Below are 57,671 nucleotides of genomic sequence, written 5' to 3'. Positions count from 1 at the left end.
GGATCTAAAAAGTTTGTTGCCGCAGGATGCGCAATAATACGTTCCCTTTTCGTCGGTGTTCCAGTATTTTCCTGTAAAAGGCCTTTCAGTATCTGCATTTCTCATCACATCATAAACATCTTCTGGAAGTACTTTTTTCCATTCGGCATTGCTCACAATAAGTTTTGTAGTGTCTGTGTTTGAATAATAAGGATTTCCTGGTTTTGATATTTTATTTTCCATAGTGGTAACTTTAGATGTTCCTTTTTTTGCAGTTTGTCCGCAAGCTTGAAGGATAAAAAGAGGTAATAAAAAGCAAATGCTAAAAAAATGTGTTTTTGTTTTCATAATGCATTAATTTTTGTATGTCAAAGGTACGAAGAGAGTTTGTTTAGAAATGTCGTACAGTTTACAATTCGGTTATTTTTAAGTATGTTTTAACTTTTTTTTATTTACGCAAAATAAAAGCCAATAGTTTTTAAAGATTATTTTTAATGGATTTTCTAAAAATATTTTTTTGTAATAATTTAAAAATTAAGGCTTTAAAAAGATTAATCCAAAGTTAAAATTATCACAATCTTTTCTGAGATTTTCTAAGCATTTCTTTTTTCGTATTTTTGTTAGGACAATAAGCCCTATGATAGAAGAAAACGTAATATTAGTTAATCAATATGATGAGCAAATTGGCTTAATGCCAAAATTAGAAGCACATGAAAAAGCACTTTTACACCGCGCTTTTTCAGTTTTTGTTTTAAATAATAAAAACGAAATCATGCTGCAGCAGCGAGCTCATCAAAAGTATCACTCACCTTTACTCTGGACCAATACATGCTGCAGTCATCAGCGTGAAGGGGAAAGCAACATCGAAGCCGGAAGCCGAAGATTGTTTGAAGAAATGGGTTTTAAAACCGAGTTGAAAGAGCTTTTTCATTTTATATATAAAGCTCCTTTTGATAATGGTTTGACTGAGCACGAACTCGATCACGTAATGATAGGTTATTTTAACGAGGAACCTATTATCAATCGAGAGGAAGTAGAAGACTGGAAATGGATGCCAATTGAAGAGGTTAAAAACGACATTCAACATCATCCTGAAAAGTATACTGTATGGTTCAAAATTATATTTGACGAATTTTATCACTATTTAGAAGATCACAAAATTTAAATTATTCTAACTAAAACCCGAAATGAGAGTAACCATATCAAGAAAAGCACATTTTAATGCTGCACATCGATTGTACAGAAAAGATTGGTCATTTGAAAAAAACGATGCTGTTTTTGGAAAATGCAACAATCCCAATTTTCACGGTCATAATTATGGTTTAACAGTAAGTGTTACAGGAAAAATTGACCCAGAAACTGGCTTTGTTTTGGATGTAAAAGTATTAGCGGACATTATACGTGAAGAAGTAGAAATTCCGTTTGATCACAAAAATCTGAATCTGGATGTACCGGAATTTCAGGATTTGAATCCAACTGCAGAAAATATTGCCGTTGTGATATGGAATAAAATTAGGAACAAAATTCAACCCAATTTTGATTTAGAAGTGGTGTTGAATGAAACAGATCGCAATTTTGTAACTTATAAAGGAGAAGAATAAATGTCACTAAAGATAGGAGATATCGTTCCGAATTTTACTGCAAAAGATAGTCATGGAGAGGTTTTCGAAAGCAAAAGTGTTTTAGGAAGAAAGCCACTAGTGATTTATTTTTACCCAAAAGACAATACGCCAGGTTGCACAACCGAAGCGTGCAGTTTTAGGGATCAATATGAAGATTTTAAAGATTTAGGCGCCGAAGTAATCGGAATTAGCAGCGATAGTGTAAAGTCGCACCAGAAATTTGCAAATAAATACCAGTTGCCTTTTCTATTGCTGTCAGATCAGGATAAAAAATTGAGACACCTTTTTGGTGTGCGCGATAATTTATTTGGTCTGTTGCCAGGAAGAGTCACTTATATCATTGATAGAAATGGTGTCGTTATTTATATTTTTGATAGTATGAATGCTTCAAAACATATCTCGAAAGCATTACAAATGATCAAAGAATTAGTTCTCTAAAGTATCTTATAAATTAATATTATCCAAAGAAAGTTATGTCAGCAAAATTATATCCTTTACAGTTTGAGCCCATTCTAAAAGAAAGAATTTGGGGAGGGCAAAAACTAAAAACAATTTTGAACAAACCAATTACTTCTCAAATTACAGGTGAAAGTTGGGAATTATCGACTGTAGAGGGCGATGTAAGTATTATCGCCAACGGAGATTTGAAAGGAAAATCATTGATGGAAATCATTAATGAATGGCCAAACGAAGTTTTAGGAACCAATGTTTATGAACGTTTTGGTAAACAATTTCCGCTGCTTTTTAAGTATTTAGATGCTCGTGAAGACCTTTCGATACAGGTGCATCCTAATGACAAATTAGCAAAAGAGCGTCATAACTCTTTTGGAAAAACCGAAATGTGGTTTGTAACTCAGGCAGATGAGGATGCCCGAATTATTGTTGGTTTTAAAGAAAATTCGAGTAAAGAAGAATATCTAAAACATTTGCAAGACAATACTTTGGTTGCTGTTTTAGACCAGGTAAAAGCAAAAGCCGGAGATGTTTTCTTTTTAGAAACAGGTACGGTTCATGCTATTGGCGCAGGTTTGGTCGTGGCTGAAATACAGCAGACCTCTGATATTACGTATCGTTTATACGATTTTGATCGTAAGGATGCTCAGGGCAATACCAGAGAATTACATGTAGATTTGGCATTGGATGCGATAAATTATAATAAGGTAGAAACGCAGAAAAAATATACTTCAACCGCGGATGCTTCTAATCTTGTTGTGGATTGCCCTTACTTTACGACCAATTTTATTCCGTTAGAAAATAAACAAGATGTGCATAAATCCGGTGTATCTTTTACGGTGTATATGTGTATCGAAGGAAGCTTTGATATTGAATTTGATGGTTTTAAACAGTCTTATAAAAAAGGAGATACAGTGTTGATTCCGGCAGCGATAATTAGATTTGTTCTGAGCGGAAAAGCTTCAATTTTAGAAATTTACATTTCATAGCACGTAATATAAAGATTATATGTACTTTTGCACACGCAAATTAAAATTAAAATAAAATGGCAAACGTTAAAAATTTAAAGAAAGACATCAACTTCGTATTAGGAGATATTATTGAAGCAATTTACTTGTTTGAAATGTCTACAACAGGAAATCCTACTCCAGAAACGAATGCTTTGATCGATGAGGCTATTGCTGCTTTTGATACTTTAATCACAAAAGTAAACGCAAAGAACGTTGAAAATAAAAAATCTCACTTCAAGCAAATAAATGTTGAATTGGAACAAACTGCAAATCAATTGATTGCTAAAATCAACGAATTGTAGGCAAAAAAAAGTATAAAAAAGTGCAAATATATTTTGGTAAAACGAAAAACAGACTTATATTTGCACCCGTAATGAGTCGCCAGCGTAGCTCAGTTGGCTAGAGCAGCTGATTTGTAATCAGCAGGTCGTGGGTTCGAGTCCCTCCGCCGGCTCAACAATAAACCATCACTTTTTAGTGGTGGTTTTTTTTTGGATAAAATTGAAAGATAGTAGTTTTTTATTTTAATTTAAAAACTTATCAACTCCAAAACCTACGGCGTTAGAAAGATTGGAAACCCAAATTTCTACTGGATGCAAATTGCGTTAGGGATGGAAGCGGTATCCTTTTGCGACCTTTTGTCTTATGGCGGAGCCAATCAAAATTTCCTCGCAAAAGATTTAGCGGACAGCCCGGCCCGGAGGGAAACGCCCCAATCATCCATCAATCTGTGAAGTATTTGGTACTGAAACGAGAGATATTATAAAATCAATGCCATAAGTGTAAAAGGAAAAATGATGCTTTGCAAGTGCGGTAAATTACTTTTGTATCGATTTTGTTTTGGAGTGCAGCATTTTTTGCAGGAATAGAAATTGTTTGGGTGATTGAAATAGTTCAATTTAGAGTGATGTTGTTTGGTAAATAGTGTAAACGATGAGGTTTTACTGTGGTAATTTATTTTTAGAATTAATAATAAGTTAGCAATAATTTTCCTATGTTTGTTATCTAACCAGTAAAATTATCACTAATGGAAGAATCATCAGTTTTTGAAAAATTTGAGTTGCAGCTCGATGAATCTGCAAAAAACTTTTTGAAGGAAACGGCCAAATGGGCTTATTTCTTGGGTATTATGGGCTTTGTCGGAATTGCCTTTATTGTAGTAATCGCAATTTTTGCAGGAGCAATTTTTTCTACAATGAGTAATACGGTTCCCGGAATGGGCGCAATGGGTGGCTCGTTTGGGGCCATTATAAGCGTTGTTTACATTCTTATTGCTATTGTTTATTTCTTTCCGGTTTATTATTTATTCAAGTTTGGTTCGAATACCAAAACGGCTTTTAGAGAAAATGATTCTGAAGCATTGACGGTTTCACTAGGATACTTAAAATCACATTTTAAATTTCTTGGAATATTTACTATTTCTATTCTGGTATTGTACGGACTTATTTTGGTTTTTGCAGTTCTTGGTTCTTTATTTGCAAGATAAATACTTCTTCTATAACGCAAAAAACGTCCTGAAATTCAGGACGTTTTTTTTTATAAAATAAAAATAATTTTATTTTTCTGACTTTTTAATATCGGCAACATATTTGGTTAGTTTTTTACCATAAAGCGATTGAGCCACTTTTGGTGTCATCGATTTTTGGATGGTGTCGAGAAATTTAATATTAATGTCGTAGATCTCTGCCAAAGCAATATAAGGCGCTATCTCGTGATCTTTATTGTTGATGGCAAAGTTGGTCGCAAATAAGTATTTTCTTTTGATATTAGAATCATTTTTAGCGTCAATACTATCGACTGCTTTTTGGTCTTGTCTTTTTATAGCCTTAAATCTGGCTTCAACCAATGCAAGGTTTTCATCATTAAAACGAGAGTTGATTTTCTTGTATTCGTCATACAACTCCTGATTTTTAGAGCCCGTAATTTTAGCTCCGAAAATAAAATTATCCAAATTGGTTTCGATATGGACATTTCCGGGCTCAGCAAAAAATAAAATATTATTGTCTAAAGAATTGGTTACACCACGATCTAAAAATAAATAAAGCATTTCTGGGGATGCTAGTTTTATATCTCTTTCGAAAGTTGAATTTCCATCGATTTTGATACTGTCTATTGCCACTAACGAAGTGTTAACGATGTGCTGAATGTACAAAGTACCGTTTTTTAATCCTTTTATGTTTCCAGTAAGATGTAAGGTGTCGGTTGATTCTTTTTTGTCACAAGAGGCGAATAGCGCAATTGCGGCAAAGGCAATAATTGATTTTTTCATTGGTTTTTACATTTTGCTGCAAAATAAAGAAAATAGTTTAAATGATAGGAGATCGTGCTTTAAAATTTCCAAAAAAAAATCCCAATCTATTGTTTAGATTGGGATTTCTTTAAGGTTTTATTTTTAATTTTTTAACCATGCATTTCTAAGTTTTTCTTTAGAAGCATCAGTTGCTTTGAAGGTTTCGATTTCTTCGTAAGGAAGTTTTACTGTTCCTTTGATCGTTTGCTCTGCTCCGTTGCGTTTTATCAAAATCGTGATTGGATCATTTTCTTTCCAGCCTTGGCTTTCTCCTACTAAATCATAAATATTATCTAGTGAATAAGGCTTGTTGTTTACTGATAAAATAATATCGCCGCTTTTAAGATTTAAATTCTTGTAAAAATCATTTAATTCTATTTCAGGGCGTATCGAAATTTGTTTTGTCTCTTTACTCACTTTAATATATGGAGTCTGTCCTTTTATGAAAACACCTCCTGGCTTTTTGTCGGTGCTTTTGGTTACACCTACTTTGGCCAAATAAGTATCATAAGCGATTGGAGTAGTTCCTGCAACATGTGTTTTTAAGAATTCACCCACTTCAGGATAGGTTAATTGTGTGATTTTTGCAAAAAGTTCGTTGTCATTGAATGGTTTTTCAACACCATATTCCTCCGCTAATTTATGCATCAAATCAAGGATTCCTCTCTCTCCATTGCTTTTTTCTCTAATAATGATGTCAATACACATACCTATTAAAGCGCCTTTTTGGTATACATTCAAATATTGTGCTTTGTAAGGCTCTTTTAGGACATTGGCACTCATTGTGGTAAATGACATGGTGTCGTTTAGTGCTTTTGCTTGCTCAATTTTGTCTGCAATACGATTGTAAAAATCAGCCTCATCAATCAGCCCTTGATTGATTTGAAAAAGATTAGCAAAATACTCAGTTACACCTTCGTACATCCATAAATGCTCTGACATTTTAGGATCGTTGTAATCAAAGTACTGAATTTCTTTTGAGTGAATAGTCAATGGTGTTACAATATGAAAAAACTCATGCGATACAACATCTTTCATAGATTCTACCAATCTTTCTTTAGGCATTGTTTCTGGTAAGACTACCGTTGTAGCAGTAGGATGTTCTAGCGCTCCAAAACCATGAGCGTCATCTTTTGCCATGCTGGACAAATACAATAAAACGGTGTATTTTTTGGTAGCATTTACTTTGCCTAAAAAGTTTTTCTGGGCAGTCATCATCGTTTTCATCTCCGGAGTGATGCTTTCTGCGGTAAATTTTCCTGTTGGAGAATACACAGCGATCAAAATATCCATTCCGTTTACATTAAAAGTAGTATAATCTGGTTTAGAGTACATGATAGGGTTTTCTACCAGAATAGCATAACGTGGCGTTGTAAATTTATCACTTGTAGTATTGGCATCTTCATCTGTCATAGATGTAGCACCCCAAAGTGTTTCAGGATGCGTAATAGTGACATTATACGGAACATCTAATTTGTCTTTAAAGTATCCCACAAAACCATGTGTGTTTACCATAAAGTTGATTCCTGCATTGATGTTTGTTCCAGCTGGCGAGAATACATCATCATTGCCAAAACCTGTACCTTTTTCGGTATCAAAAGTGTCACCTACCAAATAAGTGATCTTTTGTAATTTTTTAGCATCAGCAATAGACCATGAGTTATCATCAATTCTTTTTACTGTTAACTCATTTCCTTTAGCATCAAAAGCTTTAAAACTATCAGAATATTTCCCGTAGTTGTCTGTAGAGTAGGTTCCCGGAACTGTTTTTGGAATGCTGTAAACAATCTCATCTGTTTTGATCGAAGGCGCTGTTACCGTTACCAAAACTTTATCATCTTTTACATCTGTCAGGTTGATGTTGACATCAACTGTGTTTTTTTTTGCAGCATTAGAACCGCTACCTGTTTTACAGCTCCAAAGTGTTACTGCAAGAACCAGGGTATAAACTATTTTTTTCATTTGTTTGTGTTTAGTTATTCATTTGTCTTACAAAATGTAAAATTGTTACAACAAATATAAAATAAAAAAACTCCTGTGTTTTCAGGAGTTTATAATTTAGTCTAGTTTGTTTTTTATATAGTACTTACCATCCAAATCTTCATCAAAATCATCTATTTTAGCTGGTTTTGGTTTTGGTTTAGCTGCAGTAGCCTTCTTTTTCCACATCTCATATTTTTCAAGAGGCATTTTCTTTTTCATGATTTCCAGAACTTCTTTTTCTGCTAATCCAAATTCTTTCTTTATAATTTCAAATGGATTTCTTTCTTCTAAAGCCAACGAAACCAATTTTTCCGTTTGTTCCCAATTCAATTCTTTGCGGTTACTCTTTTTCATCACGTGAAAATTAATTCAAAATAGAGGTTAATGATTAATAGATTGATTTTCAATTTAAGTATCAATATTAATAAAAAAAATAATTAGTTCGTCAGATAAAGTGTGTTTTTTTTACTGAATTTAATTGTTTTTTGGATTTTTTATTTTTTCAAATGGATTTCGTTGTAATTTTTTTAATTTATTGCGTTCCTTCGCTTGTAAATAAGTGATTTTATGTGGATAATTTTAAATTTCACTTTAGTGTAAAACAAAAAAAGAGAAAATGCAGATAAAACGATCTGATCTTCTCTTTAAAAAAATTAAAAGCTTAAAAATTATTAGGCTTCTTCGTGATTTTGCAATATTGTTTTGTAGATAAATCCCGCAGCAATAGCGCCTAGAATGGGTGCTAACCAAAATAACCACACTTGTATTAAAGGCTCACCTCCTGCAAAAATTGCCTGTGATAGTGATCGTGCAGGATTTACAGAAGTATTGGTAATCGGAATACTGATTAAGTGAATTAGGGTAAGCGCTAAACCAATAGCAATACCAGCAAATTTTCCGTTTGCAAATTTGTCTGTTGCCCCCAAAATTATCAGTAAAAAGAATAAAGTAAGTACAAATTCTGCAAGAAAAGCAGCTTGCAGCGAGTAACCGTCTGGTGAGAAAGCGCCAAAACCATTGGATGCAAAAGCACCTGCTCTGGTGTTATCAATAACAAATCCGGCTTTTCCTGAAGCAATTGTATATAATGTTCCTGCGGCAGCTATCGCTCCAACGCATTGTGCGATGATATAAGGTACGAGATCTTTTGCAGAGAATCTTCCGCCAGCCCACAAGCCAAATGATACGGCAGGATTAAAATGGCCTCCAGATATATGTCCAACAGCATACGCCATTGTTAATATTGTTAAACCAAAAGCTAATGCAACACCTGCAAATCCGATTCCTAAATCTGGAAATCCAGCAGCAAAAATGGCACTGCCACAACCTCCAAAAACCAACCAGTAAGTTCCAAAAAACTCTGCAAATAATTTTTTCATAATAAATAATTTTAATTAATAGTTTGATTATCAACAGGTATATTGATATGCCCACAGCATCAATACGATCTGTAAAGGCAAACGTACAAATAAAATCCATTTAGGTAAGTTAAAACCTGCTTTTTTATTTTGATACATAAATAAATTTGCAGGAAACACAGCAATCAACAACGCTATAATTCCCCATGCAGCAATATGTGTTGTTACTGGTATTGCCAGGAGAATCCCTAAAATTACTTCTGCTGCACCACTTAAAATATTTAGTAATTTAGGGTTAGAGAAGTACGAAGGTATGATTTTGATATACATTTTAGGATTTCTAAAATGATTGAGTCCTGCTGATATGTATAAAAAAGCCATCAGATATAAGTGCCAAGGTAAAGTCATATTTGCGAAATTTTCTTACGAATTTATGAAAAAAAATATAGAATTGTTGTTGTAGAATCTTGTTTTTTAGTACAGATAAAAATATCAAACTTTTTTCTTAAAGTTGACATTCATTATAATAATGGCCAAAATGATCAATACGATTCCAATCCATTGCAATAACATCACTTTTTCATGCAGTAATATAAAAGCCATCAGTACAGAAACGGGTAATTCTAGTGCAGACACGATGCTTCCGAGTCCAATTCCGGTTAACGGAAAACCTGCGTTCATTAGCATTGGTGGAATAATGGTTCCGAAAAGTGATAAAACGATTCCCCATTTTAGGAAAATAGAAAAATCAAAAGGTGTATTTTGGGTAGCCAATGCAAAAGAAAATACGATGATTGCGCCTCCTAAAAGCATGTATAAACTACGTTGCGCTGACGAAATTTCTGTAGCAACACGATTGGCAGTAAACATTGTGGTAGTAAAAGAAGCGGCTGCCAAAATTCCCCAGGCGATTCCCCTCCAATCGAGTTCCATTTCATTATTGATGATGTTTGTTGCTAAAATAGTTCCTAAAAGAACGATAAATACGGCGACCACTTTTTGCTTTGAAGGCAGTTTTTTTTCTAAAATCATTTCGAGTAAAACTCCCATCCAAACGGTTTGCATCAGTAAAACGATTCCTATTGAAACCGGAATGTAGCGAACCGCCAAGTAATAAAAAACACTTGTCATACCCAATGAAGTTCCTGCGAGCATTAAATTAAAAATGTTTTTAGAAGTTGCTTTTACCACATTTTTTTTATGTTTTACTTTCTGAAAAGCATTAATGAGTAAAATACCTAAAATACCTAATATAAATTGTGATGAAGTGACTTCGGCAGTGGTGTACCCTTCGTTATAAGCCATTTTTACAAACGTGGCCAGCATTCCGTAACTTGTAGCGCCAAGAGCAACTAAGAACACACCTTTTAGAACATTGTTTTGTGACATTTTATTTTTTTATTTTTAAAAATTGAGCCTGCAAAGATAGGGCTTAGTTTGGAGGAACGTTTTTTTATTTGAAAAAAATAAAATGGCAGGATTTTAGTTATTAGAAATAAACTCTAATAATCTTCCTAAATGCGTAGTCTTAAAATATTATTCTTTCTTTTTTTATCAGTAGTGAGTTGTAATAAAGTAGCAGAAAACAAAGAATCTATTTCAATAAATAAAAAAGTGTATACTGATTTTCATAAAGAAGCTAAAGCATTCTGCAAGAGAGAAAAATTAAATTCAGATTATTATTTTCTTATTGATATGAGTCTGCATTCCGGAAAAAACAGGTTTTTTGTTTATGATTTTAGAACTAAAAAAATCATTGCTCAAAATTTGGTCACACACGGAAGTTGTGATGTTTTGTCTGTCAATACCTCCAAGTTAAAAAAAGCAAAATTTAGTAATACAAATGATAGTCATTGTTCTTCTCTTGGAAAGTATAAGATTGGAAAAAGAGACAGTAGTGCTTGGGGAATAAAAATTAAATACTGGCTTGAAGGACTTGAGGCGACCAATAAAAATGCAGAAAACAGGGTAGTGGTTTTGCATTCTTGGTCGGCAGTTTCTAATAATGAAATCTACCCAGAATATGCTCCGCTAAGTTGGGGCTGCCCCGCAGTTTCGGATGATTTTATGAAAGTTCTGGACAAAAAATTAAGACCTACCCAAAAGCCCGTTTTACTTTGGATCATTCAATAAAAATCCTCACTAAGTACGACGATTACGGAATCTTGTTGTAAAAAGCGATTTTATTAAACACCCAACGTATAAAGAGTTCCGTCTTCGTGCGTATACGTGTATTTAGGATCACACTCATTGTTTCCGTAATCAATAATTCCGTTTAGGAAACCTCCTTCTATTTTTAGTTTTCCCTTCGAAATAAAGGCACAAGAGTATTTTTTTACTAAAGCTTCGTGAATGGTCAAAGTTAGTTTTCCTCCTGTATCTGAGGTTACAACATATTCTCCTTCTGTTATTTCATAAACTTTGTCTTCGAGTGTTGTAGTAGAAAAACCTTCTGTTTGTTGCACAACGTGAAATCCATTTTTGGTATAGATTTTTCCGTTTCGATCTATTAATTTGGCATTTTCAACTTTACCTGTCCACTCCGGGAATGTGTCGTCGGCAGTGGTATTGGTGTACACAATTGTCCCTTCCAATTTAATTCCGTTTACGGCATAATCAATTCTTTCTACTTTCATTTGACTTCCTGTAGTAGTAAGTGGACCTGAAAGTGTGATTTTTAATTTTCCATTTTTTGTAATTTCATTTTCAGTAGAATTAGTGTTTCCAAAATCGAGATTGAAAACTTTAGGATAAGCTTCTGCTGTTGGTTTCTCTACTGTAATATTATTGCAAATTCCGGGAACAGCTGTCGTAAAAGAAGTTTTTGTTTCGTGATCCGCTTCTGCTTTTGTTTCCCTACTAATCAACTGATCTGTAAAAGAACTATCAGCTTGATTGACAATCGCTTCTTTTGAGCAAAAAACATAAATTAATTCTGATGCACAGATTGTCAATAACGAAATTTTAGTTTTTTCCATAGTCATTCCTGTTTAATGATAGATTAAGAGGCAATCAAAAATAGGTAAAAAAACAATAACAAATAAAAAATCCTGTAAGATTTGCCTACAGGATTTATAACGGTTTTTTTTTTAAAATCTTATTTAATCATCTCAAAACTTCTTTTAACAAAAGCAGTTAAGGCTTCACCTTTTAAAAGGTTTTGTGATAATTTTGCTAAGTCTAGGGCTTGTTTTACCAAGTGTTCCTGATGTGTTTTGTCTTCAGTATTCAAAATGTTGGTTGCCAAATCTGAGTTGGTATTCACCACCAAATTGTACATTTCTGGCATATTGCCCATTCCAAACATTCCGCCACCACCAGACTGACTCATTTCTTTCATTCTACGCATAAATTCTGGCTGCGTGATAATAAACGGCGCAGCTTGGCTGTCCATCGCTTCTAGTTGAACAGAATATGCTTTTGGAATATAAGCTTCTAAAGAAGTTTTTAAAGTTTCTTTTTCTTCATCAGATAATTTAGAAATCGTGTTTTCGTCTTTTTTGATCAAATTATCAATATGATCAGAATCTACACGTACAAAAGTCAAATCTTTGTTGTCACCTTCAATTTTTTGAATCAAATGTGAGATAATCGGAGAATCCAACAGCAATACTTCGTAACCTTTTTCTTTGGCAGTTTCGATGTAAGAGTGTTGTGCTTCTTTGTTTCCTGCATATAAAACAACCAATTTCCCGTCTTTGTCGGTTTGGTTTTCTTTTAATTTTTCTTTTAATTCTTCTAAAGTAAAATAAGTATCATCTACCGTTGGATACAGTACAAATGCTCCGGCTTTTTCGTAGAATTTATCTTCAGAAAGCATTCCGTATTCTAAAACAATTTTAATATCGTTCCATTTTTGTTCAAAATCAGCACGGTTTTCATTAAATAATGCTTTCAATTTGTCAGCTACTTTACGGGTAATGTAGTTCGAAATTTTCTTTACAGCACCATCTGCCTGCAAACCAGAGCGAGAAACGTTCAAAGGAATGTCCGGAGAATCAATTACACCTTTCAACATCGTCAAAAATTCAGGTACAATTCCTTCTACATTGTCGGTTACATAAACCTGGTTTTGGTACAATTGAATTTTATCTTTTTGAATTTGCAAATCCGAACCTAATTTAGGGAAATATAAAATTCCTGTCAGGTTAAACGGATAATCAACATTTAAATGAATATTGAATAACGGCTCTTCAAATTGCATTGGATACAACTCTCTGTAGAAACTTTTGTAATCTTCATCAGATAATTCAGTTGGTTGTTTGGTCCAGGCTGGATTTGGATTGTTGATGATATTGTCAGTTTCAACAGTCTCATTTACATAATCCTCAGGAGCATCTTCTGGTTTTGGAAGCGTTTGTGTTCTGGTACCAAATTTAATCGGAATAGGCATAAATTTATTATACTTATTCAATAATCCACTGATTTTTGAATCTTCTAAAAATTCAAGAGAATCTTCGGCAACGTGCAAAATAATTTCTGTACCACGTGAAGTTTTGTCAGCTGGTTCTAATGTAAATTCCGGGCTTCCGTCACATGTCCAGTGCGCAGCTGGCTCGTCTTTGTACGATTTTGTGATGATTTCTACTTTTTCTGCCACCATAAATGCAGAATAAAAACCAAGACCAAAATGACCAATAATTCCTGAATCTTTAGCAGAATCTTTGTATTTGTCCAGGAATTCTTCTGCTCCTGAAAAAGCCACTTGATTGATGTATTTTTCTACCTCATCAGCAGTCATACCTAAACCTTGGTCGATAATGTGAATTTTTTTTCCTTCCTTATCTACTTTAATTTCAATAACCGGATTTCCAAATTCTACTTTAGCTTCGCCAATACTAATAAGGTGTTTTAATTTTAAAGTAGCATCGGTTCCGTTTGAAACGAGCTCACGCAAGAAAATTTCGTGATCGCTGTACAAGAATTTTTTGATTAAAGGAAAGATGTTTTCTACCGAAACATTAATTTTACCTGTTGTCATATTTTTATAATTTAAGTTTAATGTGATTGGTATTCAGTTCTTCAAATAGAATACCAATTGTTTTTTAAATGACAAAATGTCGGGGTGGGAGTTTTGAAAGAAAATAAGTAACAATATGAAAAGAAAATATTTTTATGATTTGTATCTTTGCGGTACAATAATTGCCTAAAAAGTAAGTAATAACTTAAATATTGTTAAAAATGAAGAAAATTTTTCTCTTATGCATGATCACTTCGATGTTTATGGCGTGCAAATCTGCGTCTACTACGACTGCTTCTACTGAAGCCGCTCCGCTTTCAAAAAAACTTGATAGACCCACTCAAGTAGCGATCAAAGGAAATTGGGTAATTACAAATGTTTCCTATCCTGGTTCTGATTACATAAAAGTAAATTCGTTTGATCTTGCCGACTCTAAATGTTTTATTGGTAGTAACTGGAATTTTATTTCGAATAATAACAAAGGGACTTTGTCTTTGGCTGCCGTAAATTGTACAGAATTCAGTTCTCCAATTGTTTGGAGCATTAACAATCAAGGACTTTTTGTGCTTAAAGTTTTAAATGCAGGAGTAAAAGCAAAAAAAGTAAGAGAAGGTTATTTACTAAAAGTTGCGGGTTTGACAGAAAACTCATTTCAATTGGTAGATAATATTAATGTTGGAGGACAAACAAAAGAGGTTGTGTACCAATTTCAGAGAGCAAATTAATTTAAAATAAAAAAAAGAAAAAGATGAAAAAAATAGCAATATTAGGTTTGAGCAGTTTACTGGTTTTAAGTAGCTTGTTTGTAAGCTGTGATTCAGTAAAAAACGCTAATAATACACAAAAAGGAGCTGGAATTGGTGTTGTTGCCGGAGGTATTATCGGAGGTATTTTAGGTAATAATCTGGGTAAAGGTGGTAACGCTGCATTAGGAGCTGCCATTGGAGCTGCTGTTGGTGGTGGAACTGGTGCTCTTATTGGAAATAAAATGGACAAACAAGCGCGCGAAATTGATCAAGCTTTACCAGGCGCTGATGTAGAAAGAATAGGAGAAGGAATTCACTTGACTTTAAATGAAAATGCAGTACGTTTTGATACTAATAAATCAACTCTTACAGCTGGTGCTAAGGCAAATTTGGATAAATTAGTTCCTGTTTTTAAAGAATATGGAGATACCAACATTGAAATTTTTGGCTACACAGATAACACTGGAAAACCAGAATACAATCTAACACTTTCTGGTCAAAGAGCAGCATCTGTAAAAACATACTTAATCTCTAAAGGAATAAGTTCAGGTCGTTTTAAAACCTCAGGTTTAGGAATTGCAGATCCAATCGCAAGTAATGATACTGCCGAAGGAAGAACTCAAAACCGTCGTGTAGAATTTGCTATTACTGCAAACGATAAAATGGTAAACGACGCAAAAGCTGAGGCTGGAAAATAGTTGTATCATACAATAAAAAAATCAAAAGCTGCCTCATATTGAAGCAGCTTTTTTTTTGACTTTCGGAATTAAACATTGTAAATTTGCTTTCTCAATTTGTATTCATGCTTGATATTAAAAATATTTCTTTTTCATATACTGATAAACCAGTTATTAAAAATCTCAATTTCACTATTAATAAAGGTGAAAATATTGCTATTATTGGCGAAAGTGGGTGCGGAAAAAGTACACTGCTTAAATTGATTTATGGATTGTACGACCTAGATGAAGGCGAAATTTTTTATGAAGGGAAACCTGTTTTAGGACCAAAATACAATTTGATTCCCGGAATGCCGTATATGAAATATCTGGCGCAGGATTTTGATTTGTCTCCTTTTGAAACCGTGGCAGAAAATGTGGGCAAGTTTCTTTCTAATGGTTTTGCCAACATGAAAAAATTGCGTGTTCAGGAATTGCTCGAAATGGTAGAAATGGAACAGTTTTCTAATGTAAAAGCTAAATTTTTAAGCGGAGGACAACAACAACGCGTGGCTCTGGTAAGAGTACTGGCACTGGAACCCGAAGTGATTTTACTGGATGAGCCTTTTAGCCAAATTGATGCTTTTAGGAAAAATGCTTTACGCCGAAATTTATTTAAATATTTAAAACAAAAAAATATTACTTGTATACTCGCCACTCATGATAGTAGTGACGCACTTTCTTTTGCAGATGAGACAATCGTGATGCGCAACGGAGAAATAATAGTAAAAGACAATCCCGCAAAAATTTATGAAGATCCTGAAAGCCGTTATGTAGCATCGCTTTTTGGAGAAGTAAACGAAATTGCGACACATTTACTCCTTTCTTACGAAGATGAAAATCATAAAACATTAGTGTATCCGCATCAGTTAAAAATGACTGCTGAGTCGGATTTGCCGGTAAAAATCAGGCGAACTTATTTTAGAGGGAATCATTATCTGATCGAATCGGTTTACAAACGACAATTAATATTTTTTGAAAGTGAAATAGATTTACCGCTAGAAGAAAATGTTTTTTTGAAGTTGAATTACTTATAAAAACACAAAAACAAACCCGACAGTTTTCAAAATCTGTCGGGTTTGTTTTTTTAATAATGTAAAGAAATATTAGTTCTTTAAATATTTTTCTAAAAACTGATCTTGCTCCCAAAGTAAATGCAAAATATTTTCTTTGGCCACATAACCGTGTGCTTCTTTAGGTAAAATCACCATTCTTGCTGGAGCTCCCAAACCTTTTAAAGCTTGAAAATAACGCTCTGTCTGTAAGGTAAAAGTCCCTGGATTATTATCGGCTTCGCCATGAACCAATAAAAGAGGAGTTTTCATTTTGTTGGCATTCATAAACGGAGACATGGTGTTATACACATCTGTAGCCTCCCAATAATTGCGCTGTTCCGTTTGAAAACCGAATGGAGTTAAAGTTCTGTTGTAGGCACCACTTCTGGCAATTCCGCAGGTAAAAAGATTAGAATGCGTCAATAAATTAGCGGTCATAAAAGCTCCGTAAGAATGTCCTCCAACGGCGACTTTTTTTCTATTGATATAACCTAAGGCATCAACAGCATCAATTGCTGCTGCGGCATTATCAACCAATTGCGAGATAAAGTTGTCGTTGGGTTCTGTGGTTCCTTCACCAATGATCGGGAAAGCAGCATCGTCAAGAACAACATATCCTCTTGTTACCCAGTAAACAAAGGAACCGTAATACGGGAGCGTAAATTCGTTTGAGTTTTGAGTCGATTGTCCAGCACTATTTTTATCCTTATATTCTGCAGGATAAGCCCAGATTAATAAAGGTAATTTTTCTTTTTTTACTTTGTCGTAACCAGCTGGCAAATATAATGTTCCAGACAATTCAACGCCATCTTTACGTTTGTATTTGATGACTTCTTTACTCACCTCTTTGATACTTTCGAAAGGATTTTTGAAAAAAGTAATCGGCGTTAAGCTGTTTTGTTTTTTGATGTTTCTAAAATAATAATTTGGATACTCGCTTTTAGATTGAATCTGTACCAAAACTTTTCCGGTTTTATAATCTTCAATTTCCAGTAAATCTTCTTTTTTGTCTTTATAAGGAGAAGTATAAATTCGTTTGGATTGTAAAGTTTTTAAATTGAATACATCAATAAAAGGAAATTGTCCTTCTTTGGTGTAACCATCACCAATACGATAAGCATTTTCACCTTCTATCGCGAGCACATATTTGTTATACGCATTTTTCTTCGTTTCAAAAACTCCCGGATCTGCATAAACATCCTGTTGGTTTCTGTCTGTAATGACTTTTGGCTGTTGTGCCGGATTTGAAGGATTAATGACATACGTTTTTGTGTTTCGAGTGTCGTACCATTCGTCAGAAAGAATAGCAATATTGTCATTACCCCAAATAATATCACTATAGCGCTGAGGTGTTTTTACCAATGAAGTTGCTTCAGCATCAAAAGGAGCATTCCATAAAAAAACTTCGTCTCTAAAATCTACTTTATTGGCAGGATTTCCTTCGTCTAATGCTACTACGTAAGATAAAGTGGCAGGTTTGTCGTTTCTCCACGCCATCTCTCTTTTTCCTTTTCGAACGGCCATAAAACCTTTAGGAATTATTTCGTTCAAAGGGACTTCATTTACCACTTTTATTTCTTTTCCATTACTGTCGTATACTACTGTTTTAGAAGGGAATCGGTATAGCGGAACGACATAAGAAAATGGTTTTTGAATAGTGCTTAACATAATATAGTTTCCGTCTGGCGAAATTTTTTCTCCAGCGTACATAGCAGCTTCTTTAAATAAAGTCGCTGTTCCGTTAAGGTTTATTTTATATAATTCAGAAGTCATGATGTTTTCAAAATTGGCTTCGTCATTTTTGTTTTTCAACATATCCGGGTAAGTTCTGTTTTGAGATTTTTCTCCCGAAGCATTCGAAATAATCGGTCCAGTTGGCAAATCTTTTTTAGAATCTAATAGTGGTTGTCTGTTTTTAGGCAACATTTTTACTAAAATGGTTTCATTGTCCAAAAGCCAATTAAACGGATTTCCAAGGTTGGCGTTTACAGTAGCATCAGTTAGTTTTTTGGCTTGTGCGGTTGCTACATCCAAAACCCATAATTCAACTCCTGAGTTTGTTGTATTCGAAAATAAGATTTTCTTATCGTTTGGTGACCACGAAATATTACTGATTTTAGGATTAGAAGGTAATCCTGCAACCTGCATTTCGGAGACACCCGATATTTTTCGTACTTTTAGATTGGTGATATACGTTACTGTACTTGAAATATTAGTAACAGGATTGATTCGTAAACCTGCTAGACGAAGTTCGTCTTGGTTCAGATCATCCAAAGTTTTATAAGTGCTTCGATACATAAAAAGCATGTATTCTTTTTTAGTATCCATAGAAACAGTTGGAGCTTTTTCGTAATCGGCTAAATCGAGGATCGATTTTGGTGGTTTTTGATACGTTAAATTTTCCTGGGCAAAAGCAATAAAGCCAATGTTTAAGAATAAGAGTAAAGTAACCTTTAATTTCATAATTTGAATTTTTATGGTTGTAGAATGGTATTTATAAAGTTTGTCTAAAGTACTTTGATCTTGTTACACTTTTTAGGCAATTTTTCATGCTTTTTATAAAATGAAGCAGAAAATCGATTTTTTGATAATAAAAAAAATGAATGTTGACAGGTTTTTAAAGAATAATAGATTGTCAATTTCGAAAAAAACAGTAATTTGTACGCTTATGTTTTAAAGTATAAGTAAATTTGCAATGCAATTTTTTAACAAATAATAAAAAGAATATGTATCATTCAAAAATAGCGGGCTTAGGATATTATGTTCCTGCAAATGTCGTAACCAATGATGATCTGTCTAAGATTATTGATACCAATGACGAATGGATTCAGGAAAGAACAGGGATTCAGGAACGCCGACATATTATTCGTGGAGAGGATACCACCACTACGATGGGAGTAAAAGCTGCTAAAATAGCGATAGAAAGATCGGGCATTGCCAAAGAAGATATTGATTTTGTGGTTTTTGCTACTTTAAGTCCGGATTATTATTTTCCAGGGCCAGGAGTTTTAGTACAGCGTGATTTAGGATTGCGAACTGTAGGGGCATTAGATGTTAGAAATCAATGCTCAGGCTTTATTTATGCTATCTCGGTTGCTGATCAATACATCAAGACCGGAATGTATAAAAATATTTTGGTAATCGGCTCAGAAGTACATTCAACTGGTTTAGACATGACTACTCGCGGACGCGGTGTTTCGGTAATTTTTGGAGACGGAGCGGGAGCAGCTGTTTTAAGTCGTGAAGAAGATCTTACAAAAGGAATTTTATCTACTCATCTGCATTCAGAAGGACAACATGCAGAAGAATTGGCTCTGCAGGCACCAGGAATGGGAGCCCGTTGGGTAACCGATATTCTGGCAGATAATGATCCTAATGATGAAAGTTATTATCCTTACATGAATGGGCAATTTGTGTTTAAAAATGCAGTAGTTCGTTTTGCTGAGGTAATCAATGAAGGTTTGGAAGCAAACGGTTTACAGGTTTCGGATATTGATATGTTGATTCCGCATCAGGCCAATTTGAGAATTTCGCAGTTCATTCAAAATAAATTTAAATTGACTGATGATCAAGTCCACAACAATATTCAGAAATACGGTAACACCACGGCTGCCTCGATTCCGATTGCTTTAACAGAAGCTTGGGAACAAGGAAAGATTAAATCTGGAGATACTGTGGTTTTGGCTGCTTTCGGAAGTGGTTTTACATGGGCAAGTGCCATCATAAAATGGTAATTTAGTTTTTTTAAAATACGTAGAACCTGTTCGATTTTTTGAGCAGGTTTTTTTTATATTTGATTGTCAAGCGGAGCGAAGTCGAAGCTTCTCTTATAAGGAATACAAATGAAAAAAAATCAACTCGAAATAGCTTGTTTTAATTTTGAATCTGCTTTAACAGCCCAAGAAAATGGTGCTGACAGAATAGAATTGTGCGAAAACATGAAATTGGGCGGGACCACGCCAAACTATATTTTGGCACTCAAAGTAAGAGAACAGTTGGCTACAAAAATGCATGTTATTATAAGACCAAGAGGTGGTGATTTTGTGTATTCTGATGACGAGATTGTCGAAATGAAGCAAGACATCAAACAATTTAAAAAATTAAAAGTGGATGGTTTTGTTTTCGGAATTTTAAATGCAGACGGTACTGTTAATACGACCCGAAATAGGGAATTGGTGCAATTGGCGAGTCCGCTGCCGTGTACTTTTCATCGTGCTTTTGATGTTGTAAAAGACGTAGAGCAATCGCTGGAAGAGGTAATCAGTTGTGGTTTTTCGACGATTTTAACTTCCGGGCAGGGTAAATCTGTGGTTGAGGGAATTTCTGTTTTAAAACAAATTCAAAAATTAAGCAAAAACAGGATTGTAATCATGCCGGGCGGTGGTTTGCGTTCTGCGAATGTTTTGACAATAAAAGAAAAATTAAAACCAACTTTTTATCATTCTTCGGCGATTACCGGGAATGACGAAACTGCGGATCCTCAAGAAATAAAGGCGTTAGTGACACATTTACAGAAATAAAAAAGCTCAGAGTTGGCAGACTCCGAGCTTTTCTTCTACTAAAAAATAATTTTAAAAAATATTAAATCTACTAATAAGAGCGGGACTAAAACATTCCGCCACCACCTTTATTAGTGTTGTCATCTCTTTGTTTACGTTGCAAAGTTTTGCTTTTCGCACCTCCAAAATTGTATGTAAGACCCAAATAAACCGTTTGGCTCTCCCAAGTAAATTCTCCGGTTTGCGGATAAGGATACAAACTATCAAAAGCATATCTCATTGTGTTGAAAACATCATTAAAACGTACGCTTAGATTCATTTTGTTGTTTAATAAAGTGTATCTAGCACCAGTGTCAACTTTGTACATCTCTTTTCTGTTATTTTGAATTTCATTAACAGGACCTCTGTAGAATCCGAATAACAAAAAGCTTAAACGTTTGTTGGCTTTAAAATTAGAGTTTAATCTCGCATTAAATGCCGATGTAGTGACGCTTCTCTCAAGAGGGCTGCTAGTTTGAGTTACCGGATCATAAGCAAAAATTACTCCTTCTTGATTGATGCTGGAGAAATCAATTGACGGCTGGATATCCCACCATTTTGTGATTTTATAATTGGCAGAAACCTCAAAACCATACGATGTATTGCTATCATTGTTTGTGAAAGTCATGATTTGTTTCTCGTTTGTAGCGTCATTTTTATCAGGATATAGTACTCTGCTAATCTGATCGTTAATTCTTCTCACAAAAACTCCGGCAGTAAAACTTCCTTTTTCAAGGGTTTTCGTGTAATTCAGCTCAACTGAGTTTGTAAATTGAGGACGTAACTCCTGATTTCCAAAAGAAGTTACCAATGGGGTCGAAAATTCACGAATAGGCTTTGTTTGCTCTAAGCTAGGACGGTCAACACGACGGCTATAACTTAATTGAAACATGTTTTTTTCGTTCAAATTATATGTTAAATAAGCAGACGGATACAAGGTAATATAGTCATCATCAAACTTTGTTTCGCCACGATTTAAGTTGGCCGTAACTTTATAACTCTCAAAACGAGCTCCCACTTGATAGCTAAGTTTTTTAAATTTTTGTCCAAAAGTTACATAGGCAGAATAAATATCAATATCATACGTATAATTTGAAATCTGATCCTCAACTGCAACCGAAGAATTACCTGTGATGTAATTATTCTCAGTTCTTGTTAATCTTGCCTCAGCTCCGGCTTCAAGCGTAGATTTTTCGCTTAACGGATTTACGTAGTCAATGTTTAAAGTACTTAGTTTTTGGTCGTCTTTAATATTATCTGTATAAAAATTATTGCTCACCGAATTGTTGGTCAAGGTGGTGTTGGTGTCAAAAAAAGCATTCTGAGTTTCTTTTGAGTCGTTATAATTTCCTTCAACGTCTAATGTATGTCCTTCTTTGAATATGTGTTTGTAAGCCAAATTGTAAGTTCCGTTAGTACTTGGTCCATCATATTGTGATTTCTGAAAAAGGTTTCGGGTCTGCGAACCATTAAAATAATCAATATTGGTGTCTACATATCCTATACCGGTCGATTTGTTTTGATTGGTGTAGATCGAAATAGTATTGTTGTCATTGATAAAATAATCCATCCCGATTTTATACAAATACGATTCGTTATCATTTAAAATGTCTAATCGTTGTTGGATGTCCTGATCCAATCTTAATATTTCTCCTTTATTGTGATATGTTCCAAAATTTTGACCTGCATTTCCAAAGAAATTTACTTTTCCGGTTTTGTAGTTCAAGTCTAAAGATTGATTGTATTTGGCTGTTTCTCCAAAAGTAATTCCGCCACTATAACTTCCGTTAAAGCCAGAATTAGCATTTTTATGCAACACGACATTAATGATTCCGGACATTCCTTCTGGGTTGTATTTTGCACTTGGATTGGTGATCAACTCAATTTTTTTGATAGATGTTGACGGAATTTGCTTCAACAATTGCGCTGGGTCAATATTGGTCGGTCTTCCATCAATTAAAACACGAACATTTGAATTTCCGCGAAGCGAAAGCTTTCCGTCCTGATCAACATTCACAGAAGGAATATTGTTCATAATATCAGAGGCTGAAGCTCCTGCGGTAGTCAAATCTTTTCCAACAGTAATTACTTTTCGGTCAATTTTTTGTTCGATAGTCGAGCGCTCACTAATGATGTTAACACCTTTTAGTTGTGTCGCTTCTTCTTCCAGCGCTACTTTAAAAATCGCTTCTTTTTTGTTGTCACTCAAAAGTACAGAACCAATGTATTTTCTAAAACCAATGTATTGAATTTCGATGGTATAACTTTTTAAAGCCAAATTTTTAATGATAAAATCACCATTATCGTCTGTATTTACGCCCGATACTACTTTTCCGTTGTCTTTAATCGATACGGTAGCGTAGGAGATTGGAGCGTTGTTTGATTTTTCGGTAATTTTTCCGGAAACTGTTCCTGAGTTCTGAGCTTGCGCTATTCCCATTACACCCAGTAATGCGAACAGAAAGAATTTTAATTTCATAGTTTAATTTGATTATTTTGATTGATTGATGATGCTTATTTTTTTCTTCAAATAAAATCTGAAGTTGCTATTAAGACTCTTTAATTCCCGATATGTTACAGGAAATTTTGAAAAAAAATGTAATTTTTTACAGAACGGCTGTTTTAGAGCAGTTTAAGGTTTTAATTTTTTAATAAAAATCAGCTTGTATTGATGTGATATTTTGAGAAATTCAGATCGATTTGTTTTATTTTATATGTTTTTCGTTTTCTCTAATTGATGAATAAGCAGTATATTTGCTCACTTTAAAAATAAGTTTACATGTCATTATCACAAATTCTTACACCCTCTATACAAAGCGCCATCCAGGCATTATTTGATGTAACTGTTGATAAAATCGAGTTTCAAACGACTAGAAAAGAGTTTGAAGGCGATATTACAATGGTTATTTTTCCTTTATTGAAAGTAATAAAAAGTAATCCTGCCGAATTAGGAAATAAAATCGGAGATTATCTGGTTGAAAATGTTGCCGAAGTTGCCCGTTTTAATGTGGTTTCAGGTTTCTTGAATATCGTAATTGCAGACACTTATTATTTGAATTTCTTTAATGAAATAAAAGACAACAATACGTTTGGATTTGTAACGCCAAACCCAGATGATAAAGCAATAATGGTCGAATATTCTTCGCCAAACACCAACAAACCACTGCATTTAGGTCACGTTCGTAACAATTTGTTAGGATATTCTGTTGCTGAAATTATTAAAGCTTCGGGTAAAAAAGTATACAAAACACAGATCATCAACGATCGTGGAATTCATATCTGCAAGTCGATGTTGGCCTGGGAAAAGTTTGGAAACGGCGAAACACCGGAAAGTTCAAATTTAAAAGGAGATAAATTAGTTGGTAAATATTATGTTGAGTTTGATAAAGCATACAAAGCCGAAATCAGTCAACTAATGGAGACGGGCAAAACAGAGGAAGAAGCAAAAAAACAAGCTCCGATTATTATTCAAGCACAAGAAATGCTTAAAAAATGGGAAGCGGGAGATGAGCATGTAATTACGCTTTGGAAAAAAATGAACCAATGGGTATATGATGGTTTTGCAACGACGTACACTAATTTAGGAGTTAATTTTGATAAATATTACTACGAAAGCAATACCTATTTGTTAGGTAAAGACGTGGTTCAGGTAGGTCTTGATAAAGGTGTTTTTGAGAAAGATCCTGATGGTTCTGTTTGGATAGACCTTACAGACGAAGGTTTAGACCGTAAAATCGTATTGCGTTCAGACGGAACGGCGGTGTATATGACACAAGATATTGGTACTGCAATTCAGCGTGTAAAAGATATGCCGGATGTTGGAGGAATGGTATATACTGTCGGTAACGAACAGGATTATCATTTCAAAGTATTGTTTTTGATTCTAAAAAAATTAGGTTTTGATTGGGCTTCAAGCCTCTATCATTTATCTTACGGAATGGTAGATTTGCCTTCTGGAAAAATGAAAAGCCGTGAAGGAACTGTCGTAGATGCGGATGATTTGATGCAGGATATGACCGATACGGCAAAACAAATTTCTGAAGATTTAGGTAAATTGGATAGTTACTCTGAAGAGGAAAAAGCCAAATTATACAAAACAATTGGTTTGGGTGCCTTAAAATATTATATCTTAAAAGTAGATCCTAAAAAACGTATTTTGTTTAACCCAGAAGAATCTGTTGATTTTGCTGGTAATACGGGACCTTTTATACAATATACGTATGCGAGAATTCAATCCATCATTCGTAAAGCCGATTTTGATTTTTCAGCGAAAGCGGATATTAAAGAACTTCATGAAAAAGAAAAGGAACTGGTAAAACAAATCGAACTTTTTCCGGAAGTCATTCAAAATGCGGCGCATAACCACAGTCCAGCTTTGCTTGCCAATTATACGTATGATTTGGTAAAAGAATACAACTCGTTCTACCAATCGGTACACATATTGGGAGAAGTAGATTTGACCAAAAAAATATTCAGAGTACAGCTTTCTCAAAAAGTAGCCGAAGTAATAAAATCTTCTTTTACACTATTAGGAATTGAAGTTCCGGAGAGAATGTAAAAAAGCAAATTTGTTCTCATATAAAAAAGGCCAGTCGTTCTAAAACTACTGGCCTTTTTACAACTAACACAAACATTTTTATTTTACAAACTTGTCGATAATGGCATCAGTATCGGCTTTTTTAGTGTCTGGTTTTAAATCAAACAAAAGCGAGTAAAGCGCTTTTTTATCTACTTTTGCTTCCAGGTTTAAGTCTTTATGTCTGTCAAAGAGTGTTTGCCATTTGTCACGTACGTTTTTCCAAAGTACCGTATTCTCTTTCCACCAGTTTTGTGCTGCGATACATTTAATATCCGGAACTTTAGTATATACATCCATTCCTTTTTCTTGCGCAAGCAAAACATCTTTTCCGCTATTATCTCTGATCAACTTGTCATTGTCCTGCTCATGGTTCCAGCCCGTAGCAGTAATTTGGTGAATATTTCTTCTCTTCAAAACATTATAATCATTGCGCTTTGTATGTTCTCTTCGCGGAAGCGGAGCATCTGTAGTATTGGTCCAATAATCTTGCCCATCAACATGTACCCATGTCGCAGATCCTTCATATCTCGGGCTATCATCTACTTGATATACTTTTTGTGTCCATTGCCCTTTTACGTCTTTTTTGTCTCGTTTTTGATACTTCCAGGAGGTGTTTTTATCAAAGGCATAAAAGTCGGTATTTTCGAATAACCAATCTTGTCTCCAGTGTTTGATGATCATGTCATCGCTCACAATCAGTAAATGCTGCATTACGATTTTATTTGGAGTGTCTTCTACCAATTCTACCCATTCCAAACCACTTTCATGTTTTGTTGGAGAGGGTTTGTATGTAAGGGTATCTTTAGGATATTGAAAAGTTTCTGCGAAATTAAATTTCACTTCATAACAACCACACATCGACTTAATCGATTTAATATCTTGTTGTTTTTTAGCATCCTGACCAAATCCAATGCTGCATGTCAAGGCCATTACGGCCGAAAAATAGAGACTTTTTGTAATCATAATTCCTTTCTTTTACTTTTAAAAAATTTCAGCAAATATATAAATTTTATTTAGATTGAATAAAAATAATTATATATTTGCCGAGTTATTAAGAATGAATAAAAATAATGAAAATAAAAATCACCCTTTTTACGGCGCTTCTTTTTGGTCAACTTTCTCACTCGCAGGAGAAAGATACTACGGCTGTAAACAAACTTTCTGAAGTTGTTGTGACAGGTCAGTTTAAGCCTCAATCGATAAAAAAGTCTGTGTTTAATGTGAGACTGATAACGAGTAAAGACATTCAGAATCTGGCAGCTACGAATTTAGCAGATGTATTAAATCAGTATTTGAACATTACAGTAAGACCAAGTGGAAACGATGGACGATCAACTGTTTCTATGTTTGGATTGGATGCGCAATATTTTAAAATTTTAGTAGATAATGTACCATTGGTTAATGAGGCCGGTTTAGGAAATAATATCGATTTGTCTCAGATAAATTTAAATGATGTAGAACAAATCGAAATAATAGAAGGCTCAATGGGAGTTACACACGGAGCAAATGCCGTGAGCGGTGTTTTGAACATTATTACAAAAACGTCATCAAAGTACAAATTGAGTATTGCTGCAACGGCTCAGGAAGAAACTGTTGGCGATGAGTATTCTCTTTTTGATAAAGGACGTCATATCCAGAATTTAAAAGTTTCTTATAATATTAATAAAAACTGGTTTGTCTCTATCGGAGCAAACAGAAATGATTTTCAGGGTTTTTTAAGTACTAAAAAAGGAAAAGATTATAGCGAAAATGACGGTTTACGTGGTTATACATGGCTTCCAAAAGAGCAATTAAATACGACAGCTTTAATTTCATACAAAAAAAATGATTTCAGCTTTTTCTACAAATTTGAATTTTTAGATGAAGATGTTGATTTCTATAACAGTACAGTGCAATCTGGTTTTAGTACAACTTTGGGTTCTTACAGATATTCACTTGATAAAAAATACTTAACCAATAGATTTTTTCATCACTTAAATACAACCGGAAAAATATTCTCTCAACTTAACTATAATGTTTCTGTTTCACATCAAAAACAGGCAAGAGATGTTGAAAATTTTAGATATTATCTGGCTACTAAAACGGAGGCAGATAATGTTAAAGTAGAAGATCAATCTATGGAAGTGTTGTATTCTACAGGAACTTTAAGCAATTTCTTTCCGAACAGTAAAGTCGATATGCAAATTGGTTACGAATTTGTAAATAATCTTGGGTTTTCTTTGGTTCAGGAAGCTAATAATGTATTTGTTCCAGTGACTAAACGTCTTGAGAATTATGACTTTTTTGTAGCTTCAGAAATAAAAGTGACAGAGCGCCTTTCAATTAGACCCGGACTTCGTTTTTCTGATCAGTCAAAATTTAAAGATCAATATGCTTCTTCTTTAGGACTACGTTATCTATTCGAGAAAGGAATTGAGCTTCGTGGTTCTGCCGGAAAATCTTTTAGAACACCGACTTTTAATGAATTGTATTCTAAATTAATTTTTGATAGTCACTTTTTTATCGGAAACGAAAATCTTGTTCCTGAAACAAGCAGCTCTTACGAAATCAGCCTTAAAAAATTAACGCTTTATTCGTCAGGATTGCAAATGTCGAACATGCTTACAGGCAGTTTTCTGGATGTAAATGACAGAATCGATATGGCATTGGTTGGTTTTAATGACGCAACCGGATCGCCGGAATACCAATACATCAATATTAGTAAATATCGAATGTGGAATGCTTCAACAATGCATCAATTTAAAAAAGACAATTTGACTTTTAATTTTGGAGCTTCTTTGGTTGGAATATCTCAAAAAATTGACAATCTGACTTTTACTTCAGATGATAAATTTTTGTATTCTTTTAATTTGAATAGCAGTATTTCTTACACTGTTCCGAAATGGAATACTGTTTTCTCCGCCTATTATAAATACAATGGAAAATCGCAGCAATTTATAGAAACTACCAATGCTTTTGTTATTTCAGAAATAGATTCAAGCAATTGGCTTGATGCTTCTGCAAGAAAGACTTTTTTCAATAATAAATTAGAAGCTACTATTGGAGCAAGAAACCTATTTGATATAAAAAATATCAATCAAACAAGAACGAGTGAAACTGCAGGACATGCAACGTCTAGTGAAGTAATGCTTGCCTACGGACGTTCTTATTTTGTAAAATTAACATATAACCTTAATCTTTAATATAAATCAAATACAATGAAAAAATCATTTTTAATCTTATCATTTGCCTTACTAAGTCTTGCGTCTTGTTCTAGTGACGATGAAGCTTCTGTTGAAATTCCTTCTGTTGGAGCTGTTTTACAACCATCAGTTGGAGGGCCAAACCAGCCAAATCAGGTTTATCTTGATTTAAGCAGTGAGGAATCTAAATCTGTAAACAGAACTGCATGGGATTTCGGATTCTCAACTGGAGCTGACTTTAGAGTAGTGATCAACGGATCTCTTAAAATGGCTGTAAAAAAATTAGAAACTACTGATATTACTTTAACTCAGCAAATCGATAATACTGTCAATGTTGGATCTGATACAGCAGCTTCTAAAGGTTACGTTGATAATCCTACAGGAGTTTTAGCAGGTGCTGGAGCAGGAGTTGGAACTGCAATTGCTGAGATTTCTGCTAATGATGCTGACAACAAAGTATATTTAGTAAATCTTGGATTTGGTATTGGTACTACTAAACCGGCTGTTGGTTCAGCTGCTGTTGATGGTGATGCCAGAGGGTGGAAAAAAGTTAGAATCTTAAGAAACGGAACAGGATACAAAATTCAATATGCTGACTTAGCTTCTGCTACATTTACAGAAAAAACAATTTCAAAAGATGCTGATTTTAATTTTACATTTTTTAGTTTAGGTACTGGAAATACCGTTTCTATTGAGCCTCAAAAAGCAAAATGGGACATAAATTTTACAACTTTCACAAATTATACTCCTTATAACGGTCAAGATGTAACTTATGGATATTCTGATTTTATTACTACAAACTCAAAAGGAGGAACTTTAGCTTATCAAGTTGTAGTAACAGATGCAGTAACCTATGCGAACTTTACAAAAGCAAGTGTAGTTGAGGCTAATTTTACAGTTTCGGCAACAGATCAAAGAGTTATTGGTGCTAACTGGAGAATTGGTGGAGGACCAACTACTTTACCAAGTGTAAGGACAGATCGTTTTTATGTAGTGAAAGATGCTTCCGGAAATTACTATAAAGTAAAATTCCTTGCAATGACAAACCAAGCAGGCGAAAGAGGACATGCTGCTTTTGAGTATGCAATTTTATTATAATTGAATGAGTTAGTGACTTTGTTTTTTTTATTTTTTTTTGGAAAAGGGGTTGGATTTATCTGACCTCTTTTTTTATTTCTAAGACATTGCAGTGTTGGTTTTTCCGAATCAAATAAAACAGCTTTAAACTTTAAACCTTTGCGCCTCTGAATCTTTGAAACTTTCTAACTTTGTTCTATATTTGCAACTTCAAAAAAAACAATACTATGTTTGATAATTTAAGTGATAAATTAGATAAAGCGTTCCATATATTAAAAGGACACGGGAAAATTACAGAAGTAAACGTTGCCGATACCTTAAAAGAAGTGCGTCGTGCCTTATTAGATGCCGATGTTAACTTTAAAATTGCTAAAGATTTTACTACCAAAGTAAAAGAAAAAGCAATTGGTCAAGACGTTTTAACGACGCTTCAGCCAGGACAATTGTTGGTGAAGTTAGTAAAAGACGAGCTAACAGAGTTGATGGGAGGCGATGTTGCAGGGATTAATCTTTCTGGAAATCCTTCGGTTATTTTAATGTCTGGATTGCAAGGTTCTGGTAAAACGACTTTCTCAGGAAAACTAGCCAATTTTTTAAAAACAAAGAAAAATAAAAAACCACTTTTGGTAGCGTGTGATATCTACCGTCCTGCGGCGATTAATCAGTTGCATGTAGTGGGAGATCAAATAGGAGTTGAGGTATACTCAGAACCAGAGAATAAAAATCCTGTTGAAATTGCTCAAAACGCAATCAAACACGCCAAAGCAAACGGCTTTAATGTTGTGATTGTTGATACCGCCGGTCGTTTGGCAGTAGACAAAGAAATGATGGACGAGATTGCTCGTGTTCATAAAGCCATTCAGCCACAGGAAACCTTGTTTGTTGTAGATGCAATGACAGGGCAAGATGCTGTAAATACCGCAAAAGCATTCAATGACATCCTTAATTTTGATGGGGTAATCCTAACCAAGTTAGATGGTGATACCCGTGGTGGAGCTGCAATTTCGATTAAATCGGTTGTAAACAAACCAATCAAATTTGTAGGTACAGGCGAGAAGATGGAGGCAATTGATGTTTTCTATCCAGACCGTATGGCCGAGCGTATCTTAGGTATGGGTGATGTTGTGTCGCTTGTAGAGAGAGCGCAGGAGCAGTTTGATGAAGAGGAAGCCAGAAAACTTCAAAAGAAAATCGCTAAAAACGAATTTGGTTTTGATGATTTCCTTACTCAGATTCAACAAGTGAAGAAAATGGGTAATATGAAGGATTTGGTCGGAATGATTCCAGGTGCTTCAAAAGCCATGAAAGATGTAGAAATAGAAGATGACGCTTTTAAACATATAGAGGCCATCATACACTCGATGACACCAGTCGAAAGAAGTAAACCTGCCATAATCGATGTAAAAAGGAAAGCCAGAATTGCCAAAGGTTCGGGAACCAAAATCGAGCAGGTAAACCAGCTGATGAAGCAGTTTGAGCAAATGAGTAAGATGATGAAAATGATGCAGGGCCCGGGCGGAAAAAACCTGATGAAAATGATGGGAGGCATGAAAGGAATGCCAGGCGGAATGCCGAGATAAAAAAAATAAAAAGTTTCAAGTTTCAGGTTTCAAGTTGTTGAGACTGAAATTTGAAACTTTTTTTAATATAACAACATATCAGTTCCATTTTTCAAAACTTGAAACTTGAAACTAAAAATTTTAAACTTGAAACTTTTTTAAAAATGCAACTACTAGACGGTAAAAAAACATCAGAGGACATTAAAAACGAAATTGCAGCCGAAGTTCAATCGATAAAAGATGCGGGAGGCAAAGTGCCTCATTTGGCCGCAGTAATCGTGGGAAACAACGGAGCAAGTTTAACTTACGTAGGAAGTAAAGTAAAATCTTGCCAGCAAATTGGTTTCGATTCAACTTTGATTGCTTTACCCGAAACTATTACTGAAGCTGAGTTGCTTGATAAAATAAAAGAGCTAAACGAAGATGATAACCTGGACGGTTTTATTGTACAGTTGCCGTTACCAAAACATATCGACGAGCAAAAAATTTTAATGGCAATTGATCCTGATAAAGATGTCGATGGTTTTCATCCGACCAACTTCGGTAAAATGGCGCTGGACATGGAAACATTTATTCCAGCTACACCATTCGGAATCATGCAATTATTAGAGCGTTATAACGTAGAAACTGCCGGAAAGCATACTGTTGTTATTGGTAGAAGTCATATTGTAGGTCGCCCAATGAGTATCTTGATGAGCCGTAAAGGAAATCCCGGAGATTCAACTGTTACTTTGACACACAGCAGAACAAAAAACTTAGCCGAATTTACTAAAAATGCAGATATTATTATTACAGCTTTAGGAGTTCCTGAATTTTTAAAAGGAGATATGGTGAAAGACGGAGTTGTAATCGTAGATGTTGGAATTACAAGAGTTGACGATGCATCAAACCCAAAAGGTTATGTTATAAAAGGTGATGTTGATTTTGACGAAGTAAGCAAAAAATCATCATTTATTACTCCAGTTCCTGGTGGAGTAGGGCCAATGACAATTGCCATGTTGCTTAAAAACACGCTTTTAGCACGAAAAATAAGAAGCGCAAGAAAATAATTTCTTAAGGATTTACGACATACAAAGCCTATTCTGCTAGAGTAGGCTTTGTTGTTTTTAATAAATAATTAGTATTTTAAAGTTTCGCGTTTTAAAAATAAAAGATACTTTTGGCAAACTTAAAAAAACACTTCTCCAAATGGACGATTATGATTCGTTAATATTAAATTAAAGTAGCTTTTGAATTTTTTCAAAATGCTATGATAACACCATGATTTTTGAAATGAAAGCCTTTTACACAAACAATAACGGATTTAAAGAAATACCAAAATGGAATTCAAACTGTTGGATTAACGTCGAAGTACCAACAGCAGCAGAAAAAAAATACCTCTTAGAAGAACTTCAGATTCCCGAAGCATTTTACAATGATATAGAAGATGTTGACGAAAGACCTCGTATTGAGATCGAAGACGGCTGGACACTCATTATCATGCGTGTGCCCATAAAAAGCGACGATGTGAAGCTTCCTTTTCAGACCGTCCCGATGGGTTTGATTTTTAGAGAAGATATTTGCGTTACGATCAGCTTTTACAAAACAGAAATTATTGCCGACTTTGTACTGTATTCTCAACGAAAAAATATCGAAATCAGAGATAACCACGATTTGGTGCTCCGATTATTGTTGTCCTCAAGTGTCTGGTATTTAAAATACCTCAAACAAATCAATCAGAAAATAAAGCTCGCAGAAGATAATTTAGAAAAATCAATCAAAAACGAAGAATTACAGGCTTTGTTGCAAATCGAGAAATGTCTCGTGTTTTTTATCACTTCCTTAAAAGGGAATGATGTTTTATTTCATCGAATAAAAAACTTAAAAGCACAAAAAGCCAATTACGACCTCGATTTGCTGGAAGATGTTGAAATCGAATTGAGTCAGGCGCAAGATACCGCAAACATTTACAGCAATATCTTGACCGGAATGATGGATGCCTATGCGTCTGTAATTTCCAACAACATGAATAATATCATGAAACAAATGACCTCCATTTCAATCATCTTAATGATTCCCACCTTAATCGCCAGTTTGTACGGGATGAACGTGCCAAACGGCCTCGAAGAAAGTAAATACGGTATCTGGATTCTGCTTTTTGTTTCAGTTGTGCTATCTGCTTTTGGCGTATTTTTGTTTAAAAGACGAAGATGGTTCTGATACAATTTTAGAAAAAAAATATACAAATTAGTGTAAAAGTCTGTTCATTAGAATAGGCTTTTTTTGTTCTATATATTGGGCGTGCCCGTATTTGCAAAAGGCGCATCCTAACAACCGCATATTGCGCGCCTTTCGCAAATACGGTCGGGCTATCCGCACTGCTTCGGCAGTTAGCTCCTATCCCTCACGCATTTTCTCGGTAATAGCGGCAATGGTTTTGGTGAGATTTTTAAGCGTTAAAGAGTTGTTTTTACAACAGTAAATAAAAAGCTATTTTTTGTTGCTCAATTCAAAATAATACATAACTTTGCAACACAAAGTACTTTAATCATGAATCAAAAGCACCAGGAAGACTTATCACATATTCGCTCAATGATGGAGCGTTCTTCAAGATTTATATCCCTAAGCGGACTCTCAGGAGTTTTTGCAGGATTGTCTGCCTTGATTGGCGGGTTGTATGTGTACCAACTGTTAGAGTCAAACGGGCTCGATTATCTTCATGACGAGCATAGATTGTATTCGGGCAATTTGGTTTCAGAGTTATTTTTGATCGCTTTTATCGTGCTAGTATTTGCATTTGCGTTCGGTATTTTTTTTACCATCAGAAAAAGTAAAAAATACAATTTGCCTATCTGGACAACCGCCACAAAAAAAATGCTTTTCAATTTGGCTATTCCTCTCGTTGTCGGAGGTATTTTTTGTCTGTCACTTTTATACCATCAAATCTATGTGTTGGTGGCTCCTGCTACTTTAATTTTTTATGGTTTGGCATTGATCAATGCAGAAAAATATACATTTTCAGACGTGAAATATTTAGGCTTTAGCGAACTTCTTTTAGGTTGTGTTTCTCTTTTCTATTTAGGATACGGCTTGGTCTTTTGGATATTGGGATTTGGCGTTCTACACATTTTATATGGACTGGTGATGTTCAAAAAATACAAATAACCTCAATGGGAATTATTGATAAATTAAATAAAGATTTTGAAAGTCGCGTCAGATTAGGCATCATGTCTATCCTGATGGTCAATGATTGGATAGATTTTACAGAAATGAAAACGCTTTTGAACATCACAGACGGCAATCTGGCAAGTCATTCCTCAGCTTTAGAGAAATCTGAATACATAGAAGTAAAGAAAGAATTTGTGGGTAAAAAACCCAAAACGTCTTACAGGGTTACCAATAGAGGACGTGCGGCCTTTAACGAACATTTAAATAGTCTTGAAAAATTAATGAAATCCAATAAATAAAAATTTTTATCCAAAAACTTTGAATTACAAAGTACTTTTAAATTAATCAACATGAAAAAACATCATTTTATTTTAGTCAGCAGTTTGATTTTTACACTGCTTTTTTACAATCAGGGATTAGGCGTAAATCTCGCCCTATTCGGAATGGCTCTTACAGCCCTAATTTGCTATTACTTTCAGGAGCAATTTACCAGTCGCACACATTTGGTTTTGGTGCTGACATCGGTTTTGTCGTGTTTTGCGTTTGCCTGGTACGGCGATTTTGTTTCTTTTCTAGCTTTGGCCTTGTCAGTTCTTTTTTTGCAATTTAAAACGCAGGAAAATAAACTTAAAGTGGTACAGGTTTTTCCGCTTATAATAGTAAATGCATTTGCTTCTTTAGGTCGCATCCTCATGTTCAGTCAGTGGCTTCCAGAGCGTAAAATTCACAACAACTTAGCCAAAAAAATCATTGCCTATTTTGTCATTCCTTTAGTATTTTTAGGGCTGTTTCTTATCGTTTACTCTTTCGGAAGTGCGCATTTTTCTTCATTGTTTACTGATTACTATTTAGATATAGACATTTGGCAACTGATCATTATTGCAGGTCTTGGATTTTATATTTCTTTTAATTTCTGGAATTATTGGATACCTGAAATTTGTTACGAAAAAAATGTACTGTTAGATAATGATTTTAGTGACGATGCCAAAATTCAAAATAAGAGCACATTTTCGTTTCTGGATATTGATTTTGAGAGAAAAAGTGGTGAAATTACTTTGTTCTTGCTCAATGCTTTGCTTTTGGTTTTTATAGCGACATATATTTACGAACAGTTTTTTGAAGTCATTCAAACATCAAATTTAAGCGCTGATACACACGAAAGAGTAAATGCTGTTATTTTTTCTATCGTTATGGCTGTCGGAGTCTTGTTGTTCTATTTTAAAGGCGGATTTAATTTTGATGAAAAAGCAAAAAATCTAAAACGTCTCTCAAAAATTTGGATTTTCTTAAACGCAGTTCTGATTACAAGTACTATTTTCAAAAATTCAGAATACATTTCATTTTATGGACTCACTTACAAAAGATTAGGGGTTTATGCTTTCCTTATTTTAGCAATAATTGGGTTGTTTTATGCTTTTCTTAAAATCAGCAAGCAAAAAACCAACGCTTATCTTTTTAATCAAATGCTGTGGTATTTTTACGCGACAATTTTGTTGTGCAGTTTTATCAATTGGGGCAACCTGATTACGAACTATAATATTTCTGTAAATAAAGGAGTTGAGCCAAAATTTTTGAGTAATTTAAATTTTAATGATGATGCACGTCGCGAATATTTTCTGCTTCATTCTCTTGATGGGCAATTTATAGAGTCATATCGAGAGGAGGAAATTGCCAGAAGACAAAAAGATCCTTTGCTGTCAAAATTTTTTTATTACGAATTTGTAAAAGACAAAAAATAATTTTAAAAACCCATTCAGTTTAGAATGGGTTTTTTTAGAATTTCAAGAGTATGTAGGGCTATTTTTATGAAATGTTGAGGTGTAAAATTGTTAATTAATATAGTTATTACAAAGGGTTAAAACTTATTAAGAAAATCTTTATTATATTTGAATTATGAAAATTTAAAATTTTTGTATTTCCAAAACAAATAAGCAAGATTTTGCTTTAAAATTTAAGTAATCAATAATTTAATCCTAATAACAAATACCATGGAAAAAACTACCCAAAAATCGTGTACTGAAATTAATTTACCTCCAGGCAGTGTGATCGTTTCAGGACAAAGTACTCCTCAATTAGGGAGCGTAACATTTCCTCAGACAAAGTCTGTAGATATTTTATCACCTTATGTCGAGGCATACTATAATGCCAAAGATAATTCGCTTACTGCAACCGCTGTTGTTTATGTTGATGAGACGACTATTCAAAATGGAGTATTTTATTATAGTGTATTTCAAAACTCATATATAGATATTGCAGGAGCTCCTCAATTGCAATTTTTTATTGTATACGACATGCCAGAAGAATTATCAGTGAATTTTGGTATTTATGAAATAACTTTTCAGGCAGATCCAACTATTTTTTCTGGTGGACTTTCAAATGTAGAATCAATCCAGACTTTTTTGTGGGATGCTGATCCTATAACCTCAAGAGGTACCGAAACAACCGTTCAACACGGATAATTAATAAATAAAGATTCTTACTTAAATGACGTAAAAGCGACAGGAATAAGTCTTGTACGCTTTTATGTCATTGTCATCTTTTAAATATAAAGCATAATAGTGTAATGATTAAAATTAGATCGTTTACTTATTTAATATTATTTTTTGTTTCCTTACCTCTCTTTTCACAAGAGTCACAACATGTTGTTTCCTTGATAGATACAGAAGTTAAAGCCAAATCCCTACAATTCAAAGAGAGGGTTAATTTTGATAAAGCTCAAACATTTTTCAGAGAAAGTAACTGGGATTCGACTTTAGTTTACTCCATGAAAGAAATGAGTAACTCTAAAAATATTGAACTCATAGATTATTGTCATTATTTTAGGGGAATTAGTTTTCAGGAAAAAAAACTACTCGATGAATCTAAAAAAGAGTTTGGTAAAATTTCACAAAGTTTCCGCTTTCTTTTTAAGGTTAAAATGAAATTAGGTGAAATTGCTTTAGACCAAAAAGAATTTAAAAAAGCATTAAAATATTTTCAACAAGTCGAAAAAGCATCTAAGATTGCTTCTCATGATATGAAAAAAAGTACCGTTTTGCATAATATCGGATTGTGTTATTTGCATCTGCAGGAATTCCATCAATCTGAAAAGTATTTATTCGAAAGTGTGAAATTACAAGAAATTCAAAAAGATACTTTAATGATTATAAGTTCTTATATGGATATTGCTAATTTATATTACACACAATATAAAGATGCACAGGCAATTCCGTATTTTCAAAAAGCATATTTTTTATCAAAAAAGGCCAACTCGTTTAATTTGAAAAAAACGGCAGCTATGAATATGGCCGTTGTAGAAGAAAATAGAAAAAATTTGCCGCTGGCATTGGCTTACAGAAAAGAATACGAAATATGGAAAGATTCTTTAAACGATCAGAATAAAGTTTGGGCCATTGCTGATCTCGAAAAAAAGTTTGCCATAAAACAAAAGCAAAAAGAGGTAGATGTTCTTGCAGCTGAAAATAAAGTAAAAATAGCCGAGAGAAACGGATTTATTCTTTCTTCGGTTTTACTGTTCGTATTGTTTGGTACAGGCGTTTATTTTTATCGTCAGAAGATAAAAAATAGTAAGATCATTTTGGCTCAGAAAAATGAGTTAGACCAACTGAACGCAACTAAGGATAAGTTGTTTTCGATAGTAAGTCATGATTTAAGGTCTTCGGTCAATGCTTTAACGACGAGTAATGGCAAACTGATGGAAAATCTGGAAAATAAAAATTTTACAGAGCTAGATGTTTTGCTTCATAACAACAGCACCATTGCCAATGGCGCTTATAATTTATTGGACAATTTGCTCAATTGGGCTTTGTTACAGACCAAGCAAGCTTATTTTTATCAGGAATCGCTGCATTTGGCTTCTATTGTACAGCATGTAGAGTACAATTATAAACCCTTGATGCTAAACAAAAATCTCCATTATAAAAATAATGTTTCTGCGACAGATTATGTATTTGCAGACATGGATTCTCTCAAAATAATGATTCGAAATCTGCTGGATAATGCCATTAAATTCTCCAAAGAAAACGGAACAATCTCTATTTATACGAGACCTTCATCAGAGGATTTTTGCTTTTTGGTGATAGAGGATACGGGATCTGGAATGAATGATTCAACAAAAGAAGAATTGCTTAAAGACACCGTTTTACTTTCGAAAAAGAAAGATGACGAGGCGATAGGAACTGGCTTAGGAATGCAGTTGTGTAAAAGCCTGATTCGCAAAAATGGTGGAAAATTAGACATCGAAAGCGAAGAAAATGTGGGTACTAAAATAATCATTGCATTACAAAAGTTTAAAAATCATGGATAATATTAACGTACTTATTATCGAGGACACTCCTGTTGAAAGTGATGCGCTTGTAAAAGTCCTTACGGAAAACAATTATAATGTTGTAGGAGTTGCTGCAAACTATAACGATGCACTAAAACTTTTTTATCAAAACACGATTGATATTGTTATTATTGATGTTTTTTTAGATGGAAAACCAGACGGAATTACTTTTGCAGAAACCATCAATATCGTTCCAAATGGATTAAAACCATTTGTTTTTTTAACGAGCTCTAAAGATCGCCAAATTTTTGAAAGAGCAAAATTGACTAAACCTTTCAGCTTTTTGTTGAAGCCATTTAATGAACTCGAAATTCTCTACGCACTAGAGATGGCAGTGGAGAAGTTTTACGGTCAGGCGAATGTTTTTCACAGCGAAGATCAAAATACAGTAGTAAGCAACGATTCCCTTTTTATCAAAAAGAATAAAGTTCTAAAAAAAGTCCAAGTAGAAGATATTGTTTATATCGAGGTCGAAGATCGCTATTGTAACATCATAACCGAAGTTGAAAAATTTGTTATTTTAATATCATTAACCAAAATTATACAGCTTTTGGATGCGACTAAATTTTGTCAGACACATCGCAATTATATCGTAAATATTAGTAAAATCGAAGAGATAATTGTCAATGATAACTTGGTGATACTAAAAGGGAATCATAAAGTAACTTTAAGCGATAAGTATAAAGATTTTGTGAAAAACTTCCGAATTTTGAGATAACCGAATTATAAATCAAAAAAAAGAGCCTTTTTTTAAGGCTCTTTTTTTTTGATTCTAAACAAATTAGTAATCTCCTTTTTTCTTAAATCGAGGATCGCTTTTTGAGATAAATTCGGTTCTTCTTTTTGTTGCTGTTGGAGTTGTTTCCACTTTTGGTAAACTAGCTTCCTGAGTTTTACTCGATGGCTCGATTAATGCATTTAGTTCTTTGATTTCGGCATCTGTTAGATCGCGATAGCGCCCCACGGGAACGTCCAGTGAGATATTGATAATTCGAATACGTTTAAGAGCCGTTACTTCATAGCCTAAATATTCGCACATTCTACGAATCTGTCTGTTCAGTCCTTGAGTCAGAATGATTTTAAAAATGTATTTACTAATTTGTTCTACTTTGCAATCTCGCGTTACAGTGTCCAAAATCGGTACTCCACTTCCCATTCGTTGTATAAAACGATCTGTGATAGGTTTGTTCACGGTTACGGTATATTCTTTTTCATGGTTGTTTCTGGCACGTAAAATCTTGTTTACGATATCACCATCATTGGTCATAAAAATCAATCCTTCGCTCGCTTTGTCTAGTCTTCCAATTGGGAAAATACGTTTTGGGTAATTGATGTAATCGACAATGTTATTTCGAACTTCTAAATTGGTAGTACATTCTATTCCAACAGGTTTATTAAAAGCTAAATAAACTGGTTTTTCGTGTTTCTCAACGATCAATTTTCCGTCAATGCGTACTTCATCACTTTGAGAAACTTTGGTTCCCATTTCTGGCACAACACCATTTATTGTTACGCGTCTTTCTTCAATCAATTTATCGGCTTCACGACGGGAGCAATACCCGGTTTCACCAATAAATTTATTAAGACGTTTTAAATTCTCTTCCATGATGCAAAAGTAGTCAAAATTTAGATTTTAGACTTCAGATTTCAGTTTTTAGATTTTCACTTTCAAAAAAACTAGGAGTTAAAATCTTAAAAAAACTCTGTTACTCTGAATCTTTTAAAATTTAAGAGAACAAAAAAGCATAGACTTTTTGATACAATTCATCATCGTGCATGCCGTGTCCCAAACCTTTGGTTTCAATAAACTGACTGTTTTTCCAGTTGCTGGCAATTTTTTTTCCTTCTTCAAAAGCAACGATTTTATCAGTGGTATCGTGAGCAATTAACCCGGAAACATTAAATTGAGAGGCAAATTTTTGTCCTGAAAAATCCTCTAGTTTAAAATTGAAACGTGTTAGGAAGCGATCCTCCAAGAGAGAGTACATTTTAGTATTCAGGCTCAGCATCGAAACATAATTGTTTATCAAGATTTTTAAGTCTGAAGGTGCTCCAAGAATTACCATTTTATTGATACTTGTATTTGGAAATAAATATTGATGATATACGCAAGCCGCACCTCCAATTGAATGTCCGATAATGATAGACGGCTGGTATTTTTCTACCGCTTTGTTGATGAATTCGGCATAAAGTGGCACATTAAATTCTTTTCCACTGCTTTGTCCGTGAGCAGGGGCATCAATGGCAATAATAGTACTTCCTGACTTTTGTAAATGAGGCAATGTTTTTTTCCAGCGGGAAGAATTGCTTTCCCACCCGTGTACGAGAAGTATTTTGGTTTCATTTCCTTTCCAAATATACGTTTGAAAATGATGTTCGTTGTGATGAAAGGTTTCTGTTTCTGTATTTCTTAAAACTTTAGGTAAGTTTTCTTTCTGCAATCGACCAATTCTGGGCTGACTAAAAAGTGCGTAGGAGAGCGCTATGGCTTTTTGTGGTCGAACATGGCTTAAGAAATTGATGTATTGTCCAACCGATTTTACGGTAATAAAACGTATTCCTTTTTTAATTCCCAAAACAAGTGGTTTAATGATGAAAAAATATAACTATTTGCGATCTGATCTAAAAAAGTTCGCCACGAATAACACAAATTTAGCATGAATTTTTATTCTTAGATATAAAGAAAATATAAATTAGTGAAATTAAGGAAATTCGTGGCAAAAAAAAGTCCCGATTAGATCGGGACAATGTTATTTAGAATTTAGAGAACAATTGTTCCATTTTTTCTTTTTCTTCTTCAGCCAATGCGCTGTCTACCAAAATTCTTCCAGAGTGCTCATCAGTAATGATTTTCTTTCTTGAAGCAATTTCAACCTGCGTTTGAGGCGGAATCGTAAAGAATGATCCTGCAGAAGCACCTCTTTCGATAGAAACTACAGCCAAACCGTTACGAACACTGGTTCTGATTCTGTTGTAAGCAGCCAATAATCTTTCTTCTATCTGAGCCGAAAATTCAGCAGATTTCTCAGACAAGAAGATTTCTTCTTTTTGAGTTTCTGCCATAATCGCGTCTAATTCAGATTTTTTATGTTTTAAATGCGAACTTTTAGCATCAAGTTTTTCCTTTAAATTAGAAATAACTTCTTTTTTATGCTCGATAGAAGCTTTCATTTCTTTGATTTGCTTTTCAGCCAACTGAATTTCTAATTCTTGAAATTCAACTTCTTTAGTCAAAGAATTAAATTCTCTATTATTACGAACTGATTCTTGTTGTTTTGTGTATTTTTTGATAAATTCTTTGTGCTCATCAATAGCATTTTTCTTTGCTTTGATTTGCTCTTCAACCACCTCAAGTTCACTTTTCAGTTTCTCTGAACGCGTGCTTAAACCTGCAACTTCATCTTCTAAATCTTCAACTTCTAATGGAAGCTCTCCTCTTACGTTTCTGATTTCGTCAATTCTAGAGTCAATAAGCTGTAAATCGTATATTGCTCTTAACTTGTCCTCAACACTTAATTCTTTCGTATTCGCCATATTCTATAAGTACTTAACTGGATTTGTATTTTCTTCTGATAAAATGATGGCAAAATTAAGGATTTTTTTTCGAAGATAATCAACAATATAGTTTTTTGTATAGCGTTCACTCTCAAAATGACCAATATCTGCCAAAAGCAACTTGTTTTCGGCTTCATAAAACTGATGGTATTTTAAATCGGCCGTCAAAAAAACATCCGCTCCCGCTTCAATAGCATTTTTTATCGCGTAACTTCCAGAACCTCCTAAGACCGCTACTTTTTTTATTTTTTTTCCTAGAAAGGCAGAATGACGGATACCATCGGCTATCATTTTGTCTTTCACGAAAGTGAGAAACTCTTTTTCATCCATTTCTAACGAAAGTTCACCAATCATTCCTAAACCAATATTTTGATGAGAATTTTCTAAAGTATAGATTTCATAAGCTACTTCTTCGTAAATATGATTCGAAAAAAGCGCTTTTAAAATTTTAGATTGTAAATGTTTTTCAAAAATAACTTCTGTTTTTATTTCGGTTCCAGTGTGTAGTTTTCCTCTTTCTCCGATTACAGGATTACTCTCTTCGTTTCCTTGAAAAGTAAAAAAACCTTCGGTATTAAAACTACAATTGTCATAATTACCAATTGTTCCCGCACCAGCTTCAAAGAATGCATTTCGTACCTTTTCAGAATTATCAGGAGTGGTATAAGTGACTAATTTTTGAATAAAATTTAGCTTCGGAATTAAAACTTTCGTATTGGTTAAACCCAAAGCATCACAAAAGATTTTGTTAACGCCCTGCGAATGATTGTCCAGCGCAGTATGAACGGCATAAATAGCAATATCATTTTTGAGGGCTTTTAAAATCGCGCGCTCGACATAGTTTTTGCCCGTGATTTTTTTAATACCCGAGAATAAAATTGGGTGAAAACAAACTACCAAATTGCAATTTTTAGTAATCGCTTCTTCGATAACATTTTCCAGGGCATCATGGCAAACCAATACGCCCGTAGTTTCGGACTGAGAATCGCCAACCAAAAGGCCTACATTGTCAAAATCTTCGGCGTAAGCCAAAGGAGCCATTTCTTCGAGAACTTCGATGATATCTTTGATTTTCATTTTATATTTTGTTTCAAGTTTCAAGTTTCAGGTTTGAATTTGAAACTTAAAACAAATTAACGAAAAAAATTATACTTTCGTAAAATGAATCTACTTCGAAAAATACTTTTCCCGTTTGCCATTTTATATGGATTTATTACTTCGTTTCGGAATTTTCTTTTTGATAAAGGAGTTCTAAAATCTACTTCATTTGATATTCCTGTAATTGCAGTAGGAAATCTAAGCGTTGGCGGAACCGGAAAAACCCCTCAGATAGAATACCTGATTCGATTATTATCAGATCAATATAAAATTGCAACTCTAAGTCGTGGCTACAAACGTCAGTCTAAAGGTTTTGTTTTGGCTAGTGCAACTTCAAATGCATTAATTTTAGGCGATGAACCTTTTCAGTTTTATCAAAAATTCCCTAACATTCAGGTGGCGGTTGATGCCGATCGTACCAACGGAATTATTCAGCTTATTTCTCAGCAGGAAAAACCGCAAATAATTTTGCTTGACGATGCATATCAGCACCGAAAAGTAAAAGCTGGTTTTTATATTTTGCTTACTTCCTATGGAGATTTATACGCAGATGATTGTATGTTGCCCACTGGAAATTTGCGGGAGAGCAGGAGCGGAGCTAATCGTGCCAATATTATTGTTGTGACCAAATGCCCGAAAGATTTGCCAGATGAAATACAAAATGATATTAGAAAAAAATTAAGGATTAATTCTTCGCAACAACTGTATTTTACTGGTATCGATTATGATGATTTTATTGGTAATCAAGAGAAAAAAATAGCGGTAAGCGACATAAAAAAAGAACCAAAGCTTCTTTTGGCGGGTATTGCAAAACCAAAACCTTTTTTTGATTATTTAAAAAATAAAAACGACGAATGTCTTACGTTTCCTGATCATCATCATTTTTCTGAAGCTGATATAGAATCGATTTTGATCAAAGCACAAGGCAAAAAAATTGTCACTACCGAAAAAGATTATGTACGATTGAAAGATTCTAAATTGGCGACGCAATTGTATTATTTGCCCATAAGAAGTCATTTTCTGGGTAATAAGCAAAATTTTGATGCAACAGTTTTAGAATATGTTAAAAGGAGTGCTAATTTGAATTTTGAAAACCTCTAACAAGGATCAAAATATTTGGCAATTGTACTGTAGAATTCTTCTGGTACAAATGGTTTTGTGATAACATCGTTCATTCCGTAAGATAAAAGTGTATCTCTGTTTTCGTTAAGCGAAATAGCTGTTAGGGCAATAATAGGTGTTGTTTTGTCAAATTCGCGTATTTGTTTTGTAGCTGTCGTTCCGTTAATTCCGGGCAAATGTACATCCATCAAAATCATATCAAATGGTTTTACTTTTAGTAGTTCTACAGCCTCTTCGCCGTTGTCTATTATTTGGCAGGTGACAGCTTTGTTCTCGAGCATTTTTCTTGTAATCATCTGATTGATTTTGTTGTCTTCAACTAACAAAATAGATTTATCGCGCAACTGCAAATCATTGTAAGATTTAGCTTCTGACGCACTGAGTAACGGCTCGTTATTGATTTGGAGTTTTAACTTAAAGTTAAAAGTAGATCCTTTTCCAATTTCACTTTTTAAGTTGATCTCACCACCCAAAATTTCGATCAATTTTTTTACAATCGTAAGTCCCAAACCCGTTCCGCCATATTTTCTGTTAATTTCGACCGAACCTTGAACAAAACTTTCAAAAACAGTTTGCAATTTGTCTTCAGGAATTCCGATTCCGTTATCGATAATCTCAAAATAAATAGTAGCTTTTTCATCCTCAATCGAATGTAATTTTGCGATTAAATTCACATCTCCGTTTTGTGTAAACTTCAATGCATTGTTAATCAAATTCATAATGATTTGAGATATTTTGGTAGGATCGCCAATCAAATGATCGGGTATCGCTTCGTCTATTTCTAAGTTGAAATTGTTTTTGTTGGCTGCAGCCAATTCTTCGAGGGAACGCTGAATGTTAACCAATAACATTTTTAGATTAAAACCAATGTTTTCAATTTCTATTTTGGTCGAATCTATTTTGTTAATTTCGAGAATTTCATTGATAAAATTAGTCAAGTAATTGCCGGAAAATTTTAGAGATTCCAAATACTTTAATTGTGATGGATTTGGATTTTCTTCTAGTAAAAGATGTGTGATTCCGTTAATGGCATTTAAGGGCGTTCTGAGTTCATGGCTTACTGTCGATAAAAATTCAGAACGTGCTTTTGAGGCTTCTTCTGCTTTGTTTTTGGCCAAAATAAGTTCTTTGTTTTTCTCTCTTAAAAGTAAATTGCTTTGATTTCTAATGATGTTGTTCTTGTATAAAGCCAGACTCAGTAAAGATAATATTGAAATTAAGGCAATGGCAAGAATACTGATAAGTTTTGAGTAACGATATGTTTTGATCTGAATTTTTTCTTCGTTTTTTCTTTTTAATTCATTGTCTTTTAGTGTTTTATATTCTTCAGAATTTAAGTTGTTGTTTTTAAGTTTTAAAATATACTTTTCTACAACATAATATTCATGTAGATAATGGAAAGCGTTTTGATATTCTTTCTGATCTTTATAATATTGACTGATTGCCAATAATATTTTTGATTTTTGTTTGAGATCACTACTTTTTTTGCTCAAATTGAGAGCACTATTAAAATAGAAAAGTGCCGAATCGTTTTTGCGAAGTTGCGTTGGTTCTAAATTAAACTTTTGGTAAATAGTGCCAAGTTTGAAATGTTGATTGGCTAAAACCTCAGATTGTTTTTTTTTTGTACAATAAGCTATCGATTGTTTGGTGAGGTCGATAGCTTTTTTATAGTTTTTCTCTTTTAAATTTTTAGTAATGAGTTCATTGTAATAAGCAATGCTATCTGTATTCTGTTTGGTTTGAGAATACAAAAATGAATTTAAAAAACTAAAAAGAATAAAAAGTCTGTACTTCATGTTTTGTAAGCCTACTTGACATTGAATATTATTTTTTTCTTATCAGTAAAATCAAATCTATCAATCTCGACGAATACCCAATTTCGTTATCATACCATCCCACAACTTTTACCATTTTATCGATAACAGAGGTGAGTTGAGCATCAAACAAACACGAGTGTCTATTGCCTATTACGTCGACCGAAACGATTGGATCTTCTGTATAATCAAGTATTCCTTTCAGAGTACTTTTTGATGCTTTCTCAAAGGCTTCATTGATTTCTTCGATAGTTACAGCACGCTTTACATTAAACGTAATATCGGTTAATGAGCCGTCTGGAACAGGAACTCGAATCCCGCAACCTCCAATTTTATTATGCAAGTTAGGGAAAATTTTTGTTAATGCTTTGGCTGCACCAGTAGTTGTTGGCACAATTGATTGACTTGCACCTCTGGCTCTTCGTAAATCCTTGTGTGGTTGGTCATGCAAGCTTTGGTCTGTGGTGTACGAATGTATAGTGGTAATATACGCCTGCTCAATGCCACATAGCTCATTAATGATTTTGATCATCGGAGCAGCGTTGTTGGTTGTGCAACTTGCATTAGAAACAATATCTTCTTCTCCGTCTAAAATACTTTCATTAACTCCTAAAACAACTGTTTTTATGGTATCTACTTCTGATGGAGCAGAAAGAATTACTTTTTTAGCTCCAGCGGTAATATGAGCCTGTAATTCTTCATGCGTTTTATATTTTCCGGTAGATTCTATCACAAAGTCTATAGCATTGCTTTTCCAGTCAAGATCTGCTATTTTTTTTTCGTGAAAAAACAAATAATGTTTCCCATCTACAATAATTCCTTTTTCGTCATGACTTACGGGATAAGGTAAGACACCGTGAATGCTGTCATATTTTATCAAATGTGACATGGTTTTTTTGTCGGCAATATCATTGATAGCAATGACTTCAATATCAGGGTGGTTGATTAATAATCGAAATAAATTTCGACCTATTCTACCAAAACCATTAATAGCAATTCTAGTTTTCAAACTTTTTGATTATTCGGTTAATTGTTCCAACGATTAATTGGTTAATCACTTAATCAGGTTGGTGATTACACGATTAACCAATTAAACGAATAAACTTTTTTTATAAAATGTGTTTTTGCGCTTTATAAGAAGAACGCACCAAAGGCCCGCTCTCTACATGACGGAAGCCCAATTCCAGACCAAACTTTTCATATTTGGCAAATTGATCCGGCGTGATAAATTCCTTTACAGGTAAATGTTTTTTACTGGGTTGCAGATATTGCCCAATAGTTACGACATCTACATTTGCATTTCGCAAGTCGGTCATAGTCTGAAAAACTTCTTCTTCAGTTTCGCCAAGACCCAACATAATGCCCGATTTGGTTCTGTTGATTCCTTTTTCTTTCAAGTAGCGTAAAACTTCGAGACTACGATCATATTTTGCCTGAATACGCACTTCTCTTGTTAAACGTCGAACGGTTTCTAAGTTGTGTGAAACCACTTCGGGATTGGCTGCTACAATTCTGTCTATATTTTTTTCAATTCCTTGAAAATCAGGAATTAAAGTCTCAAGAGTGGTGTTTGGGTTCATTCTACGAATCGCTTTCACGGTTTCTATCCAAATAATAGAACCTCCATCTTTCAAATCATCTCTGTCTACACTTGTAATTACAGCATGTTTGATGTTCATTATTTTTATAGAGCGCGCTACTTTTTCAGGTTCGTCCCAATCTACTGTTTCGGGCCTTCCTGTTTTTACACCACAAAAGCCACAAGAACGCGTGCAGACGTTACCCAAAATCATAAATGTAGCTGTCCCTTCGCCCCAGCATTCGCCCATATTTGGGCAACTTCCAGAAGTACAAATGGTATTTAAGCTATATTTATCAACCAAACCACGAAGTTCGGTATATTTTTGTCCAATAGGAAGTTTAACTTTTAACCATTTAGGTTTTCCTGTTGGTATATTTTCAGTAATAGTTTCCATATATTTAAATTCAAAATGCAAAGATAAGCATTGTAGTTTATTTCAAGATTGGTTTAGAGGTTATTTTGATAAGCAGCCTTTTTTAGTTATCCAATTAAAAAATTTACAAAAGAATTAAATGTTAAAATGCTTAATTGAAGTATGTTATATTGTTAATTTTTTTGTTTTTTAAACTATTATTTCTTTAAAATATTAGTATTGTAAATTGTTTTAAGATTTAGGAAAAATAAGTACCTTTAAAGTGAAATTCTTTAAGCTGATAAAATTTTATTCGGCATTAAAATTGTAGTACATTTGGTGTTAAATAATTAAAAATAAAAAATGAAAAAGAAATTTATAGTTTTAGGAGTGTTGTTTGCCATGTTTGGTGTTACAAAAATGAATGCGCAAATTAATCTGGGAGACAGAGCTATGGGAGCTGTTTCTAAAGGGATTTCCGGATTTACTTTTAGTGATGCTGATGCAGCAACGTTGTCGAAGGCAGCTGTAGCTCAAATGGATAAAGAGCATGAAGTTGCGGGACCAACAGATCCTTACACCTTGAGATTGAACAGGGTTTTTGGGAAACATACCGCTGGAGACGGATATACTTTGAATTATAAAGTGTATAAAATAAAAGAGGTGAATGCTTTTGCCACAGCAGATGGCAGTGTGCGTGTTTATTCTGGCTTGATGGATATCATGGATGATAACGAATTACTAGCTGTAATTGGTCACGAAATTGGTCACGTTGCCAACCACGACTCCAGAGATGCGGTAAAGGCTGCTTATCAAAAAGAAGCGCTAATAGATGCTGTAGCGTCTCAATCTAAAACTGTTAGTACGCTTACTGATAGTGAATATGGAAAAATTGGTAGTGCGATGATTGATAGCAAACATAGCCGTAAACAAGAAGCCGAAGCCGATTTGTTTTCGTATGATTTTTTGAAAAAAAATGGTTATAATGTAAACGCCGAAGAATCAGCATTTAGAATTTTGGCTAAAATGAGTGAAGGTGCAGAAGCTTCCTTTATTGATCAGATGATGAGTTCGCATCCGGATTCTAAGAAAAGAGCTGAGGATGCAAAAATGAGAGCAGAAAAGGACGGAATGTACAAGCCTTATGTGCAGCAAAAAATTGTAAATACGGTACCTGTTCCAGCTAAGAAAAAAGCAGTTAAAAAAACAGCTACTAAAAAGAAATAATTTTTAGTAAAAAAATAAAACCCGACATATTCCTTCAAATGTGTCGGGTTTGCTGTTTTTATGGGTTATTCTAAAACGTGATGTGCTAGTACTTTTTGCACTTCATAAACATTTACAGATTTATTAAATTGTTTGATGATACTGGGTTGCAATTCGCTCGAAACCCAAATTTTTAATTCGGCATCGAGATCAAACGTACCTGCTGTTTCTACACTAAATCTTGTAATACTTTTGTATGCAATAGATTTGTATTCGGTTTTGCTTCCTGTAAGACCTTGTTTGTCTACCAAAATCAATCGCTTGTTGGTAAAGATAAAAGTATCTCTGATGAGTTTGAAACCCATTTCGATTTCTTCATTTGCCGTCAAAAGCTGACCGTAATTTTTAATTAATTCTTCTTGATTCACAGCGCCTGCGTTACCAAGAATAGCAGAAAATATTCCCATTTTTTTGTTTTTTTAATTGAATTGTTGCTTTTTACTTTATAAGTTGTAAAAATAGAAGTTTTGAATATGTTTTACGAATTAACTTTCAATTTTATTAAAAATGGTGTTAGAATCAGAGCAATCATTAAAGCCGAAATTATAAAAACAATGGCGTTTCCGATCGCATTAATGTTGAAGTTAACTGATATTCTTATTATTAGAATAAATAAAGCTAATAGTGCTACAATAAGCCAATATTTTTTATTGGGATAAGACTTGTAAATTTTGTTTTTTGGCATCTTTAATATTGAGAGTATAATGACCAACATTCCCACTAAAGAACTTAAATGTTGTGCGATTTTATAGTACGGAATTTCAAAATCAGCAATATAGATAGTGTTTTGAAGAACCTTAATTTCATTGACAAAATAACCGGTTTCGTGAGTAAAACTGTCCCAGAAAAGATGAGAAGCAATTCCGATTAGAAAGGAGATGATTATGACAATCCAGTTTTCTTTGAAATAATCATTCCAATTAAATTCGGTAAAAAATAAAACTCTTGATTTAATTATTTTAGGTAGATTATAGAATAAACTGTTGCGAACAATATTGTGAAAGACAAAAGCTAGTAAAAGACCAAGAGGTAAATCAAACCAGAAAATTCCATAAATAGCATGGCTGTAAGTGCTTTGAACTTTCATTCGAAGAAAATATTCAAAATCTGGAGTTAGGGTGCCAATAATAAGGCCGGTGAGAGAAAACCATTTTTTGGGTAAAAAATGTAGAGGTAAAACGATTGCTGGATGCGAAAAAGTAAAAGGCATTTATGAATTTGATTATTTTTAAAAGGTAAATTTAAAATTTTAGATTGATGATATAAAAAAAGCAGAACCTAAATTCTGCTTTTTGCTTTTTATTATTCTGCTTCCGTTTTTATTGTAATTGGAAGGCTGTATAAGGTTCGTACTGCTTTTCCGTTAAGAATTCCAGGACTCCATTTTGTTTTTATTGATTTTAAGACACGAATGGCTTCTTTTCCGATACCGTATCCTGGGTCATTTTTTACCATGACGTCAGTGATAGAACCATCTTTTTCGATCACGAAAGTAACATATACTTTTAATGTTCTTTCGGCATCTAGTTCCGGTCTGTTGAAATTGTTACCAACATAAGTGTAAAATTTGCTCATTCCTCCAGGAAATTCAGGCATTTTGTCTAGCACGCCTGGTGCAACCGGATCATTTGTCGGAGCTGCTGGTAGTAAGGCTTCGCCACCACCTGTTGATGGTAATACATTAGTAACTCCTGTAGTTCCAGTGGCCGAAGTATTGTCTGAAACAGGCACATTGTTGGTATTGGTAGCAATTTCTGTTATTGCTTGCTCCGTAGAAACGATTTCCGGGTTTACCAACTGATCTGTTTCTGATGAAGTTGCGGCGGCTTGTTGCTGTTGCTGAATTGGTTCTTCTGTCCTAGGTTGCTCAATTCGAGGCGTTAAATCGACTGGTGTAATAGGTTCGGTAAAAGCTTCTGGTGGACTAGGCACAACATCGGTACCGCTAAATTTACTAACCAAAGCAGATACGCTTCCAATAGTTGCTATAATCAGCAAGGCCATGAATAATGCTGCGAATGAATTTTTTGAGGTTTCTTGGCGCAATTGATAAGCACCGTACTCTTTGTTTTTGTTCTCGAAAACAAGGTCAGTCCATTTGGTTTCGTAAAGGCTTAATTTTGACATAATTGATTGGATTTTAAGGTTAAGTAACATTAAATCATAAGCATCATTTTTTGGTTGGGACTCATTACGAAATCGATTGAGTTTTTATTAAGTTAGTATTTAGATAATTAAGAAAAAAGATATTAATATCTTAATCTTTAACTAAAGATAATGAATTATCTATTACGTTCGATGATTTCTGCTAATAATTTTTTAGCGCGAAGTAATTTTACTTTGACATTACTCAAAGGTTCATCAATTTTTAATGCAATTTCCTGATAACTCATTTCCTGAAAATAGCGTAACTGAATGACTTCCTGATAATGTGGTTTTAGTTCTTTAACACATTGTAGTAATCGGGAGAGGTTTTGCTCCTTAATTAAAGCATCTTCTGCAGACGGAGTGGTGTCGGCAATATTGTAAGCTTGTTGGTCTTCGGCGTCTGTGATTTCTATAAAAAGATTGGTTTTTCTTTTACGTAACAAATCAATATAGACATTTTTTGCAATAGCAATTAGCCACGTGTTAAATTGAAATTCAGAGTTGTATGAAGCAATTTTGTCAAAGGCTTTGGCAAACGTTTCAATTGCAATATCTTCTGCTGTGGTTTCGTTTTCGGTGCGTTTTAGCATAAAACCGTACACTTCATTCCAGTAATAATCTAATAAAAAAGTGAAGGCTATTTGGTCGCCTTTTTTTGCTTTTTCTATTTTAGAATTTATTTCCAATGTACAGGTTTTGAAAAGATATTAGTAATAAAGATATTAATTTGTGTAAATATAAGCGCTATTTCTAAAACGGGAAACCAAATTTTAATATCGTGTTCCTTTAGTTTGCCCGCAGAAAAACCTACTACAATCCATGCAATGGTGTAACGTGTGGCAAGCAAAGCCAGTACAGCGATCCATTGAAATTGGAAAGCCAATAAAACGATAACTGATAAAAAGAAAAATAATTGTGAGCTGTAGAAAATTCCCAACTGAATTTTATCAAAAGCTTTGTAGTAATTTGCTGTAGTAACGTGTCGTCTTTTTTGGGTGAACCACTCTTTGTAGCTTTCTTTTGGTTTTGAATACGTAAAACTTTCGGGGATGTACGAAATAGAAGTATTGGCTTTATTGGCAGCCTGATTGATAAATAAATCATCGTCTCCAGAACGAACCTGAATGTGTTCGATAAAACCATTTACATTAAAAAATTCTTCTTTTTTATACGCTAAGTTGCGACCAACACCCATATATGGCAAGCCTACTTTTGCCCACGAGAAATATTGTAGCGCGGTACAAACGGTTTCAAAACGAATGATTTTATTCAATAAAGAACGCTCTATTTTTTCATAACCTCCATATCCTAAAACAATGGTTTTATTCATTGTAAATTGAGAAGTCATTGCCGTGATCCATTCTGTAGAGGTTGGGTAACAGTCGGCGTCTGTAAATAACAAATACTCTTTTTTGGATGCTTTTATTCCTAATGTCAAGGCATATTTTTTGTTGCCCCAAAAGGCTTCGTTGTTTTGCACTTTTACCAAACGAATATTAGAATATTGTTTTTCAAATTCTTCAAAAACTTCTAATGTTTCGTCACTGGACGCATCATCAATCAAAACAATTTCGAAATCAGGATAATTTTGCTGGGCCAGTAGCGGAATAAAGTTTTTTACGTTTTCTTCTTCGTTTTTGGCACAAACAATTACAGAAACCGGAAGGTTTTTTTGTGTGATTTGTTGCGGTTTAGCAAATGCAAATTTTCCAAAGATTCCTAAATAATAAGCAATTTGGATTACAACAATAGCAATAAAAAAGTAAAAAGTAATTGTAAGCATCTGATTTTAATGTCTTTTAATTTCAAGTCTTGCGCGTGCAAATGTACTTATGAATTCTTAATTTTCAATACTTAAAACCAATTTACTTTCGGCATTTAGACATTTCTTTTGCAACGGCAATAGCCTGAGGGTTTTCGGTTTTTTCTAACGCTGTGATTATGTTTTTATAATTAGTATCATCTCTGTTCTGAGACATTTTTTTAGTGGCTTGGATTTCATCAATTTCTATTTCAAAAGCATAGATTCCTCTGGCTTCGCGCATAGTTTTTTCAGACAAATCCTCGATGCGTACTGGGTTTGCAGAATTGGCTTCGTATTTGTCTACTAATTTTTTTAAAGATGCAATTGCTGCCTCTTCGTCTACAATTTTTATGCGTCCGTAAACATGTACGGCAATATAATTCCATGTCGGTACATTTTCGTGGTCGTACCAAGACGAAGAAATGTACGCATGTGGTCCTGTAAAAACCGCCAAAACCTGATCGTTTTCTGCAAAGCCTTCCGCTTGCGGATTGAGTTTAGAAAGATGTCCCTGCAGAATTTCTTTTCCATCGGCATTCATCTCTAGCTCTATCGGAATGTGAGTTGCACACAACTTTCCGTGAGTTTGATTGATTAAAATTCCAAAACTATTTTCTTTAAGAAAAGTTCTTATGGCTTCCTGATCTTCGTTTTTATAGAGGTTGGGTGTGTACATAACAATTTTTTGTCCTTAATTTAAAATGTCTTTATTATAAATTTGTGTTTTAAATCACATTGACTTCTGCTTCGATAGCGATGCCAAATGTTTCAAAAACAGTTGTTTGAACGGCTTTTGAAACTGCCAAAATTTCCTGACCTGTAGCATTACCATAATTGACCAAAACCAACGCTTGATTTTTATGTACTCCTGCATCGCCAAAACGTTTTCCTTTAAAACCTGCCTGTTCGATCAACCATCCGGCGGGTACTTTTACTTCGGTTTCTGAAACTTCGTAGAATTTCATTTCGGGAAATTTTTGATGAATAGGTTCAAAATCTGTCTTTAATAAAATAGGGTTTTTAAAAAAACTGCCGCTGTTTCCTAACTCTTTCGGGTCGGGTAATTTGCTTTGTCTAATGGCAATTACGGCATTGCTCACGTCTTTTAGGGTGGGAGCAGTGATGTTGTTTTTTGCCAATTCGGTGGTAATATCACCGTACGAAATATTTATTTTATGATTGCGTTTGGTGAGTTTGTACACTACCGAAGTAATGATGTATTGGTCTTTGGCTTTGTTTTTGAAGATACTTTCGCGATAGCCAAAATTACATTCGGCATTGGTGAAAGTTTTTGTTTTCTGAGTGTTGATGTTCATGGCGTTGCAGGAAACAAAGGTGTCTTTTATTTCGGTTCCGTAGGCGCCAATGTTCTGCACGGGAGTGGTGCCAACGTTGCCCGGAATGAGCGACATGTTTTCTAAACCTCCAAAATTATGGTCAATTGTCCAGAGAACAAAATCATGCCAGTTCTCGCCAGCCTGACTTTCTACCCAAACAAAATCATCGTTTTCTTCGATTATTTTTTTGCCTTTTAAATCAATATGAATCACCAAAGCATCAATATCTTGGGTCAAAAGCATGTTACTGCCGCCGCCTAAAATAAATTTTTTCTGCGTTTTGTTTTCCTCTAAAATACTTTTTAATTCAGCTATCGAATGCACAGCGATAAACTGTTTTGCCTTGGCTTCGATACCAAAAGTGTTGTGGTTTTTTAGAGAAAAATTAGATTGAATTTCCATAAATAAAAGACTTTTTTGAAGAATTGATTCCGACTTCAAAAGTAAGGATTATAATTTATTTGTGTTGAATTTTGAAGAAATATCCAATAGGGACTTTGGATGTATTTCTTCAATAAAATAAATAACGTTTTGCGGCTAGTTGAAAGAGCAAAGCAATACGTAATATGGCGTTGCTGAATTTTATACTTTAAAAAGATCAATTCTTTTCATCCAAAAGATATCTGATGCTAAGAATTGTAATTTTGTTTTGATTATTTGGTCTGTTTTGTTTCTTGGAGATTTGATGATCAATCGTGCTTTGGTGTTGGTAAAGTCGAGAGTATGTTTGTCGTCAAAATCTTTTTCTTTATCAGCAAAAAATGAAACCAAGTTGTTTGCTATCGTCCAGTTTCCTTTGCCGTATTTATTGCTCTCGGGCGGAATTCCGGACTTAATATTTGAATAGTAGTGGAAGAAAAATGTTCCGTCTGGATTTAGCGTCAGATTGTATTCGAGTAAATGAGTCTCTTTGTTTTCGAGTTGAAGCGTGTAGTTACCAACCACTTTTTCTGCCTGAGCGAAACAGGTGAAACTAGTAATAAAAAATATAATTGTAACGATTGCTTTCATGTTTTTTATGGCTAATTGCTAAAAGGGAGGTGTTTTTTTGCCTAGTACTTCTTTTTATTACAAACGAAGTTATGGAAAATTTTGTTACTGTTTTAATTGATGCGTTTTCCATACGTTTTCAGACTTTATGCATTTATATAGAGACTGCGTAACTATATTTTTTAGTTATAACTTTGTCGGTATTCGATTGGTGTTAAACTGGTTTTGGTTTTGAATAATTTGCTGAAAGATTGTGGGTATTCAAAACCTAAATGATAGGCAATTTCACTAACAGTCAAATTGGTGGTGGTTAGAATTTCTTTGGCTTTTTCGATAAGTTTATCATGTATGTGTTGTTGCGTATTTTGGCCGGTGAGGTTTCGCAACATATCACTTAAATAAGAAGAGGAAACATGGAGTTCGGTGGCTAGTTTTTCGACCGTTGGTAATTTTAAATCGGAATTATCACTAAAATAATTTTCTAAAAGATGCTCAAAGTTGGTTAGCAAGTCATTGGTTGCCATTTTTCGGGTAATAAATTGCCTGTTGTAGAAACGGTTGCAGTAACTTAAAAGTAACTCGAGATTGGAGACGATCACGTCTTGACTAAAATTATCTAATCTCGAATTTATTTCTTTTTGGATGTTTTGCACAAGGGCTTCCAGCGTTTTTTCTTCCTCTTCTGAAAGATGCAGTGCTTCGTTTACTCCGTAAGAAAAAAAGCCATAATTTTTGATTGCCTTGCCCAACTGATATTGCCTGATGAGGTCAAGATGGAACAATAATGACCAGCCATCTGTATTTCTATCTTCTTCGTTATCAATACTAATGATTTGGTTGGGTGCAATAAAAGACATTGTGCCATCATCAAAATCATAGAGATTTTTACCGTATTTTAATTTTCCTTTAAAACTTCGTTTGATGGATATATTATAAAAATCTAAAAGCAGTTTTTGAGACGAAGGCAGATTGTTTTTTTGGGTTTGAGCATGATCAATTATGGTAATTAGAGGATTTAATGGACTTGGTAAGCCCATAAAAGTGTGTAATTCTTTTACCGAAACAATTTTTTTTATGTTTTGTTCTGTGTTTTTCATCATCAAAAATGAGCAGGCAGCATTATTTTACTGCCTGCTAGTATGTAAATTTAAGCATTTAAAAAATCAACTCCTGCACTACTTCTGTCCATCGTCATGATTTCTAAAACATTTGCAGGATATTCTACAGGTAATTTGCTGACTTCGTTTAACAAATCTAATTCTTCTTTTGTAAATGCAACCGCAACGGCTTTTAGATTGTCCTGAAGCTGATGTAATTTGGTAGCACCAATAATCACGCTGCTTACAACGGGCTGATGTAATAACCACGCCAATGCCAGTTGAGAAACTGAAACTTGTTTTTGCTCTGCCATTGGCATCAGTACGTCTAATACATCATAAGCTCTGTCTTCGTGAAAAGGAGGGAAAGGAAAATTGTTTAATCGGCCTTCTTGGTTGCTTCCGTTTCTGGTGTATTTGCCTGTTAGTAAGCCACCACTTAAAGGGCTCCAAACCATCAAACCTACTTTTTGGTCAAGGAGCATTGGTACAATTTCTCGCTCTGCATCTCTTACATCTAAGGAGTAATTGGCTTGAAGAGAGGCAAATTTATCCAAATGATTGTAGTGCGAATATCCCAGACCTTTCATTAATTGCCAAGCCGACATGTTGCTGGCGCCAAAGTATCTTATTTTGCCGCTTCGTACTAAATCGTCTAGTGTTTTAATGGTTTCTTCGATGGGCGTTAAAGGATCGGCTGTGTGAATTTGATAAAGATCAATATAGTCGGTTCCGAGTCTTTTTAGGCTGGCTTCAACTTGCTGAATAATGTGTTTTTTTGAAAGACCTCTGTTGTTTTCGCCATTACCCATTGAACCTCTGACTTTGGTAGCCAAAACCAAATCGTCTCTGTTGATCGAAAGATTTTTGATGGCCTGTCCGATCATCGTCTCTGAAAGCCCTTCTGAATAAATATTTGCGG

The 57,671-nt window shown here is 34.2% G+C and carries 55 protein-coding genes and 1 tRNA gene (2 of these 56 only partly in view); 27 read left to right on the top strand and 29 right to left on the bottom strand.

The annotated features are described in order from the left end of the window. Positions 1-327: the 5' portion of a peptide-methionine (R)-S-oxide reductase MsrB gene (gene msrB / locus LNP22_RS01695; RefSeq protein WP_229975022.1), read on the bottom strand. It extends 228 nt beyond the left edge of the window; 327 of the gene's 555 nt are visible here — the first part of the coding sequence; its start codon is at positions 325-327; its stop codon lies off the left edge, out of view. A gap of 289 nt (positions 328-616) precedes the next feature. Between msrB and idi the strand changes: the two genes are divergently transcribed. The 7 genes from idi (at position 617) to LNP22_RS01660 (ending at position 4,550) form a co-directional block, all read left to right on the top strand. Next, positions 617-1,144 carry an isopentenyl-diphosphate Delta-isomerase gene (gene idi, locus LNP22_RS01690; RefSeq protein ID WP_210665866.1) on the top strand — a complete coding sequence of 176 codons (528 nt, stop codon included), beginning with the start codon at positions 617-619 and terminating at the stop codon, positions 1,142-1,144. Between the two features lie 22 nt (positions 1,145-1,166). After that, a complete protein-coding gene (locus LNP22_RS01685; protein ID WP_229975021.1) occupies positions 1,167-1,580 on the top strand; it encodes a 6-pyruvoyl trahydropterin synthase family protein in 414 nt (137 codons plus the stop codon). Beyond that, entirely contained in the window at positions 1,581-2,039 is a 459-nt protein-coding gene (locus LNP22_RS01680) for a peroxiredoxin (protein WP_229975020.1), read from the top strand. A gap of 35 nt (positions 2,040-2,074) precedes the next feature. Next, positions 2,075-3,043, top strand: coding sequence for a type I phosphomannose isomerase catalytic subunit (locus tag LNP22_RS01675; protein ID WP_229975019.1), 969 nt, complete (start codon positions 2,075-2,077; stop codon positions 3,041-3,043). 56 nt (positions 3,044-3,099) lie between these two features. Continuing rightward, complete coding sequence (locus LNP22_RS01670; RefSeq protein WP_160374524.1) at positions 3,100-3,366, top strand: hypothetical protein; 267 nt, start codon at positions 3,100-3,102, stop codon at positions 3,364-3,366. A gap of 78 nt (positions 3,367-3,444) precedes the next feature. Then, positions 3,445-3,518: transfer RNA gene (locus LNP22_RS01665), tRNA-Thr, on the top strand. Between the two features lie 573 nt (positions 3,519-4,091). Next, complete coding sequence (locus LNP22_RS01660; RefSeq protein ID WP_210668418.1) at positions 4,092-4,550, top strand: DUF5362 family protein; 459 nt, start codon at positions 4,092-4,094, stop codon at positions 4,548-4,550. A gap of 69 nt (positions 4,551-4,619) precedes the next feature. Here the strand turns inward: LNP22_RS01660 and LNP22_RS01655 are convergent, their stop codons facing one another. The 6 genes from LNP22_RS01655 to LNP22_RS01630 form a co-directional block, all read right to left on the bottom strand. After that, a complete protein-coding gene (locus LNP22_RS01655) occupies positions 4,620-5,333 on the bottom strand; it encodes a DUF4369 domain-containing protein (RefSeq protein ID WP_229975018.1) in 714 nt (237 codons plus the stop codon). Between the two features lie 123 nt (positions 5,334-5,456). Then, positions 5,457-7,316, bottom strand: a complete 1,860-nt coding sequence (locus LNP22_RS01650; protein ID WP_229975017.1) for a M61 family metallopeptidase — start codon at positions 7,314-7,316, stop codon at positions 5,457-5,459. Positions 7,317-7,412: 96 nt separating this feature from the next. After that, positions 7,413-7,691, bottom strand: a complete 279-nt coding sequence (locus LNP22_RS01645) for a DUF2805 domain-containing protein (protein ID WP_210668413.1) — start codon at positions 7,689-7,691, stop codon at positions 7,413-7,415. Between the two features lie 317 nt (positions 7,692-8,008). Further along, positions 8,009-8,716, bottom strand: a complete 708-nt coding sequence (gene aqpZ, locus LNP22_RS01640) for an aquaporin Z (RefSeq protein ID WP_229975016.1) — start codon at positions 8,714-8,716, stop codon at positions 8,009-8,011. A 30-nt stretch (positions 8,717-8,746) separates the two neighbouring features. Beyond that, entirely contained in the window at positions 8,747-9,103 is a 357-nt protein-coding gene (locus LNP22_RS01635) for a DoxX family protein (RefSeq protein WP_229975015.1), read from the bottom strand. Between the two features lie 84 nt (positions 9,104-9,187). Then, positions 9,188-10,084, bottom strand: coding sequence for an EamA family transporter (locus LNP22_RS01630; protein ID WP_229975014.1), 897 nt, complete (start codon positions 10,082-10,084; stop codon positions 9,188-9,190). 129 nt (positions 10,085-10,213) lie between these two features. Here LNP22_RS01630 and LNP22_RS01625 point away from each other — a divergent pair, with 129 nt between their 5' ends. Then, the gene (locus tag LNP22_RS01625) at positions 10,214-10,828 is read left to right on the top strand and encodes a murein L,D-transpeptidase catalytic domain-containing protein (RefSeq protein ID WP_229975013.1); all 615 of its coding nucleotides are present in this window, start codon (positions 10,214-10,216) and stop codon (positions 10,826-10,828) included. A gap of 53 nt (positions 10,829-10,881) precedes the next feature. Here LNP22_RS01625 and LNP22_RS01620 read toward each other — a convergent pair whose 3' ends face one another. Together LNP22_RS01620 and htpG are read right to left on the bottom strand one after the other, a co-directional pair. Further along, a complete protein-coding gene (locus tag LNP22_RS01620; protein ID WP_229975012.1) occupies positions 10,882-11,673 on the bottom strand; it encodes a hypothetical protein in 792 nt (263 codons plus the stop codon). Between the two features lie 119 nt (positions 11,674-11,792). Beyond that, the gene (gene htpG, locus LNP22_RS01615; RefSeq protein ID WP_229975011.1) at positions 11,793-13,676 is read right to left on the bottom strand and encodes a molecular chaperone HtpG; all 1,884 of its coding nucleotides are present in this window, start codon (positions 13,674-13,676) and stop codon (positions 11,793-11,795) included. 200 nt (positions 13,677-13,876) lie between these two features. Here htpG and LNP22_RS01610 point away from each other — a divergent pair, with 200 nt between their 5' ends. The 3 genes from LNP22_RS01610 to LNP22_RS01600 all read left to right on the top strand — a co-directional run bounded on the left by LNP22_RS01610 (position 13,877) and on the right by LNP22_RS01600 (position 16,154). Further along, positions 13,877-14,380, top strand: coding sequence for a lipocalin family protein (locus tag LNP22_RS01610; protein ID WP_210668397.1), 504 nt, complete (start codon positions 13,877-13,879; stop codon positions 14,378-14,380). A 23-nt stretch (positions 14,381-14,403) separates the two neighbouring features. Continuing rightward, entirely contained in the window at positions 14,404-15,099 is a 696-nt protein-coding gene (locus LNP22_RS01605) for a YiaD family glycine zipper/OmpA-like lipoprotein (RefSeq protein ID WP_229975010.1), read from the top strand. Between the two features lie 104 nt (positions 15,100-15,203). After that, the gene (locus tag LNP22_RS01600) at positions 15,204-16,154 is read left to right on the top strand and encodes an ABC transporter ATP-binding protein (protein WP_229975009.1); all 951 of its coding nucleotides are present in this window, start codon (positions 15,204-15,206) and stop codon (positions 16,152-16,154) included. 69 nt (positions 16,155-16,223) lie between these two features. On the opposite strand, the gene LNP22_RS01595 is transcribed toward LNP22_RS01600, so the two are convergent. Beyond that, complete coding sequence (locus LNP22_RS01595) at positions 16,224-18,635, bottom strand: alpha/beta hydrolase family protein (RefSeq protein WP_229975008.1); 2,412 nt, start codon at positions 18,633-18,635, stop codon at positions 16,224-16,226. A gap of 263 nt (positions 18,636-18,898) precedes the next feature. Here LNP22_RS01595 and LNP22_RS01590 point away from each other — a divergent pair, with 263 nt between their 5' ends. After that, complete coding sequence (locus tag LNP22_RS01590; protein WP_210667375.1) at positions 18,899-19,906, top strand: 3-oxoacyl-ACP synthase III family protein; 1,008 nt, start codon at positions 18,899-18,901, stop codon at positions 19,904-19,906. 108 nt (positions 19,907-20,014) lie between these two features. Then, a complete protein-coding gene (locus LNP22_RS01585) occupies positions 20,015-20,692 on the top strand; it encodes a copper homeostasis protein CutC (protein WP_229975007.1) in 678 nt (225 codons plus the stop codon). A gap of 85 nt (positions 20,693-20,777) precedes the next feature. Here LNP22_RS01585 and LNP22_RS01580 read toward each other — a convergent pair whose 3' ends face one another. Beyond that, positions 20,778-23,189: a TonB-dependent receptor gene (locus LNP22_RS01580; protein ID WP_229975006.1), complete on the bottom strand. Its 2,412-nt coding sequence runs from the start codon at positions 23,187-23,189 to the stop codon at positions 20,778-20,780. Positions 23,190-23,489: 300 nt separating this feature from the next. On the opposite strand from LNP22_RS01580, the gene argS reads away from it, so the two are divergent. Continuing rightward, positions 23,490-25,268, top strand: coding sequence for an arginine--tRNA ligase (gene argS / locus LNP22_RS01575; protein WP_229975005.1), 1,779 nt, complete (start codon positions 23,490-23,492; stop codon positions 25,266-25,268). A 78-nt stretch (positions 25,269-25,346) separates the two neighbouring features. Here the strand turns inward: argS and LNP22_RS01570 are convergent, their stop codons facing one another. Further along, the gene (locus LNP22_RS01570) at positions 25,347-26,252 is read right to left on the bottom strand and encodes a DUF6607 family protein (protein WP_229975004.1); all 906 of its coding nucleotides are present in this window, start codon (positions 26,250-26,252) and stop codon (positions 25,347-25,349) included. Positions 26,253-26,359: 107 nt separating this feature from the next. On the opposite strand from LNP22_RS01570, the gene LNP22_RS01565 reads away from it, so the two are divergent. The 11 genes from LNP22_RS01565 to LNP22_RS01515 all read left to right on the top strand — a co-directional run bounded on the left by LNP22_RS01565 (position 26,360) and on the right by LNP22_RS01515 (position 39,299). Continuing rightward, complete coding sequence (locus tag LNP22_RS01565; RefSeq protein ID WP_229975003.1) at positions 26,360-28,471, top strand: TonB-dependent receptor plug domain-containing protein; 2,112 nt, start codon at positions 26,360-26,362, stop codon at positions 28,469-28,471. Between the two features lie 15 nt (positions 28,472-28,486). Then, the gene (locus LNP22_RS01560) at positions 28,487-29,569 is read left to right on the top strand and encodes an HmuY family protein (protein ID WP_229975002.1); all 1,083 of its coding nucleotides are present in this window, start codon (positions 28,487-28,489) and stop codon (positions 29,567-29,569) included. A gap of 206 nt (positions 29,570-29,775) precedes the next feature. Then, positions 29,776-31,128: a signal recognition particle protein gene (gene ffh, locus LNP22_RS01555; RefSeq protein ID WP_210667367.1), complete on the top strand. Its 1,353-nt coding sequence runs from the start codon at positions 29,776-29,778 to the stop codon at positions 31,126-31,128. A gap of 143 nt (positions 31,129-31,271) precedes the next feature. After that, a complete protein-coding gene (locus LNP22_RS01550; RefSeq protein ID WP_229975001.1) occupies positions 31,272-32,156 on the top strand; it encodes a bifunctional 5,10-methylenetetrahydrofolate dehydrogenase/5,10-methenyltetrahydrofolate cyclohydrolase in 885 nt (294 codons plus the stop codon). A gap of 223 nt (positions 32,157-32,379) precedes the next feature. Next, positions 32,380-33,306: a magnesium transporter CorA family protein gene (locus LNP22_RS01545; protein ID WP_229975000.1), complete on the top strand. Its 927-nt coding sequence runs from the start codon at positions 32,380-32,382 to the stop codon at positions 33,304-33,306. 330 nt (positions 33,307-33,636) lie between these two features. Continuing rightward, positions 33,637-34,251: a hypothetical protein gene (locus LNP22_RS01540; RefSeq protein ID WP_229974999.1), complete on the top strand. Its 615-nt coding sequence runs from the start codon at positions 33,637-33,639 to the stop codon at positions 34,249-34,251. 5 nt (positions 34,252-34,256) lie between these two features. Beyond that, positions 34,257-34,553 carry a winged helix-turn-helix domain-containing protein gene (locus LNP22_RS01535; protein WP_210667363.1) on the top strand — a complete coding sequence of 99 codons (297 nt, stop codon included), beginning with the start codon at positions 34,257-34,259 and terminating at the stop codon, positions 34,551-34,553. 51 nt (positions 34,554-34,604) lie between these two features. Further along, on the top strand, positions 34,605-35,993 hold the full coding sequence (locus LNP22_RS01530) for a DUF4153 domain-containing protein (protein ID WP_229974998.1): 1,389 nt from the start codon (positions 34,605-34,607) through the stop codon (positions 35,991-35,993). 249 nt (positions 35,994-36,242) lie between these two features. Continuing rightward, a complete protein-coding gene (locus tag LNP22_RS01525; protein WP_229974997.1) occupies positions 36,243-36,713 on the top strand; it encodes a hypothetical protein in 471 nt (156 codons plus the stop codon). Positions 36,714-36,904: 191 nt separating this feature from the next. After that, positions 36,905-38,560 carry a tetratricopeptide repeat-containing sensor histidine kinase gene (locus LNP22_RS01520; RefSeq protein WP_229974996.1) on the top strand — a complete coding sequence of 552 codons (1,656 nt, stop codon included), beginning with the start codon at positions 36,905-36,907 and terminating at the stop codon, positions 38,558-38,560. Beyond that, complete coding sequence (locus tag LNP22_RS01515; protein WP_229974995.1) at positions 38,553-39,299, top strand: LytR/AlgR family response regulator transcription factor; 747 nt, start codon at positions 38,553-38,555, stop codon at positions 39,297-39,299. Before LNP22_RS01520 ends, LNP22_RS01515 begins: the two co-directional genes overlap by 8 nt. Before the next feature lie 63 nt (positions 39,300-39,362). On the opposite strand, the gene rluF is transcribed toward LNP22_RS01515, so the two are convergent. The 4 genes from rluF to LNP22_RS01495 form a co-directional block, all read right to left on the bottom strand. Further along, positions 39,363-40,187 (bottom strand): 23S rRNA pseudouridine(2604) synthase RluF, encoded by an 825-nt coding sequence (gene rluF, locus LNP22_RS01510; RefSeq protein WP_229974994.1) that lies wholly within the window; start codon positions 40,185-40,187, stop codon positions 39,363-39,365. 121 nt (positions 40,188-40,308) lie between these two features. Then, the gene (locus LNP22_RS01505) at positions 40,309-41,157 is read right to left on the bottom strand and encodes an alpha/beta fold hydrolase (RefSeq protein WP_229974993.1); all 849 of its coding nucleotides are present in this window, start codon (positions 41,155-41,157) and stop codon (positions 40,309-40,311) included. 178 nt (positions 41,158-41,335) lie between these two features. Beyond that, positions 41,336-42,115 carry a zinc ribbon domain-containing protein gene (locus LNP22_RS01500; protein ID WP_229974992.1) on the bottom strand — a complete coding sequence of 260 codons (780 nt, stop codon included), beginning with the start codon at positions 42,113-42,115 and terminating at the stop codon, positions 41,336-41,338. Positions 42,116-42,118: 3 nt separating this feature from the next. Further along, positions 42,119-43,213, bottom strand: a complete 1,095-nt coding sequence (locus tag LNP22_RS01495) for a Nif3-like dinuclear metal center hexameric protein (protein ID WP_229974991.1) — start codon at positions 43,211-43,213, stop codon at positions 42,119-42,121. Positions 43,214-43,297: 84 nt separating this feature from the next. Here LNP22_RS01495 and lpxK point away from each other — a divergent pair, with 84 nt between their 5' ends. Further along, positions 43,298-44,335, top strand: a complete 1,038-nt coding sequence (gene lpxK / locus LNP22_RS01490) for a tetraacyldisaccharide 4'-kinase (RefSeq protein WP_229974990.1) — start codon at positions 43,298-43,300, stop codon at positions 44,333-44,335. Here lpxK and LNP22_RS01485 read toward each other — a convergent pair. The 3 genes from LNP22_RS01485 to lipA all read right to left on the bottom strand — a co-directional run bounded on the left by LNP22_RS01485 (position 44,332) and on the right by lipA (position 48,149). Further along, positions 44,332-46,155: an ATP-binding protein gene (locus tag LNP22_RS01485; protein WP_229974989.1), complete on the bottom strand. Its 1,824-nt coding sequence runs from the start codon at positions 46,153-46,155 to the stop codon at positions 44,332-44,334. The genes lpxK and LNP22_RS01485 overlap by 4 nt on opposite strands. A 28-nt stretch (positions 46,156-46,183) precedes the next feature. After that, entirely contained in the window at positions 46,184-47,182 is a 999-nt protein-coding gene (gene gap, locus LNP22_RS01480; protein WP_210667352.1) for a type I glyceraldehyde-3-phosphate dehydrogenase, read from the bottom strand. A gap of 100 nt (positions 47,183-47,282) precedes the next feature. Further along, positions 47,283-48,149 carry a lipoyl synthase gene (gene lipA / locus LNP22_RS01475; RefSeq protein ID WP_229974988.1) on the bottom strand — a complete coding sequence of 289 codons (867 nt, stop codon included), beginning with the start codon at positions 48,147-48,149 and terminating at the stop codon, positions 47,283-47,285. A 321-nt stretch (positions 48,150-48,470) separates the two neighbouring features. Between lipA and LNP22_RS01470 the strand changes: the two genes are divergently transcribed. Further along, positions 48,471-49,334, top strand: coding sequence for a M48 family metalloprotease (locus LNP22_RS01470; RefSeq protein WP_229974987.1), 864 nt, complete (start codon positions 48,471-48,473; stop codon positions 49,332-49,334). Between the two features lie 65 nt (positions 49,335-49,399). Here the strand turns inward: LNP22_RS01470 and LNP22_RS01465 are convergent, their stop codons facing one another. The 10 genes from LNP22_RS01465 to LNP22_RS01420 all read right to left on the bottom strand — a co-directional run. Then, entirely contained in the window at positions 49,400-49,780 is a 381-nt protein-coding gene (locus LNP22_RS01465; RefSeq protein ID WP_229974986.1) for a PH domain-containing protein, read from the bottom strand. A gap of 71 nt (positions 49,781-49,851) precedes the next feature. Then, entirely contained in the window at positions 49,852-50,583 is a 732-nt protein-coding gene (locus LNP22_RS01460; protein ID WP_229974985.1) for a DUF4184 family protein, read from the bottom strand. A 92-nt stretch (positions 50,584-50,675) separates the two neighbouring features. Then, the gene (locus LNP22_RS01455; protein WP_229974984.1) at positions 50,676-51,500 is read right to left on the bottom strand and encodes an energy transducer TonB; all 825 of its coding nucleotides are present in this window, start codon (positions 51,498-51,500) and stop codon (positions 50,676-50,678) included. Between the two features lie 155 nt (positions 51,501-51,655). Beyond that, on the bottom strand, positions 51,656-52,207 hold the full coding sequence (locus LNP22_RS01450; RefSeq protein WP_229974983.1) for an RNA polymerase sigma factor: 552 nt from the start codon (positions 52,205-52,207) through the stop codon (positions 51,656-51,658). Next, positions 52,198-53,304 (bottom strand): glycosyltransferase, encoded by a 1,107-nt coding sequence (locus LNP22_RS01445; protein WP_210667345.1) that lies wholly within the window; start codon positions 53,302-53,304, stop codon positions 52,198-52,200. The genes LNP22_RS01450 and LNP22_RS01445 overlap by 10 nt, the downstream gene beginning before the upstream one ends. An 82-nt stretch (positions 53,305-53,386) precedes the next feature. Continuing rightward, a complete protein-coding gene (locus LNP22_RS01440; protein WP_229974982.1) occupies positions 53,387-54,001 on the bottom strand; it encodes an FMN-binding negative transcriptional regulator in 615 nt (204 codons plus the stop codon). Between the two features lie 49 nt (positions 54,002-54,050). Next, positions 54,051-55,064, bottom strand: a complete 1,014-nt coding sequence (gene murB, locus LNP22_RS01435; RefSeq protein ID WP_229974981.1) for a UDP-N-acetylmuramate dehydrogenase — start codon at positions 55,062-55,064, stop codon at positions 54,051-54,053. 180 nt (positions 55,065-55,244) lie between these two features. Beyond that, positions 55,245-55,673: a hypothetical protein gene (locus LNP22_RS01430; RefSeq protein ID WP_229974980.1), complete on the bottom strand. Its 429-nt coding sequence runs from the start codon at positions 55,671-55,673 to the stop codon at positions 55,245-55,247. Positions 55,674-55,834: 161 nt separating this feature from the next. Further along, complete coding sequence (locus LNP22_RS01425; RefSeq protein WP_319624841.1) at positions 55,835-56,752, bottom strand: helix-turn-helix domain-containing protein; 918 nt, start codon at positions 56,750-56,752, stop codon at positions 55,835-55,837. A gap of 47 nt (positions 56,753-56,799) precedes the next feature. Beyond that, positions 56,800-57,671: the 3' portion of an aldo/keto reductase gene (locus LNP22_RS01420; RefSeq protein WP_229974979.1), read on the bottom strand. Its footprint extends 169 nt past the window's final position; the window shows 872 of its 1,041 coding nt (coding positions 170-1,041); the start codon falls outside the window, past its right edge; the stop codon is at positions 56,800-56,802.

It is taken from the genome of Flavobacterium flavipigmentatum (assembly GCF_020911905.1).
GTDB lineage: Bacteria > Bacteroidota > Bacteroidia > Flavobacteriales > Flavobacteriaceae > Flavobacterium > Flavobacterium flavipigmentatum.
The sequence above is the reverse complement of the archived record's forward strand: the minus strand, read 5'-3'. Positions and strand labels throughout refer to the sequence as shown.

Coding starts and splice junctions, on each gene's coding strand:
- LNP22_RS01650 (WP_229975017.1), bottom strand. CDS start 7,316: ATGAAAAAAATAGTTTATACCCTGGTTCTTGCAGTAACACTTTGGAGC.
- LNP22_RS01430 (WP_229974980.1), bottom strand. CDS start 55,673: ATGAAAGCAATCGTTACAATTATATTTTTTATTACTAGTTTCACCTGT.
- LNP22_RS01525 (WP_229974997.1), top strand. CDS start 36,243: ATGGAAAAAACTACCCAAAAATCGTGTACTGAAATTAATTTACCTCCA.
- LNP22_RS01680 (WP_229975020.1), top strand. CDS start 1,581: ATGTCACTAAAGATAGGAGATATCGTTCCGAATTTTACTGCAAAAGAT.
- LNP22_RS01465 (WP_229974986.1), bottom strand. CDS start 49,780: ATGGGAATATTTTCTGCTATTCTTGGTAACGCAGGCGCTGTGAATCAA.
- LNP22_RS01545 (WP_229975000.1), top strand. CDS start 32,380: ATGAAAGCCTTTTACACAAACAATAACGGATTTAAAGAAATACCAAAA.
- LNP22_RS01590 (WP_210667375.1), top strand. CDS start 18,899: ATGTATCATTCAAAAATAGCGGGCTTAGGATATTATGTTCCTGCAAAT.
- LNP22_RS01495 (WP_229974991.1), bottom strand. CDS start 43,213: ATGAAAATCAAAGATATCATCGAAGTTCTCGAAGAAATGGCTCCTTTG.
- LNP22_RS01500 (WP_229974992.1), bottom strand. CDS start 42,115: ATGGCGAATACGAAAGAATTAAGTGTTGAGGACAAGTTAAGAGCAATA.
- LNP22_RS01470 (WP_229974987.1), top strand. CDS start 48,471: ATGAAAAAGAAATTTATAGTTTTAGGAGTGTTGTTTGCCATGTTTGGT.
- LNP22_RS01530 (WP_229974998.1), top strand. CDS start 34,605: ATGAAAAAACATCATTTTATTTTAGTCAGCAGTTTGATTTTTACACTG.
- LNP22_RS01535 (WP_210667363.1), top strand. CDS start 34,257: ATGGGAATTATTGATAAATTAAATAAAGATTTTGAAAGTCGCGTCAGA.
- LNP22_RS01670 (WP_160374524.1), top strand. CDS start 3,100: ATGGCAAACGTTAAAAATTTAAAGAAAGACATCAACTTCGTATTAGGA.
- LNP22_RS01560 (WP_229975002.1), top strand. CDS start 28,487: ATGAAAAAATCATTTTTAATCTTATCATTTGCCTTACTAAGTCTTGCG.
- LNP22_RS01630 (WP_229975014.1), bottom strand. CDS start 10,084: ATGTCACAAAACAATGTTCTAAAAGGTGTGTTCTTAGTTGCTCTTGGC.
- LNP22_RS01540 (WP_229974999.1), top strand. CDS start 33,637: ATGAATCAAAAGCACCAGGAAGACTTATCACATATTCGCTCAATGATG.
- aqpZ (WP_229975016.1), bottom strand. CDS start 8,716: ATGAAAAAATTATTTGCAGAGTTTTTTGGAACTTACTGGTTGGTTTTT.
- LNP22_RS01605 (WP_229975010.1), top strand. CDS start 14,404: ATGAAAAAAATAGCAATATTAGGTTTGAGCAGTTTACTGGTTTTAAGT.
- LNP22_RS01445 (WP_210667345.1), bottom strand. CDS start 53,304: ATGCTTACAATTACTTTTTACTTTTTTATTGCTATTGTTGTAATCCAA.
- htpG (WP_229975011.1), bottom strand. CDS start 13,676: ATGACAACAGGTAAAATTAATGTTTCGGTAGAAAACATCTTTCCTTTA.
- LNP22_RS01635 (WP_229975015.1), bottom strand. CDS start 9,103: ATGACTTTACCTTGGCACTTATATCTGATGGCTTTTTTATACATATCA.
- argS (WP_229975005.1), top strand. CDS start 23,490: ATGTCATTATCACAAATTCTTACACCCTCTATACAAAGCGCCATCCAG.
- LNP22_RS01645 (WP_210668413.1), bottom strand. CDS start 7,691: ATGAAAAAGAGTAACCGCAAAGAATTGAATTGGGAACAAACGGAAAAA.
- LNP22_RS01515 (WP_229974995.1), top strand. CDS start 38,553: ATGGATAATATTAACGTACTTATTATCGAGGACACTCCTGTTGAAAGT.
- LNP22_RS01425 (WP_319624841.1), bottom strand. CDS start 56,752: ATGATGAAAAACACAGAACAAAACATAAAAAAAATTGTTTCGGTAAAA.
- LNP22_RS01580 (WP_229975006.1), bottom strand. CDS start 23,189: ATGAAATTAAAATTCTTTCTGTTCGCATTACTGGGTGTAATGGGAATA.
- LNP22_RS01440 (WP_229974982.1), bottom strand. CDS start 54,001: ATGTACACACCCAACCTCTATAAAAACGAAGATCAGGAAGCCATAAGA.
- LNP22_RS01460 (WP_229974985.1), bottom strand. CDS start 50,583: ATGCCTTTTACTTTTTCGCATCCAGCAATCGTTTTACCTCTACATTTT.
- ffh (WP_210667367.1), top strand. CDS start 29,776: ATGTTTGATAATTTAAGTGATAAATTAGATAAAGCGTTCCATATATTA.
- LNP22_RS01675 (WP_229975019.1), top strand. CDS start 2,075: ATGTCAGCAAAATTATATCCTTTACAGTTTGAGCCCATTCTAAAAGAA.
- LNP22_RS01610 (WP_210668397.1), top strand. CDS start 13,877: ATGAAGAAAATTTTTCTCTTATGCATGATCACTTCGATGTTTATGGCG.
- LNP22_RS01620 (WP_229975012.1), bottom strand. CDS start 11,673: ATGGAAAAAACTAAAATTTCGTTATTGACAATCTGTGCATCAGAATTA.
- LNP22_RS01625 (WP_229975013.1), top strand. CDS start 10,214: ATGCGTAGTCTTAAAATATTATTCTTTCTTTTTTTATCAGTAGTGAGT.
- LNP22_RS01685 (WP_229975021.1), top strand. CDS start 1,167: ATGAGAGTAACCATATCAAGAAAAGCACATTTTAATGCTGCACATCGA.
- LNP22_RS01565 (WP_229975003.1), top strand. CDS start 26,360: ATGAAAATAAAAATCACCCTTTTTACGGCGCTTCTTTTTGGTCAACTT.
- rluF (WP_229974994.1), bottom strand. CDS start 40,187: ATGGAAGAGAATTTAAAACGTCTTAATAAATTTATTGGTGAAACCGGG.
- LNP22_RS01600 (WP_229975009.1), top strand. CDS start 15,204: ATGCTTGATATTAAAAATATTTCTTTTTCATATACTGATAAACCAGTT.
- idi (WP_210665866.1), top strand. CDS start 617: ATGATAGAAGAAAACGTAATATTAGTTAATCAATATGATGAGCAAATT.
- murB (WP_229974981.1), bottom strand. CDS start 55,064: ATGGAAATTCAATCTAATTTTTCTCTAAAAAACCACAACACTTTTGGT.
- LNP22_RS01570 (WP_229975004.1), bottom strand. CDS start 26,252: ATGATTACAAAAAGTCTCTATTTTTCGGCCGTAATGGCCTTGACATGC.
- lpxK (WP_229974990.1), top strand. CDS start 43,298: ATGAATCTACTTCGAAAAATACTTTTCCCGTTTGCCATTTTATATGGA.
- LNP22_RS01595 (WP_229975008.1), bottom strand. CDS start 18,635: ATGAAATTAAAGGTTACTTTACTCTTATTCTTAAACATTGGCTTTATT.
- LNP22_RS01550 (WP_229975001.1), top strand. CDS start 31,272: ATGCAACTACTAGACGGTAAAAAAACATCAGAGGACATTAAAAACGAA.
- LNP22_RS01660 (WP_210668418.1), top strand. CDS start 4,092: ATGGAAGAATCATCAGTTTTTGAAAAATTTGAGTTGCAGCTCGATGAA.
- LNP22_RS01455 (WP_229974984.1), bottom strand. CDS start 51,500: ATGTCAAAATTAAGCCTTTACGAAACCAAATGGACTGACCTTGTTTTC.
- LNP22_RS01585 (WP_229975007.1), top strand. CDS start 20,015: ATGAAAAAAAATCAACTCGAAATAGCTTGTTTTAATTTTGAATCTGCT.
- LNP22_RS01655 (WP_229975018.1), bottom strand. CDS start 5,333: ATGAAAAAATCAATTATTGCCTTTGCCGCAATTGCGCTATTCGCCTCT.
- lipA (WP_229974988.1), bottom strand. CDS start 48,149: ATGGAAACTATTACTGAAAATATACCAACAGGAAAACCTAAATGGTTA.
- LNP22_RS01485 (WP_229974989.1), bottom strand. CDS start 46,155: ATGAAGTACAGACTTTTTATTCTTTTTAGTTTTTTAAATTCATTTTTG.